At 43.2% G+C, this 57671-nt stretch carries 58 protein-coding genes, 1 other RNA gene and 1 pseudogene (2 of these 60 cut by a window edge); 34 read left to right on the top strand and 26 right to left on the bottom strand.

The window, feature by feature from the left end; genetic code table 11:
• The 3 genes and pseudogenes from ABLA85_RS07135 to ABLA85_RS07125 form a co-directional block, all read left to right on the top strand.
• A protein-coding gene (locus ABLA85_RS07135) for an MFS transporter (protein WP_367962605.1) crosses the window boundary here: on the top strand, positions 1–58 show its 3' portion. It extends 1178 nt beyond the left edge of the window; 58 of the gene's 1236 nt are visible here — the last part of the coding sequence; its start codon lies beyond the left edge, outside the window; it ends in the stop codon at positions 56–58.
• Between the two features lie 22 nt (positions 59–80).
• Positions 81–295 (top strand): annotated as a pseudogene (locus ABLA85_RS07130) (hypothetical protein).
• A 440-nt stretch (positions 296–735) separates the two neighbouring features.
• A complete protein-coding gene (locus tag ABLA85_RS07125; RefSeq protein ID WP_367962603.1) occupies positions 736–1680 on the top strand; it encodes a VirK/YbjX family protein in 945 nt (314 codons plus the stop codon).
• A gap of 32 nt (positions 1681–1712) precedes the next feature.
• Here ABLA85_RS07125 and ABLA85_RS07120 read toward each other — a convergent pair whose 3' ends face one another.
• Positions 1713–2309: a GNAT family N-acetyltransferase gene (locus tag ABLA85_RS07120; RefSeq protein ID WP_367962601.1), complete on the bottom strand. Its 597-nt coding sequence runs from the start codon at positions 2307–2309 to the stop codon at positions 1713–1715.
• A 381-nt stretch (positions 2310–2690) separates the two neighbouring features.
• On the opposite strand from ABLA85_RS07120, the gene ABLA85_RS07115 reads away from it, so the two are divergent.
• The gene (locus tag ABLA85_RS07115) at positions 2691–4712 is read left to right on the top strand and encodes an FAD-dependent oxidoreductase (protein WP_367962599.1); all 2022 of its coding nucleotides are present in this window, start codon (positions 2691–2693) and stop codon (positions 4710–4712) included.
• Positions 4713–4795: 83 nt separating this feature from the next.
• Here ABLA85_RS07115 and sstT read toward each other — a convergent pair whose 3' ends face one another.
• Complete coding sequence (gene sstT, locus ABLA85_RS07110) at positions 4796–6040, bottom strand: serine/threonine transporter SstT (RefSeq protein ID WP_367962597.1); 1245 nt, start codon at positions 6038–6040, stop codon at positions 4796–4798.
• A gap of 681 nt (positions 6041–6721) precedes the next feature.
• On the opposite strand from sstT, the gene ABLA85_RS07105 reads away from it, so the two are divergent.
• The 5 genes from ABLA85_RS07105 to ABLA85_RS07085 all read left to right on the top strand — a co-directional run bounded on the left by ABLA85_RS07105 (position 6722) and on the right by ABLA85_RS07085 (position 9170).
• Positions 6722–7390, top strand: coding sequence for a DedA family protein (locus tag ABLA85_RS07105; RefSeq protein WP_367962595.1), 669 nt, complete (start codon positions 6722–6724; stop codon positions 7388–7390).
• Between the two features lie 210 nt (positions 7391–7600).
• On the top strand, positions 7601–7906 hold the full coding sequence (locus tag ABLA85_RS07100; RefSeq protein ID WP_367962593.1) for a YqjD family protein: 306 nt from the start codon (positions 7601–7603) through the stop codon (positions 7904–7906).
• A gap of 1 nt (position 7907) precedes the next feature.
• Entirely contained in the window at positions 7908–8306 is a 399-nt protein-coding gene (locus ABLA85_RS07095; protein ID WP_367962591.1) for a phage holin family protein, read from the top strand.
• Entirely contained in the window at positions 8299–8592 is a 294-nt protein-coding gene (locus tag ABLA85_RS07090; protein ID WP_367962590.1) for a YqjK-like family protein, read from the top strand. Before ABLA85_RS07095 ends, ABLA85_RS07090 begins: the two co-directional genes overlap by 8 nt.
• Positions 8593–8774: 182 nt before the next feature.
• Positions 8775–9170 carry a DoxX family protein gene (locus tag ABLA85_RS07085; RefSeq protein WP_367962588.1) on the top strand — a complete coding sequence of 132 codons (396 nt, stop codon included), beginning with the start codon at positions 8775–8777 and terminating at the stop codon, positions 9168–9170.
• Positions 9171–9231: 61 nt separating this feature from the next.
• On the opposite strand, the gene ABLA85_RS07080 is transcribed toward ABLA85_RS07085, so the two are convergent.
• A complete protein-coding gene (locus ABLA85_RS07080; RefSeq protein WP_367962586.1) occupies positions 9232–10125 on the bottom strand; it encodes a LysR family transcriptional regulator in 894 nt (297 codons plus the stop codon).
• A gap of 162 nt (positions 10126–10287) precedes the next feature.
• Between ABLA85_RS07080 and ABLA85_RS07075 the strand changes: the two genes are divergently transcribed.
• Complete coding sequence (locus tag ABLA85_RS07075; protein WP_367962584.1) at positions 10288–11001, top strand: pirin family protein; 714 nt, start codon at positions 10288–10290, stop codon at positions 10999–11001.
• Between the two features lie 67 nt (positions 11002–11068).
• On the opposite strand, the gene rnpB is transcribed toward ABLA85_RS07075, so the two are convergent.
• Both rnpB and rsmI read right to left on the bottom strand, forming a co-directional pair.
• Positions 11069–11465: RNase P RNA component class A (gene rnpB / locus ABLA85_RS07070), an RNA gene on the bottom strand.
• Positions 11466–11525: 60 nt separating this feature from the next.
• Complete coding sequence (gene rsmI / locus ABLA85_RS07065; RefSeq protein ID WP_367962583.1) at positions 11526–12398, bottom strand: 16S rRNA (cytidine(1402)-2'-O)-methyltransferase; 873 nt, start codon at positions 12396–12398, stop codon at positions 11526–11528.
• A 63-nt stretch (positions 12399–12461) separates the two neighbouring features.
• Between rsmI and ABLA85_RS07060 the strand changes: the two genes are divergently transcribed.
• Genes ABLA85_RS07060 through dolP form a run of 4 tightly spaced genes read left to right on the top strand, consistent with a single transcriptional unit; the run spans position 12462 to position 16033 of the window.
• Complete coding sequence (locus tag ABLA85_RS07060; protein ID WP_367962581.1) at positions 12462–14393, top strand: penicillin-binding protein activator; 1932 nt, start codon at positions 12462–12464, stop codon at positions 14391–14393.
• Between the two features lie 32 nt (positions 14394–14425).
• Positions 14426–14815 (top strand): YraN family protein, encoded by a 390-nt coding sequence (locus tag ABLA85_RS07055; RefSeq protein ID WP_340621669.1) that lies wholly within the window; start codon positions 14426–14428, stop codon positions 14813–14815.
• Between the two features lie 40 nt (positions 14816–14855).
• Positions 14856–15446: a DnaA initiator-associating protein DiaA gene (gene diaA, locus ABLA85_RS07050; RefSeq protein ID WP_367962578.1), complete on the top strand. Its 591-nt coding sequence runs from the start codon at positions 14856–14858 to the stop codon at positions 15444–15446.
• Positions 15447–15457: 11 nt separating this feature from the next.
• Complete coding sequence (gene dolP / locus ABLA85_RS07045; RefSeq protein ID WP_367962577.1) at positions 15458–16033, top strand: division/outer membrane stress-associated lipid-binding lipoprotein; 576 nt, start codon at positions 15458–15460, stop codon at positions 16031–16033.
• Positions 16034–16206: 173 nt separating this feature from the next.
• Here the strand turns inward: dolP and mtgA are convergent, their stop codons facing one another.
• The 3 genes from mtgA to arcB form a co-directional block, all read right to left on the bottom strand.
• Entirely contained in the window at positions 16207–16926 is a 720-nt protein-coding gene (mtgA, locus tag ABLA85_RS07040) for a monofunctional biosynthetic peptidoglycan transglycosylase (protein ID WP_367962574.1), read from the bottom strand.
• Between the two features lie 4 nt (positions 16927–16930).
• Positions 16931–17584, bottom strand: coding sequence for an isoprenoid biosynthesis glyoxalase ElbB (elbB, locus tag ABLA85_RS07035; protein WP_367962572.1), 654 nt, complete (start codon positions 17582–17584; stop codon positions 16931–16933).
• A 236-nt stretch (positions 17585–17820) separates the two neighbouring features.
• Positions 17821–20172, bottom strand: a complete 2352-nt coding sequence (gene arcB / locus ABLA85_RS07030; protein ID WP_367962571.1) for an aerobic respiration two-component sensor histidine kinase ArcB — start codon at positions 20170–20172, stop codon at positions 17821–17823.
• A gap of 690 nt (positions 20173–20862) precedes the next feature.
• On the opposite strand from arcB, the gene gltB reads away from it, so the two are divergent.
• From gltB to ABLA85_RS07015, 3 genes are all read left to right on the top strand, one after another.
• Complete coding sequence (gene gltB, locus ABLA85_RS07025) at positions 20863–25320, top strand: glutamate synthase large subunit (RefSeq protein WP_367962569.1); 4458 nt, start codon at positions 20863–20865, stop codon at positions 25318–25320.
• 9 nt (positions 25321–25329) lie between these two features.
• A complete protein-coding gene (locus ABLA85_RS07020; protein WP_367962567.1) occupies positions 25330–26748 on the top strand; it encodes a glutamate synthase small subunit in 1419 nt (472 codons plus the stop codon).
• A gap of 562 nt (positions 26749–27310) precedes the next feature.
• On the top strand, positions 27311–27820 hold the full coding sequence (locus ABLA85_RS07015; protein WP_367962565.1) for a hypothetical protein: 510 nt from the start codon (positions 27311–27313) through the stop codon (positions 27818–27820).
• Between the two features lie 94 nt (positions 27821–27914).
• Here the strand turns inward: ABLA85_RS07015 and sspB are convergent, their stop codons facing one another.
• The 5 genes from sspB to zapE all read right to left on the bottom strand — a co-directional run bounded on the left by sspB (position 27915) and on the right by zapE (position 31650).
• Complete coding sequence (sspB, locus tag ABLA85_RS07010) at positions 27915–28397, bottom strand: ClpXP protease specificity-enhancing factor (protein ID WP_367962563.1); 483 nt, start codon at positions 28395–28397, stop codon at positions 27915–27917.
• A gap of 3 nt (positions 28398–28400) precedes the next feature.
• Positions 28401–29042: a stringent starvation protein SspA gene (gene sspA / locus ABLA85_RS07005; RefSeq protein ID WP_047686007.1), complete on the bottom strand. Its 642-nt coding sequence runs from the start codon at positions 29040–29042 to the stop codon at positions 28401–28403.
• Positions 29043–29399: 357 nt separating this feature from the next.
• On the bottom strand, positions 29400–29792 hold the full coding sequence (rpsI, locus tag ABLA85_RS07000) for a 30S ribosomal protein S9 (RefSeq protein ID WP_021323578.1): 393 nt from the start codon (positions 29790–29792) through the stop codon (positions 29400–29402).
• A gap of 15 nt (positions 29793–29807) precedes the next feature.
• On the bottom strand, positions 29808–30236 hold the full coding sequence (gene rplM / locus ABLA85_RS06995; RefSeq protein ID WP_038259580.1) for a 50S ribosomal protein L13: 429 nt from the start codon (positions 30234–30236) through the stop codon (positions 29808–29810).
• 271 nt (positions 30237–30507) lie between these two features.
• Positions 30508–31650, bottom strand: coding sequence for a cell division protein ZapE (gene zapE / locus ABLA85_RS06990; protein WP_367962562.1), 1143 nt, complete (start codon positions 31648–31650; stop codon positions 30508–30510).
• 192 nt (positions 31651–31842) lie between these two features.
• On the opposite strand from zapE, the gene zapG reads away from it, so the two are divergent.
• The 3 genes from zapG (at position 31843) to degS (ending at position 35135) form a co-directional block, all read left to right on the top strand.
• Positions 31843–32247, top strand: a complete 405-nt coding sequence (gene zapG, locus ABLA85_RS06985) for a Z-ring associated protein ZapG (RefSeq protein WP_367962560.1) — start codon at positions 31843–31845, stop codon at positions 32245–32247.
• Positions 32248–32533: 286 nt separating this feature from the next.
• Entirely contained in the window at positions 32534–33913 is a 1380-nt protein-coding gene (gene degQ / locus ABLA85_RS06980) for a serine endoprotease DegQ (protein WP_367962558.1), read from the top strand.
• A gap of 163 nt (positions 33914–34076) precedes the next feature.
• Positions 34077–35135, top strand: coding sequence for an outer membrane-stress sensor serine endopeptidase DegS (gene degS, locus ABLA85_RS06975; RefSeq protein WP_367962556.1), 1059 nt, complete (start codon positions 34077–34079; stop codon positions 35133–35135).
• A 108-nt stretch (positions 35136–35243) separates the two neighbouring features.
• Here degS and murA read toward each other — a convergent pair whose 3' ends face one another.
• The 7 genes from murA to mlaF form a co-directional block, all read right to left on the bottom strand.
• Positions 35244–36497, bottom strand: coding sequence for a UDP-N-acetylglucosamine 1-carboxyvinyltransferase (murA, locus tag ABLA85_RS06970; RefSeq protein ID WP_367962555.1), 1254 nt, complete (start codon positions 36495–36497; stop codon positions 35244–35246).
• 57 nt (positions 36498–36554) lie between these two features.
• The gene (gene ibaG, locus ABLA85_RS06965; RefSeq protein WP_367962552.1) at positions 36555–36809 is read right to left on the bottom strand and encodes a BolA family iron metabolism protein IbaG; all 255 of its coding nucleotides are present in this window, start codon (positions 36807–36809) and stop codon (positions 36555–36557) included.
• 150 nt (positions 36810–36959) lie between these two features.
• On the bottom strand, positions 36960–37289 hold the full coding sequence (gene mlaB, locus ABLA85_RS06960; RefSeq protein WP_367962551.1) for a lipid asymmetry maintenance protein MlaB: 330 nt from the start codon (positions 37287–37289) through the stop codon (positions 36960–36962).
• Position 37290: 1 nt separating this feature from the next.
• Complete coding sequence (gene mlaC, locus ABLA85_RS06955; protein ID WP_367962626.1) at positions 37291–37920, bottom strand: phospholipid-binding protein MlaC; 630 nt, start codon at positions 37918–37920, stop codon at positions 37291–37293.
• A 33-nt stretch (positions 37921–37953) separates the two neighbouring features.
• Positions 37954–38463, bottom strand: a complete 510-nt coding sequence (gene mlaD / locus ABLA85_RS06950; protein WP_367962548.1) for an outer membrane lipid asymmetry maintenance protein MlaD — start codon at positions 38461–38463, stop codon at positions 37954–37956.
• A 4-nt stretch (positions 38464–38467) separates the two neighbouring features.
• Positions 38468–39250 carry a lipid asymmetry maintenance ABC transporter permease subunit MlaE gene (mlaE, locus tag ABLA85_RS06945; protein ID WP_367962625.1) on the bottom strand — a complete coding sequence of 261 codons (783 nt, stop codon included), beginning with the start codon at positions 39248–39250 and terminating at the stop codon, positions 38468–38470.
• 33 nt (positions 39251–39283) lie between these two features.
• The gene (gene mlaF / locus ABLA85_RS06940) at positions 39284–40099 is read right to left on the bottom strand and encodes a phospholipid ABC transporter ATP-binding protein MlaF (RefSeq protein WP_367962547.1); all 816 of its coding nucleotides are present in this window, start codon (positions 40097–40099) and stop codon (positions 39284–39286) included.
• Between the two features lie 227 nt (positions 40100–40326).
• Here mlaF and ABLA85_RS06935 point away from each other — a divergent pair, with 227 nt between their 5' ends.
• The 12 genes from ABLA85_RS06935 to rnk all read left to right on the top strand — a co-directional run bounded on the left by ABLA85_RS06935 (position 40327) and on the right by rnk (position 50024).
• On the top strand, positions 40327–41295 hold the full coding sequence (locus tag ABLA85_RS06935; protein ID WP_367962545.1) for a calcium/sodium antiporter: 969 nt from the start codon (positions 40327–40329) through the stop codon (positions 41293–41295).
• A gap of 59 nt (positions 41296–41354) precedes the next feature.
• The gene (gene kdsD / locus ABLA85_RS06930; RefSeq protein ID WP_367962543.1) at positions 41355–42323 is read left to right on the top strand and encodes an arabinose-5-phosphate isomerase KdsD; all 969 of its coding nucleotides are present in this window, start codon (positions 41355–41357) and stop codon (positions 42321–42323) included.
• A gap of 121 nt (positions 42324–42444) precedes the next feature.
• Positions 42445–43008 (top strand): 3-deoxy-manno-octulosonate-8-phosphatase KdsC, encoded by a 564-nt coding sequence (gene kdsC, locus ABLA85_RS06925; protein ID WP_367962540.1) that lies wholly within the window; start codon positions 42445–42447, stop codon positions 43006–43008.
• Between the two features lie 19 nt (positions 43009–43027).
• Positions 43028–43621 (top strand): LPS export ABC transporter periplasmic protein LptC, encoded by a 594-nt coding sequence (gene lptC, locus ABLA85_RS06920; protein ID WP_367962538.1) that lies wholly within the window; start codon positions 43028–43030, stop codon positions 43619–43621.
• Complete coding sequence (gene lptA / locus ABLA85_RS06915; RefSeq protein ID WP_367962536.1) at positions 43602–44150, top strand: lipopolysaccharide ABC transporter substrate-binding protein LptA; 549 nt, start codon at positions 43602–43604, stop codon at positions 44148–44150. The genes lptC and lptA overlap by 20 nt, the downstream gene beginning before the upstream one ends.
• 6 nt (positions 44151–44156) lie before the next feature.
• On the top strand, positions 44157–44882 hold the full coding sequence (gene lptB, locus ABLA85_RS06910) for an LPS export ABC transporter ATP-binding protein (RefSeq protein ID WP_367962534.1): 726 nt from the start codon (positions 44157–44159) through the stop codon (positions 44880–44882).
• Positions 44883–44938: 56 nt separating this feature from the next.
• On the top strand, positions 44939–46414 hold the full coding sequence (gene rpoN, locus ABLA85_RS06905; RefSeq protein WP_367962532.1) for an RNA polymerase factor sigma-54: 1476 nt from the start codon (positions 44939–44941) through the stop codon (positions 46412–46414).
• Between the two features lie 23 nt (positions 46415–46437).
• Positions 46438–46725 carry a ribosome hibernation promoting factor gene (hpf, locus tag ABLA85_RS06900; protein WP_047682002.1) on the top strand — a complete coding sequence of 96 codons (288 nt, stop codon included), beginning with the start codon at positions 46438–46440 and terminating at the stop codon, positions 46723–46725.
• A 207-nt stretch (positions 46726–46932) separates the two neighbouring features.
• Positions 46933–47400, top strand: coding sequence for a PTS IIA-like nitrogen regulatory protein PtsN (ptsN, locus tag ABLA85_RS06895; protein ID WP_367962529.1), 468 nt, complete (start codon positions 46933–46935; stop codon positions 47398–47400).
• 98 nt (positions 47401–47498) lie between these two features.
• Entirely contained in the window at positions 47499–48350 is an 852-nt protein-coding gene (gene rapZ / locus ABLA85_RS06890) for an RNase adapter RapZ (RefSeq protein WP_038259562.1), read from the top strand.
• Positions 48351–48386: 36 nt separating this feature from the next.
• Complete coding sequence (gene npr, locus ABLA85_RS06885) at positions 48387–48659, top strand: PTS phosphocarrier protein NPr (RefSeq protein WP_367962527.1); 273 nt, start codon at positions 48387–48389, stop codon at positions 48657–48659.
• 954 nt (positions 48660–49613) lie between these two features.
• Positions 49614–50024, top strand: a complete 411-nt coding sequence (gene rnk / locus ABLA85_RS06880) for a nucleoside diphosphate kinase regulator (protein ID WP_038259560.1) — start codon at positions 49614–49616, stop codon at positions 50022–50024.
• A 50-nt stretch (positions 50025–50074) separates the two neighbouring features.
• On the opposite strand, the gene pmbA is transcribed toward rnk, so the two are convergent.
• Positions 50075–51418, bottom strand: a complete 1344-nt coding sequence (gene pmbA, locus ABLA85_RS06875) for a metalloprotease PmbA (RefSeq protein ID WP_367962525.1) — start codon at positions 51416–51418, stop codon at positions 50075–50077.
• Positions 51419–51609: 191 nt separating this feature from the next.
• Here pmbA and yjgA point away from each other — a divergent pair, with 191 nt between their 5' ends.
• Both yjgA and ABLA85_RS06865 read left to right on the top strand, forming a co-directional pair.
• Positions 51610–52140, top strand: coding sequence for a ribosome biogenesis factor YjgA (yjgA, locus tag ABLA85_RS06870; RefSeq protein WP_367962523.1), 531 nt, complete (start codon positions 51610–51612; stop codon positions 52138–52140).
• Between the two features lie 471 nt (positions 52141–52611).
• Positions 52612–53565 carry a D-2-hydroxyacid dehydrogenase family protein gene (locus ABLA85_RS06865; protein ID WP_367962521.1) on the top strand — a complete coding sequence of 318 codons (954 nt, stop codon included), beginning with the start codon at positions 52612–52614 and terminating at the stop codon, positions 53563–53565.
• Between the two features lie 121 nt (positions 53566–53686).
• On the opposite strand, the gene ABLA85_RS06860 is transcribed toward ABLA85_RS06865, so the two are convergent.
• The 5 genes from ABLA85_RS06860 to yhdP all read right to left on the bottom strand — a co-directional run.
• Entirely contained in the window at positions 53687–53956 is a 270-nt protein-coding gene (locus ABLA85_RS06860; RefSeq protein WP_367962519.1) for a barstar family protein, read from the bottom strand.
• Between the two features lies 1 nt (position 53957).
• Complete coding sequence (locus ABLA85_RS06855; RefSeq protein WP_367962517.1) at positions 53958–54431, bottom strand: ribonuclease; 474 nt, start codon at positions 54429–54431, stop codon at positions 53958–53960.
• 184 nt (positions 54432–54615) lie between these two features.
• Positions 54616–56061 carry a metalloprotease TldD gene (gene tldD / locus ABLA85_RS06850; protein ID WP_367962516.1) on the bottom strand — a complete coding sequence of 482 codons (1446 nt, stop codon included), beginning with the start codon at positions 56059–56061 and terminating at the stop codon, positions 54616–54618.
• A gap of 17 nt (positions 56062–56078) precedes the next feature.
• A complete protein-coding gene (gene nit1, locus ABLA85_RS06845) occupies positions 56079–56927 on the bottom strand; it encodes a deaminated glutathione amidase (protein WP_367962514.1) in 849 nt (282 codons plus the stop codon).
• Positions 56924–57671: the 3' end of an AsmA2 domain-containing protein YhdP gene (gene yhdP, locus ABLA85_RS06840; protein ID WP_367962512.1), read on the bottom strand. Its footprint extends 3086 nt past the window's final position; only the last 748 of its 3834 coding nucleotides appear in the window; the start codon falls outside the window, past its right edge — the gene reads right to left on this strand; the stop codon is at positions 56924–56926. Before yhdP ends, nit1 begins: the two co-directional genes overlap by 4 nt.

Raw genomic sequence — 57671 nt, 5'->3', positions numbered from 1 at the left:
TGCGGTTTATATGCTGCTGGCAGGTCTTTGCCGAAAAAATCGTGTATTGGCAAGTTAACCTATTAATGTAGAGGTATTTAATGCAGATACAGAAAGCCACCGAAGAGGATTTCGCGACACTTATCCAGATCTGGGAAGCCTCTGTCCGGGCGACTCATAATTTTCTGCCTCAGGGTATGATCGACGAATTACGTCCATTAATCCAAAACAATTACTTACCCAACAAACTTTTTCCCGCTCAGAAATTGATGGGCAAGGAAATCCATTCCCGTTACTACATATGAAGCTTGCTTAACAGCTATACCCAATGGATTTCAAGTTGCGTCGCGACGGCAAGGGAATGACAAATTTGCCAGGAATGAATTTGCCCGGCCAAAAGCTGGCCTCCGGTGAGAGGCAATTTGAAAGACAAAGGGGATATCTCCTGGAGTGATATTTAATATTTCATAGATAATCGCTTATCAACATAGATTTGATTATAAATATAACACTGCATATCATCAGAAAATTCTTAAGACAAAAATAAAAACATAAAGTTATGGCTAACAAATTAACTTATTCAATGTTCATTGAACAAAAAATAAAACAAAGTAATACTGACAAAATAGAAAAATAAAAATTTGACTAAAAATCAACATAGTAAAGTTAAATTAATCTGTTTTTAATACGTTTTGATATATCCAATAGAAAAATGGTAAAATAATGCGCTGTCTATTATTTTGGATTTTACAATCAATGAAATATCTACAACAATCTAAAACTACAACATATTCAGGCGTGAAACTGTTTACCGATCTTGTCGGACAGCGTGTTTCTCCCGGAGTATATTGGGACTCATCCAGTTATCGTGCAAAGTTCGCTTTACGCAGCTTTTTTACGCCTATCTCTACACTTAAGCTACTGGATAGAATTGCTAATACTCCAATTTATCTGGATATTTTAAAGAAACAGCCTAGCTTACCTTGTAAATTACATCGCCCATATCTGAGTATTAACTTCAAGCGTAATCAGATTGTCAGTGCACTTAGTGAACATTATAGAATTTTATTTCAACAGTTAACACCCACTGTTATTAATAAGATATTTAATACTAATTCTTATTTACTGGCAACTATCCAGGGAAAAAACGAATCATTTAATGTATATATAGATTCTTTAGACAACCTGAATAAAGAAGGTGAACTTGCGCTATATATGACTACAGAAAAAAATGTCACTTTGGCAAAATGTGCATTCACCTTATTAACTGTTAATGGTAAACAAACATTGTTTATTGGTGTATTACAAGGCCCGGCCAAAAGAGATAATTCTCTGGATGTTATCCGTAATGCAACTAAAGAGTGTTACGGCCTGTTTCCTAAGCGTTTACTGATCGAATCTATTTGTCGGTTTGCTGAACATACGAATTGTGAACAAATCTTAGCTGTCAGTAATGAAACACATATTTATCGTAGTATCCGCTACTGGCATAAGAAAAAGCACCTGATGGTAGCGGATTATAATGCTTTTTGGGAGTCTCTGAATGGCATCAGGAAAGAGAATAATGATTTCCATCTGCCATCCAATATCGAAAGAAAATCATTGGATGAAATCCCCAGTAAGAAACGCGCGGAATACCGTCGCCGCTATCAACTACTGGATGATTTAGATAGCCATATCAAAGCATCTCTCACCAATTAGCCATCATTAGGAAGCCGTTCCTGATGTGATGCTTAGCGGGGCTTCGCCATTATCCAGATAAGATGGTTTTTTATGGCAGGCCACTCGCTACGAAGGATGCTATATACGCAAGTATCCCGCATTGAACCATCCCTTGTTCGTGAATGGCAACGCAGAATACCATCCAATTTTGCGCCTAAACGCTCAATTGCCCTGCGACTCTGGTGATTCAGGAAGTGAGTTCTGAATTCCACAGCAACACAATCCATTTTTTCAAACGCATATTCCAGTAACAAGAATTTTGCCTCTGTATTAACAGGCGTACGTTGAACTGATTTTGCATACCATGTCGAGCCAATCTCTAGTCTGGGAAGATTGGCATCGATATTCATATAGGTCGTCATTCCAATTGCTACATTCCTTTGATTATCAATAACGGTAAAAGGCAACATCTTTCCCTGCGCATGAAGAGCTAAACGACGCTCAATTTCTGCTTGTACCCCATCCGGCGCAGGTACATTGGTATACCACAATTGATGTAATTGTCCGTCTTCAATGGCACGCGCGAATTCATCATGTCGTTCCTGCGTCAAAGGTATTAAAGTAACATTCTTTCCGGTCAGAGTGATCCATTCGGTTATGTTTTGCATCGTGTTACTGTCCTTATTTATTTCTAATCTTATATACGACTACCTTTGTATTACTGTCTCTATAGAAAAACAATTTTCCATTCAATGCAGAGTAGCTGAAAAGTTACCCTTATCTTAAATAACCATTAAGTTACAACGAAATATTTTTTATTGCTATGACCTTCGTTTTTCACATTACTACTTTGTTGACGATATCTTGAAATCTGTTGGGTATAGATGATTTCATGATATCTGTCACAATCAATTAACAAAGTGATTCCAATCGGGCTGGAACCCTCTAAATTTGATAGCAATCTCATCCGACCACTTAGCTAACAGCTAAGTCATATTGAAAACAATAATACTGTGTGTGAGTCGCCAAATTATTCGATGGAGAATGTAATGAGCAATTACCCTCATCTGTTTACCCCGCTGGATTTAGGCTTTACTACCTTAAAAAACCGTGTCTTGATGGGCTCAATGCACACAGGGCTTGAAGAACATCCTAATGGAGCCGAGCGATTGGCCCAATTCTACGCAGAGCGGGCTGCTGCTGGTGTAGCGTTGATAGTCACAGGTGGTATCTCCCCCAATCCACAAGGCGTTGTTGCAGCAGGAGCAAGCATCCTAAATAGTGAAGATACTTTGCCTCATCATAGGATCATTACAGATTCAGTACATCAGGCTGGCGGTAAGATTGCCCTGCAAATCTTGCATACCGGGCGTTATAGCTACCAGAAAAACCTCGTTGCTCCTTCAGCCATTCAGGCTCCGATCAACCCCTTTATGCCTAAAGAAATGTCCGATGCGGATATCCAACAGACTATCAGGGATTTTGCCCGCTGTGCTCAGCTCGCACAACAGGCCGGTTATGATGGCGTTGAGATCATGGGTTCAGAAGGCTACCTCATCAATCAGTTTCTGGTTGCCCGTACTAATCATCGTCAGGACAAATGGGGAGGAAGTTTTGAAAATCGTATGCGCTTTGCTGTGGATATTGTCAAAGCAGTACGCGCTATTGTCGGAAAACGCTTCATTATTATCTATCGCCTTTCTATGCTGGATTTAGTGGAAGACGGTTCCAGTTGGCAGGAAGTCGAACAATTAGCACTGAAGATTGAACAAGCTGGTGCTTCCATCATCAATACCGGTATCGGCTGGCATGAAGCACGCATTCCAACAATCGCCACAATGGTGCCCAGAGCCGGATTTAGTTGGGTAACCCAAAAGCTGATGGGGAAAGTCAGTATTCCCTTGATCACAACAAATCGCATCAATGATCCCCATGTTGCAGAACAAATCCTTAGTGAAGGCTGTGCAGATATGGTTTCTATGGCTCGCCCTTTCCTGGCAGATGCTGAGTTTATTTTAAAAGCCGAACAGAACCGTGCAGATGAAATCAACACTTGTATTGGCTGTAATCAGGCGTGTCTGGACAGAATATTTGTCGGGAAACTGACTTCATGTCTGGTGAACCCACGAGCCTGCCATGAAACAGAATTTATCGCCGAACCGGTGAAACAGCCCAAAACTATCGCAGTGATTGGTGCCGGACCGGCTGGCTTATCCTTCGCTGTTACTGCCGCCAGTCGCGGACACCATGTCACGTTATTTGAACGAGAAAACAAAATTGGCGGGCAGTTTAATATTGCCAAACAAATTCCGGGCAAAGAAGAATTCCATGAAACACTGCGCTACTTTGAGCGCCAATTGGCACTGAATGATGTTGAAGTAAAACTAAACCATACCGCAACAGCAGACCAGCTTGCTTCATTTGAAGAAGTGGTCATTGCCACCGGTATCACGCCTCGGACACCGAATATTGATGGTATTAAACATGAAAAAGTGCTGACTTATCTGGATGTATTAAAGCATAAACGCGATGTTGGTCCATGTGTTGCCATTATCGGTGCTGGCGGTATTGGCTTTGATACAGCGGAATATCTGAGCCAGAGCGGACAGAGCAGCAGCCTGAGCAGCCACGCATTCAGTCAAGAATGGGGTATCGACCAGACGCTTTCCCATCGTGGTGGATTACAGCCAGAGGGTGCACACATGGAACGCTCACCACGAAAAATCTATCTATTGCAGCGCAAGGATTCCAAAGTCGGGGAAGGTTTAGGTAAAACTACCGGTTGGGTTCATCGGGCCAGCTTACTGATGCGGGGGGTCACTATGTTAAACAGTGTGCAATACTTGAAAATTGATGATCAAGGGCTGCATATCCTGCGCGATGGTGAACAACAATGCCTTGAGGTGGATAACGTAATTATCTGTGCCGGTCAGGAACCATTAAAAGAACTTTATCAACCTCTGCAAGCAATGGGTAAAAACGTATATTTGATTGGCGGAGCCGATGTCGCCGCCGAATTGGATGCCCGCAGGGCAATTGATCAGGGAACTCGACTGGCAATTAAGATATAGTAAAAAATAAAAGGCTAAGAGAGGAACGGTGATAACAAACGAACGGTTCATTATCACCGTTTTATTTCTGCGACTGATACAAATTAACGCTCTGCTAACTGTTCCGATGTTTGTCTTGCTTCTTCTGCCTGACACACCGCAGCCGTAAAAAGTACGTCTGTTGAGGAGTTCAGTCCCGTCTCAGCCGAATCCTGCAATACACCAATAATCAAACCTACTGCCACAACCTGCATAGCAATCTCATTGGAGATACCGAACATGCTACATGCCAACGGGATCAACAAGAGTGATCCACCCGCCACACCTGATGCACCACATGCTGCAATTGCTGAGACTACACTTAACAGTATTGCCATTGGGATATCAACAGCTATGCCCAGGGTATTTACCGCTGCCAGCGTCAATACGGTAATAGTTACAGCAGCTCCCCCCATATTGATCGTTGCTCCCAAAGGAATTGAAACAGAATAAGTATCTTCATCCAGATTCATACGACGACACATTGCCATGTTAACCGGAATATTAGCTGCTGAGCTACGGGTAAAGAATGCAGTTACGCCACTTTCACGTAAGCAGGCAAAAACTAAAGGATAAGGATTACGTCGTATTTTCCAATATACAATCAATGGGTTAACAACCAATGCAACAACAATCATACAACCCAATAGTACAACCAACAGTTGTGCATAGACAAACAACGTTTCGAATCCTGTTGTGGCGATAGTGGAGGCAACCAAGCCGAAAATACCAAGGGGAGCCAGACGAATAACAACACGAACAACCAGAGTCACGGCTTCGGCCAGATCCTGCGCCATTGATTTAGTTGATTCCTTTGCATGACGTAACGCGATACCCAGACCAATAGACCATGCCAGAATACCAACATAATTACCTTTCAATATCGCATCAATCGGGTTAGCAACAACGTTGAGCAATACTCCTCTTAGCACTTCAACAATATTTTCCGGTGGCGACATCTGAGCATCATTAGTCGACAGGATTAATGTCGATGGAAACAGTATGCTGCCGATAACAGCTACCAGTGCGGAGAAGAAAGTTCCAGCAATATAGAGAATCAAAATCGGTCGGATATTGGTTTTCTGACCTTTTTTATGGTTTGCAATAGAAGACATTACCAAGACCCACACCAGGACTGGTGCGACAGCTTTTAAAGCACCAACAAAGAGGGTTCCCAATAGACTGACTGATTGCGCGGCAGAAGGCATTGCCCAGGCCAGTAATACCCCTGCAACTAATCCGATGATAATTTGTGTGACGAGGCTTCCTCGTACAATATACTGCACAAAGCCTTTTTGTTGTTTTTCCATAATCTATCCCTTTGATATTTAGGCTTAATAAGCCTGTTGTTTTTATGTTTGCTTTTCCAGTATAGAAAAGTACAGAGAACTAAAAAGAATAATTAATAAAAATCTACAATCAGCTCAACAATTGATAACAAAATCATCACATTTGTGTGATCGAAACGACAGATTCACTGTTTGATCAAATATTGACGAAATAAAAAGAAAAACAAAAAACTAAAGTTTTTATTTAATTCAAATGGTTAAATGAATAATTGGTTTCGAAGACAATAATTGTGATCGGCATTAGCGCCAATATTATTGATGGATTAATTTCGCGATCAGCCGATAAACGATGAATTTTGTATCTGGAAAAATCGAAAATTCAGGCAGATGGAAGAGTCAATACGTAAATAGTGCGGTTTTGTGAAAACCTCATAAAACAATTAATCAATTGATATATCTGGGCGATTTTATTTTCCTCACCTTATTAACGTTCAATTGATCACCAAAATTTTCTGTTTCACTACGGATGATTTTGTTAAAGTGTCACTATTACTTATTAATGCCTTTTGAAAGGTGTTTAAAAGCACTTTATTGACAATCTTAATATAATGCTTTGTATTTTCTTTCTATATAATAGAAATGCACCATAAATATACCATAAAAGTAAGATGTAATCCTTAACCCGCGTTTTAGGAACATTTGATGGAAATTGTAACAGACCTCATTTATGCACTTTGGCACCAAGATTATGAAACACTCGCTAACCCGTCATTGGTATGGGTAATCTACCTTCTGCTCTTCACAATTCTGTTTCTGGAAAATGGCGTGTTACCCGCCGCATTTTTGCCAGGTGACAGCTTACTCATATTGGTTGGCGTCCTGATAGCCCAAGATGCAATGTCGTTTCCCACCACGTTAATCATCCTTACTATCGGTGCAAGCCTCGGCTGTTGGGTAGGTTATCTTCAAGGAAGGTGGCTTGGTAATACCAAATTAGTCCGGGGCTGGCTGTCACATCTTCCTTCACATTATCATCAACGCGCCCATAACCTGTTTCACCGTCATGGGTTATCAGCCTTACTAATTGGTCGCTTTCTTGCATTTGTCAGAACGTTGCTGCCTACATTAGCAGGTCTTGCAGGATTGAATAATGCACGTTTTCAGATATTCAACTGGTTAAGTGGTTTCTTGTGGGTAATTATCCTGACGACTCTGGGCTACGCTCTCGGTAAAAGCCCCTTTTTCCACCAATACGAACAATACCTTATGAATTTTCTGGTGTTATTACCCGTAGCTCTATTACTCATTGGCTTAATTGGCAGCCTGACGTTCATCTGGCGTAAGAAACGCACAAATAACTCTATCCAATAATTCTAAATTCAATAACTCTAACCTCCACATCGCCCTGTAGCATTACAGCAGGTAACTTGTTACAGGGGCTTTCTCCCGCTATTCTTGATAATCATTTACTTAGGATTAATCTGTCATATTAGATGACAATTTTTCACCATTCAGACTTTAAACTCCGCATAAAAACGTCTATGTTAGAAATTCATCCACCGTATATATGAGGAGAGTTCTATGCCACAGATGAAAAACTCTGAAGAATTACGTGCTGAATTGCAATCCCTTGCGGATACGTTGGAAGAAGTGCTAAACAGCTCTGAGGATAAGTCCAAAGCTGAATTGGAAAAATTACGTAGCAAAGCAGAAAAAATGCTGAAAGATGCCCGCACAGCTTTTAGTAATGCCAGTGATAAACTGACAGATCAGACAAAAGAAATAGCAAGCTGTGCAAACAGTTATGTCCGTGACAACCCCTGGACTAGCGTAGGTATCGGTGCCGCCGTGGGTATCATATTGGGCGTATTACTGGCAAGACGCTGAAATGACCCAATCATCCCATTCACAAGGTCCGGGAAAAGGAATATTTAATACCTTACGGCGAGTGGTAACTCTGGTTGTCGGTATGGTTGAGACTCGTATTCAGCTTGCAGCCGTTGAGTTGGAAGAGAGTGCAGCCACATTGGTGCAATTATTGTTGCTGGTAGGGTTCACGCTGCTATTTGCGGCCCTTGGTATAATATGTCTGTTAATGCTGGTCTTTCTGGCTGTCGATCCAGCCTACCAGGCTACAGTCATAGCCATTGCAGCAGGAACTCTGCTACTTCTCGCCGTATTTGGCACAATTTGGACTATCAGGAAATCCCGCCGGCTGACTTTTCTTAATGCAACTCGTGAGCAACTCAGAATAGATCGCAAGATGTTGGAGAATGACCATGAATAAATCACGGCGTCAACAGCGAGAACGGAGAAAACAGACATTATTACAAGAAATTCAGCAGCAACGGCAGTCTCTCTCAGCTTATGGCCAGCATTGGCTTACCATCACTCGCTCTTACGATCATGGCTGGCAGATGCTACTCTCTTTCAAACCTTATTTTGCTATTGGTAGTGGTATATTACTACTTTATGGCATTCGTCATCCCAGAAAACTTTATCACTGGTCACGTCGCCTGATTAGCATTTGGACACACATCAAAACCCTACGCAATATATTGAACGGGCGTTAACCATTTTTATTGCCCTTGTCCTTCTTCAAATCCCTTTATGTACATTGGGTTATTTTTTCAAAAAAACTGCACTAAATTGTTAATATTCCTTACTATCAACCTGTAATACCTCTCCTTAGAATACTCTCCATCAAGAAAATATTAGCTAATTGTGCTTTTAGAACACAGAATTGGAGATGTTCATGAAAAAATTTGAAGATGGTGGCTTATTAGTAGCGCGTATTTTAATGTCAATCCTGTTTATTATTGCGGGTTATGGAAAATTAGGCAGTGCTTACGCTGGAACGCAGGAATTCATGGAAGCGATGAAAGTCCCTGGGATTCTACTGCCACTCACTATCTTACTTGAACTCGGTGGTGGAATTGCCGTGTTGTTAGGGATGCTGACCCGCACTACAGCAGTGTTTACTTTTATTTTCTGTATCCTGACTGCGATTCTATTCCACTCTGATTTTTCAGATGGCATGAACCAGACTATGTTCCTGAAGAATTTCGCTATCGGTGCAAGTTATCTCATGCTGGCAATGATGGGGCCAGGCAAATTGAGTATTGACCGCGTACTGAATAAGAACTGGTGATTGTCTGCTATATATAAAAAAAGCCCTTTGTCTGTTTACCTGCAAGGGGCTTTTTGATTAATTATTTCATAAATAATTTGGGGATTTCTCGCAGACACCAGGTCTTAGCTTCCCCCATCCTGTCACGCCTCCATGCCATAATAATATTAGTTTCATGGATATATTCCGAACCAATAACCTGCAAACGCCCTTCTGCAATATCGTTCTCCACCATCGGATATGGCATTGTTGCAACTCCCAACCCCGCCAACAAAGCCCGTCGTTTATCTTCCAGTGAACTGACCGTTAGGCGTGGTTGTTTATCCAAAAGTTGGATTGTTAGTACCGGGCGTTCCCTTGCTGTATCAGCCACGGCTATCCCACGGTACTTAACCCGTGTGGCATCAGATAACGGTTCTGGTTCAAGATGAATAGGATGATCCACACTGGCAACATAGACGTTTTTTATGGAATAAAGTGTTCGTGAATTGGTTTCCGCAGATGCCCTGAAATGAATATCTGGAGCAATCACAATATCTGCATGGCCCGTTTCCAGCCGTTCCCAGGCACCCGCTAACACTTCGGTCATTAATGAAAGCTGAGTATGCGCTTTATTTGCCAGCCTATCCACAAGAGGAAATAATGACTCAACGGGAAACAGCGCTTCACAGACAATGGTCAGTTGAGTTTCCCAACCACGGGCAAGGGCTTGTGCATCTGCCGTAAGTTTGTCCGCCGCTTCAAGTAATAACCTCCCCCGATCAAGCAACATTCTGCCAACATTAGTAAACTTTGTACGATGCCCGGAGCGGTCAAACAACACCACATCCAGCTCTTCTTCCAGTTTCTGCATGGTATAACTTAATGCAGATGGCACCCGCCCCAATTCATCCGCTGCTGCGGCAAAACTTCCTCTCCGGTCTATCGCATCCATCACCCGTAAAGCTTCCAGTGTAAGCGCTCGTTCTTTCCCCATGTTCTTTACCTATATAGCTTATAGCTCTCAATCAGTAAATTTGAATATAGAGAACAGATTAACTGGCTAACATTTCAACGTCCAGAGAATTAAGATCAAGCGCAATAGGTCTATAACAAATAAATATATGGCAAGCAGGCGTATGGTAAAGAGATAGTTGTCATGATAATAACCAGAACAGCAAATCAATGCGGGAAAGCCGATTATGGTTGGTTAAAAGCCCATTATACTTTTTCATTCAGCCACTATTTTGACCCAAATTTTTTGAACTATGGCGCACTTCGGGTACTTAATCAGGAGAGCCTTGCCCCAAAAGCAGAATTCAAGCCAAAGGGTTATCCCCATGTCGATATCCTGAATATTATCCTGCAAGGAGAAGCTGAGTACCGTGACAGTGCCGGAAACTATACTCAGGCCCGTCAAGGAGAGTGCCTGCTATTCTCTACCCGTCAGGATCTGCGCTACAGTGAGCACAATATCAGTGATAAAGTACCGCTGAACCGCCTGCAACTCTGGCTTAGTGCCAATCCACATCAGGCACCACAATCCGTGCAGCGTAGCATGTTATCTGATCAACCTTTGACTCTGTTGGCCTCGCCCACAGCCGAAAAAAACAGTATGTCCCTGCGACAATCAACTTGGATAAGCTTTCTTATGCTGCAAGCTAATGGCACCCAGACAATACCTCTGCAAGGGAGACAGGCTTATCTACAATCTATCAATGGTAACGTTGAGATCCATGCTCAGAGCCATACCAGCGACCAGTTTAATGTGAGTATCAAATGTGAGGATGGGATATTTATTCAAGACGAGCCACAACTGCACCTGCGGGCAATCTCTTCATTTCAGGGCTTGCTAATCGATTTGGGGAGCTAATATCTCTGCCTGAGTATCTGCCTGAAATGAATAAGCCCTATAAAGCAGATGCTCTATAGGGCTGAATCTGTGGAGTCGGCCGATAAGCCGGGTTCTGTCGTGGACAATCATTCATCTAGGCCAGAACTTACGCGCTGGCTCAAGCAACCTACCCGGGTTCGATACGGGCCGTACCATGTGAACCTCTATTTGGTCTTGCTCCGGGTGGAGTTTACCGTGCCACGGACTGTTACCAGCCGTGCGGTGCGCTCTTACCGCACCCTTTCACCCTTACCTGATCTCAGTTTCTTACAAAGCTGAGCCATCGGCGGTTTGCTCTCTGTTGCACTGGTCGTAGGCTTTCACCTCCCAGACGTTATCTGGCACCCTGCCCTGTGGAGCCCGGACTTTCCTCCCCTTTACCACTTTCTTCCAAAAGAGACTCCCGAAAGAAACAGTAAAGCAGCGACTGTCTAGCCAACTCCGGCGCGGATTATAAGGGGTTTATCACCTGATGTATAGGGGTTTTCATGTTCCTGTTACTTTCATGTACTTTCTTCGCTTTGCTCAAGGGCATAACGGTATAAGGCATTTTTCTTCACGCCATGAATATCTGCCGCCAGTGCCGCAGCTTTTTTCAGCGGTAACTCTTTTTGTAGTAATGCCAGTGTCCGCAAGGCTTCTGGAGAGAGACTCTCATCTGCTGGTTTGCGATATCCTTCAACAATCAGCACCATTTCTCCCCGCCGACGGGTTTCATCTTCTCTGATCCATGCCAGTAACTCTCCAGCAGGCATTCCCTGAATAGATTCCCATGTTTTTGTCAGCTCCCGCGCTAATACCACATAACGATTTGCGCCCAACACGGTGACAATATCTTCTAAACTGTCCAACAAGCGATGTGTGGACTCATAGAAGATCAATGTCCGTGGCTCCTGTGCCAAATCGCGTAATACATCCCGGCGCCCTTTACTTTTTGCCGGCAAAAAACCTTCGTAACAAAAACGATCGGAAGGCAGCCCTGCGGCAGATAATGCCGTAATTGCTGCACAAGGCCCCGGCAATGGAACAACATTAATACCAGCTTCGCGGCAACGACGGACAACGTGATACCCCGGATCATTGATCAACGGTGTTCCTGCATCAGAGACAAGAGCAATACTCAGACCTTGCTGCAATTTCGCAATTAATTGATCTGCTTTCTGCTGTTCATTATGATCATGAAGTGCGAACATGCGCGCATTAATGGCAAAATGCTGAAGCAATAAGCCAGTGTGTCGCGTATCTTCGGCTGCAATCAGATCGACATGTTTAAGAACTTCAAGTGCACGCTGAGTGATATCCCCCAGATTTCCAATAGGGGTTGGCACAACATACAGCGTAGATGTCGTAACCACTGCTCGATTAGGTTGATTCATTGTTTCATCCGAATGACCGATTTAAAATTGAGCATCTTTGAAAAAAACATCACTGGATACAGTATGCTTCCCTCAATTTTTGTGCGTTTCAAAACTGGTTTAGTCTACTCAGCACTGCTGACGACTATGATTATTGCAGGGTGTACCATGCCTAAACCACAAGGGCAACCACCTTCTGAGCCACAAGACAAGATCAGCGCAGAGATTAATCGCTATCAAGCTATTATTGATACTGCTGATAACCAGCCTTCTCTGGATGTCATCCGTGCTTATATTGCACTGGAACCACATGCAGTAAATGAAGCTGCACATCAGAAAAACATTGATGATACATGGCAGGTACTGACGCATCTGACTTCACAACAACTGAGCGAACTGGTAATTAATGCCAATGAATATACGCTTCAGGGATGGTTAGATCTGCTAAATGCTTATCAGACCAATAAGCAGGATCAGGATAAACTACGTTCTGCTATTCGTGACTGGCAAATTCGCTATCCGGATAACCCAGCTGCTCGGAGTTTACCTGCTGCCCTGCAACAAATGCTATTTACTCCTACAGATCGTCAGGCCAGCATAGGGCTGTTTCTGCCTCTGAGTGGTCAGGCAAAAGCGTTTGGTGAAGCGATCCGCCAAGGCTTCCTTGATGCACAAAAAGGCTTACCACAATCCGAATTACCTGTGAATGCAACTGATTCTGCCAATGTTAATTTCGTTAATACCAGCACTTCCGATATCGGAAACACACATAATACAACAATGGGTGATGCTATCAGAGATGTAGCAGGAACAGATATGGCAAATTCTGATACTGAAAATCCTGAAAATAATTCCGGCAATACCAATACAGCAGCACAATTTACTATCAGTCCGGTTCCTGTCAATAATCATCCGGTAAAAATCTATGATACCAGCAGCCAGCCTCTGGCTAATCTGTTGGCACAAGCTGAACAAGATGGGGTTACACTGGTAGTCGGCCCATTACTGAAACCTCAGGTTGAGCAATTGGCACAGCTCAATACATCATTAAATATTCTGGCACTGAATAAACCGGACACATTACAACCTCATTCCAATATCTGTTATTTTTCCCTGTCACCGGAAGATGAGGCTAAAAGTGCCGCCCTGCATATCTGGCATCAACAGAAACATCAACCACTGGTGTTAGTACCGCGTACGGTATTGGGTGATCGAGTAGCAAAAGCTTTTGCAGCCGAATGGCAAAAATTAGGCGGTTCCGACGTCTTACAACAATCCTTCGGAACAACAACAGAGATGAGACAATCCATGAACCGTGGTGTTGGGATTCGTTTATCCGGTACACCAATTTCTGTCAGTCCTTCTTCTGTCAATACTTCCACTCCTGATATTAACGAGCCACAAGCTAATAAAAGCTTATCCGTTGCTGTTACCAGCACTTCACGTGAGCAAATTGATGCGGTTTACATCGTTGCGACAACGGATGAATTAGCGCTGATCAAGCCAATGATTGATATGGCAATCAGTTCTCGTGAAAAACCTGCTCTTTATGCCAATTCACGTAGCAATAAAGCAGATGCCGGGCCAGATTTTCGCCTGGAAATGGATGGTATGCAATTCAGCGATGTTCCATTATTAACAGGAACGAATATTCCCTTGATGAAACAGGCCGCAAGTAAATTTGGTAATGATTATTCTCTTATGCGCCTTTACGCGATGGGAATCGATGCCTGGTCATTAGCCAATCATTTTACTCAGTTACAACAAGGTATCGGATTCAATATGAATGGGGCATCCGGAGAGCTTTCCATCACAGAGGGTTGTACAATATCCCGTCAGCTACCGTGGATGCAATTTAATAATGGACGTATTAAGGTTGAAAGCCGTCTGACGGAAAATAACCCCGCTGATACGACTGACAGCACGATTAACAGTACCTCAGACAGTATTTCTGCCATTGACAATATTCCTGTTCAGAATATAAACAAAAATATTGCCATACAGTCGGTACAATAAATGATTTTTCCCTTTTGACTGGTAATTTCAGGATGAAAAAAAACCAAAATAATCGCTATGCGCAGGGATGCTATTATGAACAGCAAGTTAAACAATTTTTGCAGCAACAAGGTCTTGTCTTTGTCGCAGAGAATGTGAAAATTCGTGGCGGGGAAATTGATCTGATCATGCGTGATAAACAAACATGGGTTTTTGTCGAAGTTCGTTTCCGCCAAAATGCACAATACGGCGATGCCGTTGCTACAATTACCCGAAGCAAGCGCAGAAAGATATTGCGCACCGCCTCATTCTGGCTTTACCAGCGTGATGAATGTTTTGAAACTGCAGCCTGCCGCTTTGATGTTTGTGCAATTACCGGTCAAAAATTTGAATGGCTGAAAGATGCTTTTAATTTAAATGAAAACCTATCTGATAGGTTCTGAATTTACTCGATCAATAAAATAGAAATATATAGGTCATAACGTGCTGGATAGAATTAAAGTCTGCTTTACCGAAAGTATTCAAACACAAATCGCAGCAGCAGAGGCATTACCCGACGCGATATCCCGCGCCGCACTGATGATGGTTCAGTCACTGCTGAATGGCAACAAGATCCTGTGCTGTGGTAATGGCGGCTCAGCCGCAACAGCACAACGTTTTGCCGCCAGTATGATAAACCGATTTGAGACAGAGCGACCAAGTCTGCCAGCGTTGTCGCTGAATGCTGATAATGTGGTGATTACTGCTATTGCTGGCAGTAAACAGCCAGAAGAAATCTATGCTAAACAAGTCAGAGCACTGGGGCAGGCTGGAGATGTTCTACTGGCTATCTCTACACACGGAAACAGCCGGACGATTATCAAAGCGGTAGAAGCCGCTGTTACCCGCGATATGACTATTGTTGCATTGACGGGTTTTGATGGCGGTGAACTGGCAGGGCTGTTGGGGCCACAAGATGTAGAAATCCGCATCCCTTCCCATCACAGTGTCAGAATTCAGGAAGTACACATGCTGACAATTAACTGTCTGTGTGACTTAATCGATAATACGTTATTCCCTCATCAGGATGACTAAGGAGCCAAATAATGCGGTTATTTTCTCTATTATTGGTATTTTGTAGTGCAATGTTATTGCAAGGATGTATTGGTGCTGCCATCGTTGGCTCTGCTGCTATTGCAACCAAAGCAGGCACCGATCCCCGTTCAGTCGGGCAACAAGTTGACGATACCACTTTAGAAGCTCGTATCAGTAATGCCATCAGCAAGGACCCACAAATTAGGTCCCAGGCTCGTATCGTTACGACAGTCTATGAGGGCAAGGTGCTATTAACCGGCCAGAGTCCAGATAGGCAGCTAGCGGATCGAGCCAAACAGATAGCATCGAAAGTTGAAGGGGTTAGTGTAGTTTACAACGAAATCAGACAAGGTAATCCTGTTACACTCAGTACTGCATCTTTAGATACCTGGTTGACAACGAAAGTACGTTCGAAAATTCTGGCCAGTGATGCGGTGAAGTCATCAAATATTAAAATTGTGACTGAAAATGGCGAAGTCTTTTTGTTCGGCATTGTTACCAGGCAGGAAGGGGCTGATGCCGCGAAGATTGCCAGCGAAACTGATGGGGTTAAACGTGTAACCACCGCGTTCATTTATCTCGATTAGATTTCGATATTAAAAGTAGCGATTAGCACGATACAAGTCACGGCATCAACAGTAAAAGTCACAGTTAATTTTTTCCAACAAGCTCTGTAAAAAAGACTATTCCAAACAAAGCGGCACAAAGAGAGCTGCTTTGTTTGGGTTTTTCTACTGTTTCCTGAGTACTGCATTTCAAATTATTTGCTCAATTTATTTGATCTTAGATAATTCTGCCCCCCTAATAACTGCATTTGCCGTAAAATCCATCGCTGACGTTGCAACACATAAGTAGAAGGCTTATCGACCCTATAACGGAGAGGATTAGGTAACACGGCTGCCAAAAGAGCGGCCTCGGAGGCTGTCAATCGACTGGCTGGTTTGCTGAAATAGTGTTGAGCAGCTTCTTCCACACCAAAAATACCATCACCAAATTCAGCAATATTGAGATAGACTGTTAAAATGCGTCTCTTCGTCCACAGTAGCTCCAGAACAACCGTCATTCCCGTCTCCAGCCCTTTTCTCACCCAACTACGCCCTTCCCACAGAAAGAGGTTTTTAGCTGTTTGCTGAGTTATGGTGGAAGCACCACGTATTCGCTTCCGATACTTTTTGTTATGTTCCACAGCCATTGCTATCGCTGGAAAATCAAATCCCCAGTGCTCCGAAAACCGTTGATCCTCGGCAGCAATCACAGCTAATGCCATATAAGGTGAAATTTGATCTTGATCTACCCAAGTAGAGTGAGAAACATAAGATAAATTAATTGACACTAACGCACTGATTTGTTTTTCCAGCATTACCATAGAAAACGGCACCGGCAGAAATGAAAATATGATTACAGCAACAAACCACAAAAGAGTGATCATGCGCACAATTTTTTTCAACCAGTGCCATAATATTGAAAAAGGACTTCTCATCCTATTACTCAATCATTTCCAATATTTTTCTGACCAATTTGTCTATCCCAATTTCAGCCTCAGATAAAGATTGAGCAAGCATATAAGCTGGCGTTGTAACAATTTTATTTTCAAAATCAACAACAATGCCATCGACCGTACACGCTATATGAACCCCTCCCATTTTTTCTATCTGTGCTACCGTTTCGGGATCATTACCTATAGTGACTTTTATCGGTTTATCTAATATTTTGGGAACCATAACGGGTGCAATACACATAAAACCCATTGGCTTACCTTTTAGGTGCATATTTTGCACAATACTTAAAAATTCTTTATTTATTTCACAATCAGATCCTTTAAATGCGAAATTACATAAATTTTTAGCTACGCCAAAACCGCCGGGAACAATCAATGCATCCAAAGTATTAACATCAACCTCAGATAATGGCTGAATATTACCTCTTGTTATACGGGCTGACTCTTCCATTATGTGACGGATTTCTTGTTTTTCCTTTCCATTAAGATGATTAATTACATGATGTTGTGACTCGTCAGGCGAAAAAAAAGATACTTTAGCGCCCAAACGGCTCAAAGAGAGCATAGTTAAAACAGATTCGTGGATTTCACTACCGTCATAGACCCCACATCCACTTAATATAACTGCAACAGATTTCATATTTCTCTCCATTTGTAGTAGATTAATGCTTAACCCCTTAGAGGGTTAAACACCAATCTTCATCACAGATTTTAATGAATCTTGTAACAAAAAATCTTATCTTTGCTATGTTGGTACTTGTATTCTGTGTGGAAGAATTCTTTAATTGCTCGCGCCTAAAATAAATCTTAGATAAGCGGGCAAACAAGTTTCCCTGGTGTTGGCGCAGTATTCGCGCACCCCAACTTCGGTTGGGGTTATTTTTTTGTAGCGTCCGCCAGCCAGTTTCTTAATGTTTCCGTATCATGTTTCCATTCCTGACTCAGCTCATCTACCCACTCCTGCACGTTATCCCACCATGCTGGTAAATCTGGTGACTGGATCTGCTGTGCTAATTGTTGTAAATGACGTAATCCGACAGAACCAACAGCGCCCTTGATTTTATGAGCCTCTTCCGTAATTCCTTTTTGATCCTTTGCTGTCATATTCGATTCCAGTAAGGCAAGGTAGTTCGGCATCATATTTTCAAAGATGGTCAGATTATCAGCTATCATCTTCGGGCCGACCAAGTCGATATACTGATTGAGCATCTCTAAATCGAGTAGTTCATCAATGAATGCTTCTCCCTTTTTCAAGGTCTTTGTCTCCGGTAACAGCGGTTCAGGTTCAGCCGATTTACCCCAGAATTTTTCCATTACGGCAGTCAATTCTTTAACAGAAAGAGGCTTATTGAGAACTTCATCCATGCCCGCCTCAAGATATTCTTTTTTGTCTTTCAAGACATTGGCAGTCAGAGCGATCAGAGGAGGGAGAGTGTGATTCTGGTAACGTTTATGCAATTCACGAGCAATATCCCATCCAGTCATATCCGGTAATTGGATATCAAGCAGCACCAAGTCATACTCATCGGGATCAAACATCGCCAGAGCATCACGACCATTCATGGCGACATCTACACTATTACCGAGTTTCTCCAGGACAGAACGGGCAACAATGACATTCAGCTCAATATCCTCAACCAATAAGATATTCAGCGCGGGTAACGGCAGTGAATCTTCCTCCTCCTCTCCTACAGCATTTTCATCAATCGCAGGGGCAATCACAGACAAGGTAAAACAAGATCCCACACCCACTGTACTCTTAACCGTAATATCACCTTCCATAGCTTGTGCAAGCCGTTTGGATACAGCAAGACCGATCCCAGTCCCCGTGGCCGGACGTCCGCCAGCACTGTCTCTCACCTGATAATACATGGCGAAGATTTTTTCTAGCTCATCAGAGGGAATACCAATACCAGAATCAGTGACTTCAAACAGCAGGCGATCTTCTTTTTCACACCAGATACGCACTCTGATTTCACCTTTCTGGGTAAATTTCACGGCATTGCCAATTAAATTCCACAGAATTTGGCGCAAGCGAGTACCATCAGCCAATATTTTGGCAGGTAATGGCAATTCTGGCTCTAAAACAAACCGAATTCCTTTCGGTTGTGCCAACAATCCAGACAAATTCTCCAAATCAGCCATAAAACCGGTAAAATCAATCGGCTGAGTGTCAAGTTGGATCTTACGGCGCTCAATTTTATCTAACTCAATAATATCATTAAAGATATTACCCAGAGTTATCGCACTGACATGGATTGTTTTCAGATAGTTGCACTGTTCAAGTGTCAGATTCGTATCCATCAGGATACGGCTTAAGCCAACAATGCCATTTAAAGGCGTACGAAGCTCATGGCTAATCGTAGAGATAAAGGTAGTCTTATCCCTGCTGGCATTCTCCAACGCGTCCTGATAGCGTTTACGCTCCGTTATATCGCGTCCGAATCCCATCAGACCATGACGTCTACCGATACGATCATAAAAAGGAACTTTTCTCAGCTCAAAACACGCTTTTCGTCCATCAGGATAAACCAGCCATTGTTCATAGGTCAGCGAGACATTATGACGAAAAACTTTTTCATCCGTTTCCATCACCTTGCTGGCAATTTCCTTGTCGTAAACATCTATCGGCGTCAGACCAATCAGTTGTTTTTCGCTTTTGCCTGTCAACAGTTCCATCGCACGGTTACAGCCAGAAAACTCATTATCTTCATTGCGGTAATAAACTAGATCAGGTGAAGCATCAAGGAATGAACGCAACAGAACCGATTGCTGTTCAAGCTCAATCTGTGTTTTTTCACGGTACTCCATTTCTAATTTCAATTTGTCCAGCAATACCAGATGTGCTTTTTCTGCTTTTTCCCTTTCTCTGATTTCTTGATTTAATTGGGTAATATTGTCTTTTAGCTGCTGATTCAATATTGCATCACGTTGACGCATTTCCTCCAGTTTTGCCACAAAACTGGATAAGCGTTGACGGGACTCTTCAAGTTGCTCCACGACAATAGAGAGAAAATAAACCGCCCACGGCGTAATTAATAAACCAAAAAAAATGGAACGGATTAAATCGATACGTTGTACTTCCCCATGCAAGACGAATGTCACTGCCATTTGCATTGCCATTGCCAAGATCACCAGAACAGATGCCAGTAGTAACGAAAAGCGTACTAATCCCAGTTTCATCATTAAATCAACGTAATATTGGGCAAGCCCCCTGATCAGCTTCATAACAACTCCAAGTAAAATCACCAGATTGAATCATAACTTAAATAAAGCCCAACTTCGTTAAGGGATATTATTCTTAATCCATTAAAAGAATAAAAAATCAAAAAAACAGAATATTAAATCAAACCCGATTTTAGTTACTTATAAAAGAATAAAAATCAATCAATCATTTACTCTTAACGAACACAAAATACACAATAAAATGCCAATAAAATCAATAAATATAGATTAATATTCTAAAAAAGTCATTTTATAAGCATATTTAAAATACATACTATGGATAAATTAGTGATATAACTCACATCATTTCTAAGTCATGATCTGAGTCACATAATAAGGCAGTAACAATATTTTTATTTTAATTCAAAATGATATGTATTTTTCAATTACATAAAACACGATCTAGCATTATTTGACCTGTTTTATTTTTCTCGCTAAGTTGGGAATTCACTGAAAATTACCTGTTGGTTATTTCTCCAACTCATATTTATGCAGTGGCCTTATACAAAAACACAATATCATTTCGCTCTGCTGTTTTTACTAACGGTTATGACTGACAACGGGTTATTACCGGTAAAACTAAAACAAACAAATGGTATTTGACTGAGGGCGCAATTCAGACGTCTGTAGCAATAATAATCTATATCATCTCGTGAGTGATGTAAGAGTCGGACAGAACTTGGGAGCTTTACCATGTTGTATGACAAATTACAGGAAAAAGATAACTGTGGCTTTGGATTAATCGCACATATTGAAGGAGAGCCAAGCCACAAGGTTGTGCGCACAGCAATACATGCACTTGCCAGGATGCAACATCGGGGAGCAATTCTGGCAGATGGAAAAACGGGTGACGGTTGTGGCTTATTAATGCAAAAACCTGACCGGTTTTTCCAGATGATTGCCAATGAACAATCATGGCGACTGGCAAAGAACTACGCTGTCGGTATGTTGTTTTTGAGCCAGGATAGCCAGATAGCCCAATCATGCCGCGATATTATCGAACAAGAATTAGAAAATGAAACGCTGTCCATTGCCGGATGGCGAGAAGTCCCTATAAATCGCGATATTCTAGGCAACATCGCACTGTCAAGCCTTCCCCGCATTGAACAAATTTTTGTTAATGCCCCTGCCGGATGGCGATCACAGGATTTAGAACGTCGTCTATTCATTGCCCGTCGCCGTATAGAGAAACGCATTACCGATGACGATTTTTATATTTGCAGCCTCTCCAATCTGGTCACGATTTACAAAGGGCTATGTATGGCGGCTGATCTGCCTCGATTCTACTCGGATTTGGCAGATTTACGTATGGAGTCAGCGATCTGCCTGTTCCATCAGCGGTTTTCAACTAATACCGTCCCTCGCTGGCCATTAGCACAGCCGTTTCGTTATCTGGCTCATAATGGTGAAATCAACACGATCACCGGAAACCGCGAATGGGCCAAAGCGAGAGCCTATAAATTCCGTACGCCTTTGATCCCTGACTTACACACTGCGGCTCCTTTTGTCAACGAAACGGGTTCAGACTCCAGTTCACTGGATAATATGCTGGAACTATTTCTCAACGGCGGTATGGATTTGATCCGTGCAATGCGCTTGCTGGTTCCTCCCGCATGGCAGAACAACCCGGATATGGATGACGATCTGCGGGCTTTCTTCGACTTTAATTCCATGCATATGGAACCGTGGGATGGGCCGGCTGGTATCGTTATTTCTGACGGGCGCTATGCTGCCTGTAACCTCGACCGCAACGGCTTACGGCCAGCACGTTATGTTATTACGAAGGATAAACTGATCACCTGTGCTTCAGAAGTCGGGATCTGGGAGTACCAACCCGATGAAGTCGTAGAAAAAGGACGTATCGGTCCAGGTGAATTAATGGTAATCGATACCCGGAAAGGCCGAATTCTTCATTCTGCCGAAACCGATAACGATTTGAAAAGCCGCCATCCTTATAAAGAATGGCTGGAAAAGAATGTCAGGCACCTGATTCCTTTCGAAAAATTACCAGAAGAACAAGTTGGTACACGGGATTTGGATGATCACATGTTGGCAACCTATCACAAACAGTTTGCTTACAGTAATGAAGAGCTGGATCAAATCATCCGCGTACTCGGCGAGAATGGCCAGGAAGCAACAGGTTCAATGGGGGATGATACACCATTTGCCGTACTTTCCAGCCACCCACGCATAATCTATGACTATTTCCGCCAGCAATTTGCTCAAGTGACCAATCCTCCCATCGATCCGCTGCGTGAAGCACATGTTATGTCGCTGTCCACTCGCATAGGCCGGGAGATGAACGTCTTTTGTGAAGCTGAAGGACAGGCCCACCGCCTGAGTTTCGAATCCCCGGTACTGCTCTATTCCGATTTTGTGCAACTGACAACACAGCAAAGCTCTTATTATCGCGCAGAAACATTAGATTTAACGTTTAACCCACAAGAAACTAATCTCAAGACCGCAGTTTCAACCCTGTGCGAACAAGCGGAAAAACGTGTCCGTAATGGTGCGGTATTGCTGGTCTTATCCGATCGTAATATTTCTCCAGAAAGATTACCTATCCCTGCCCCAATGGCAGTTGGTGCCATCCAACACTGTTTGGTGGAAAAAAGTTTGCGCTGTGATGCCAACCTGATAGTCGAAACTGCCAGTGCCCGCGATCCACACCATTTTGCGGTATTGCTTGGCTTTGGTGCTACCGCTGTTTACCCTTATTTGGCATATGAATCATTGGGCAAAATGGTCGATGATGGCACAATCAATACCCCATATGCCCGTGTGATGCTGAATTATCGCAATGGTATCAATAAAGGGTTATATAAGATTATGTCCAAGATGGGCATCTCCACGATTTCGTCCTATCGCTGTTCTAAGTTGTTTGAGGCCGTCGGCTTACATTCTGAAATAACAGATCTCTGCTTCAATGGAGTCGTCAGCCGGATTGAAGGGGCTGATTTCAACGATTTTGAACAAGATTTGCGTAACCTTTCCAGACGGGCGTGGCTGCACCGCCATACGATCGATCAAGGTGGATTACTGAAATATGTCCACAATGGGGAATATCACGCTTATAACCCTGATGTCGTGAGTACCTTACAAGCGGCCGTTCACAGCGGCAAGTACAGTGATTACCAGAAGTACTCACAATTGGTCAACGGCCGCCCTATCACAACACTACGCGACCTGCTGGCAATATCGCCAAAAGGAGAGCCGATTCCCATTGAAGAAGTCGAACCCGCCGAAGCGCTGTTCAAACGTTTTGACACCGCAGCGATGTCAATTGGTGCGCTAAGCCCTGAAGCACATGAAGCACTGGCTGAAGCAATGAATACACTGGGTGGTTTCTCCAATTCCGGCGAAGGTGGAGAAGATCCTGCTCGCTATGGTACGAAAAAAGTTTCCCGGATTAAGCAAGTTGCCTCCGGGCGTTTTGGCGTCACTCCCGCTTATTTAAGCAGTGCCGATGTCATTCAAATTAAAGTTGCTCAGGGAGCAAAACCCGGTGAAGGCGGACAATTACCGGGAGATAAGGTGACACCATACATCGCCAGACTACGTTATTCGATTCCTGGTGTGACATTGATTTCGCCACCCCCGCATCACGATATTTATTCTATCGAAGATTTGGCCCAGTTAATTTTTGATCTGAAACAGGTCAATCCTAATGCCCTAATTTCTGTGAAATTAGTTTCAGAGCCGGGTGTAGGAACCATCGCTACCGGAGTAGCAAAAGCCTATGCCGATTTAATCACCATCGCCGGCTATGACGGAGGAACAGGGGCAAGCCCTCTGTCTTCTGTGAAATATGCCGGTTGTCCGTGGGAACTCGGCTTAGTAGAAACTCAGCAAGCGCTGGTTGCTAATGGCCTGCGCCATAAAATTCGTCTTCAGGTTGACGGCGGGTTAAAAACAGGTGTGGACATTATCAAAGCCGCTATTTTAGGTGCAGAAAGTTTTGGTTTTGGTACAGGACCAATGGTTGCGCTCGGCTGTAAGTATCTGAGAATTTGCCATCTCAATAACTGTGCAACCGGAGTAGCAACACAAGATGAGAAATTGCGTCAGTCTCATTATCACGGGCTGCCTGAACGGGTAATTCATTATTTCCGCTTTATCGCCCAGGAAACACGTGAAATTCTGGCTCAACTGGGAATGCGCAAATTAACAGATTTGATTGGCCGTACAGATTTGCTTGAAATACTGGAAGGTATCTCTGCCAAACAAAGCAAACTCAATCTTGAACCTTTATTGGAAACAGCACAGCCTCATGAAGGCAAAGCCCAGTATTGCACTGAAGATAACCCTTCCTTTGATCAGGGCGAGCTCAATAAAGCTATTATCAATCAGGCCCTGCCTTTTGTAAAAAAGGCGCAGAGTAAAAAATTCTATTTTGATATTCAGAATACTGACCGCTCTGTCGGGGCATCACTGTCTGGTGCGATTGCCGCAATACATGGTGATCAGGGACTGGCAGGTAACCCAATAAAATTACATTTTACAGGAACAGCCGGACAAAGTTTTGGAGTCTGGAACGCAGGCGGAGTTGAATTGACATTAACCGGTGATGCCAATGATTACGTCGGCAAGGGCATGGCAGGTGGACAGATTGTTATTTTGCCTCCGGTAGGCTCTGCATTCAAAAGTCACGAAGCAACGATTATTGGCAATACCTGCCTTTATGGTGCAACTGGCGGAAAATTATTTGCCGCCGGATGTGCTGGTGAACGCTTTGCAGTAAGAAATTCAGGTGCCATCACCGTGGTTGAGGGTATCGGAGATAATGGCTGTGAATATATGACTGGTGGAATAGTCTGTGTTCTGGGTAACACAGGGGTCAACTTTGGTGCAGGTATGACAGGAGGATTCGCGTACGTTCTCGATGAATCTGATGATTTCCGCAAACGGGTTAACTCTGAATTAGTCGAAGTTCTCTCAATTGATACCCTCTCTATTCATAAAGAACACCTACGCGGATTAATCACCGAACATGTTCGCCTGACCGGCTCACAGCACGGTGAAAGTATTCTGGAAAACTGGTCACAATGGGTCAATAAATTCGCACTGGTTAAACCTAAGTCCAGTGATGTCAGTGCACTGTTGGGGCACCGCAGCCGCTCCTCCGCAGAATTGCGGATTCAGGCGCAGTAGGAGTTAAGAATGAGTCAAAATGTTTATCAATTTATCGATCTACAGCGTGTCGATCCCCCAAAAAAAGCATTGAAAATCAGAAAAATAGAATTTGTGGAAATTTATGAGCCTTTTTCTGAAATTCAGGCACAGGCGCAAGCAGATCGCTGCCTCGCATGTGGAAATCCGTATTGTGAGTGGAAATGCCCGGTACACAACTACATCCCGAACTGGCTAAAATTAGCCAATGAAGGCCGCATTATTGAAGCAGCAGAGCTATCCCATCAAACAAATAGCCTGCCGGAAGTTTGCGGGCGGGTTTGTCCACAGGATCGTCTTTGTGAAGGTGCCTGTACACTGAATGACGACTTTGGTGCCGTCACTATCGGTAATATTGAACGTTATATTAACGATACTGCTATTGCGATGGGTTGGAAACCCGATATGTCACACGTGAACACGACAGACAAACGAGTCGCCGTCATTGGAGCAGGTCCTGCTGGATTGGCATGTGCTGATGTTCTGACACGCAATGGTGTACAGGTTGTCGTTTACGATCGACATCCTGAAATCGGCGGATTGCTCACATTTGGTATTCCTGCGTTTAAACTGGAAAAAGAAGTCATGAGCCGGCGCAGAGAAATTTTTACCGAAATGGGTATCAAATTCTGTCTGAATACAGAGATAGGGAAAGATGTCACACTTGCTGAACTCACAGAGCAATTTGATGCCGTCTTTTTGGGGGTTGGAACTTATCAGTCCATACATGGTGGCCTGGAAAATGAAAATGCCGACGGGGTATATGATGCTCTGCCTTTTCTAATTGCCAATACCCGTCATTTAATGGGCTATGAAGAATTACCGGAACAACCCTATATTGATATGAAAGGTAAGCGGGTTCTGGTTCTAGGTGGTGGTGACACAGCAATGGACTGCGTACGTACTTCTGTTCGTCAGGGTGCAACCCATGTGATCTGTGCCTATCGGCGGGATGAAGACAACATGCCGGGTTCTCGCCGTGAAGTGAAAAATGCCCGGGAAGAAGGTGCTGAATTCCAATTCAACCTCCAACCAGTCAGCATTGAAGTCAATGATAAAGGCCATGTTCGAGGTGTCAGAGTAGCTAAAACACAATTAGGTGAAATGGATGAAAAAGGCCGTCGCCAGGCTGAAATCATTCCAGATTCAGAGTTTATCATTGAAGCTGATGCTGTGATTATGGCGTTTGGTTTCAAACCACATACGATGCAATGGCTGGATGAATATCAGGTCAACCTTGATCAACAAGGACGCATTATCGCCCCCGAATCCAGTGATTTTCCTTTCCAAACCAGCAACCCTAAAATTTTTGCTGGTGGAGATGCTGTCAGAGGTTCTGATTTAGTCGTCACTGCCATTGCTGAAGGCAGGGGAGCCGCCTCCGGCATTCTTGATTACCTTGAGGTTTAATTTTATTTTATCCTAAATTTTTCTCCGATCTTTTGATCGGAGAAAATCTTACAAAATAGACTCTCACTTATTTTTTATTATCATTCTAAAACCACCTCTTGTTGGATTTATTGATCGCTTTCATTTGATTGATGAATTCTATCAATAGATAGACAATTGATCGTCAATACCGATCAATTTATTGATCTTTTTTGATTCATCTGATACATTTTTTATGTATACAGAAAATTGTGCTCTAAAACCACCATCTCCTATGGAGGTAGTGATGGTTTCCCTTTTACTACCATGATTATTGTATTTTTTTATGTTATGCGACTATTCTTATATCCCAAAAGTAAATATTTGAATTTAATATCTTGGCCTATCTTAAAAATAGGTTTGATTTCTTTTTAAAAAAAGATTTCAGCATATACCTCCAGGATATAAAGAAGATATGAGGGATTAATGAAATAAGATGATGATTTATACGTAAATTACAGATTTGAAGTCTACTCTTTCAAGTAAACTAATTAAATAATAAACAATTTAAAATTAATTACATAATAGTAACCCCGAGAACTAAATGCGTTTACTAACTAAAATACCTCTGCTCTCTTTCATATTCTTAATTAGCTCCCCTTCGGTCGCTGGCTTATCCACCCCTACAGAAATCAGACAGCAAGTAAAAGAAAGGGGGGTGAATTCCATCGTTGCTGAAATAGGTGAGCAAGGTAAAAGGAATGAAATCGCTCATTATATTACAACTGGAAATCCTGAATGGGTAAAAATCGCTTTTGAATTAACTCCCAACATACATCAAGACTTTTCCAAACAGATTTTTAATTCCTTATCTTTTGCCCTGATTAATAATCCTGTTGAAGTTCTAACACTGGCAAACAAACGCAAACCTTCCTTATCAAGTGATATCTGTAATATTCCACCAACATTAATAGGTTTGGAAAATAAAGAGCAATTTGTTCGAAATGTAGCTAAAAGTTTAAACGCAGCCAAAAAATCAGCAAGCAGAAAGGATAAAGAAAATATAGAGATATGTCAGTGGGAGTTGAACCAATCTTACACTGAATATTTGTAATACAATGTTAATAGCTAATAAATACCACTAAAAATAAAGGAGATGAAAATCTCCTTTATTTTATCAGCTTATTAGCACTACAGGGTTTATGTGCCTATTTTACCACACGTAATGTCGGGCGGCCTTTTGGTGGTTGAGGTGGTTCATCATCTGGAGAATTATCATCACGCTGTGTTTTCATATCACGAATCAGCACCAGATTATCAGCCACCGGAGAATCGGAATCTTCCTGCCCAGATCCTGCTTCATAGGCTACTTCTGGCTCAAACATCATTCCGGCCCCATTTTCACGAGCATAAACTGCGATCACAGCAGACATAGGAACAGAAACCTGACGTGCTACCCCACCAAAACGAGCATTGAAGCGAACTTCGTCATTGGCTAATTCCAGATTACCAACCGCCCGTGGGGAAATATTCAGGATGATCTGCCCGTTCTGCGCATATTCCATCGGAACGCTTACCCCATATTGAGTAACATCCACAACAATATGCGGAGTCAAGTCATTATCCAGCAGCCACTCATAGTGTGCCCGCAGTAAATAAGGGCGGCGGGGAGATATTTGAGTCATACCCATACATTAACTCCGTGACTGTAAACGTATTTCACGCTCCGCTTCTGTCAAAGAAGCCAGAAACGCATCACGTTCAAATACACGTTGCATATAGACTTGAAGATCTTTGGCTCCCGGGCCAGATAACTCAACACCCAGTACAGGTAAACGCCACAACAGAGGAGAGAGATAACAGTCTACCAAACTGAATTCATCGCTCATGAAGAAAGGCATCTCTCTGAAAATAGGTGCTATTGCCAGCAACTCTTCAGCAAGCTGTTTCCGTGCAGCATTGGCTTCCTGCATATTCCCTTCCTGAATTTTGTACATTAGGGAATACCAGTCTTTTTCAATTCTGTGCATCATCAAACGACTGGAGCCACGTGCAACAGGGTATACAGGCATGAGCGGTGGATGTGGAAAACGCTCATCCAAATATTCCATTATGATGCGAGAATCATAAAGAGTCAGCTCACGATCAACAAGCGTAGGAACCGTCTGATACGGGTTCAGGTCAATAAGATCCTGCGGCAGATTACCTGCTTCAACGTGTTCTATTTCAACGCTGACCCCTTTTTCCGCCAGTACAATTCGCACTTGATGGCTAAAAATGTCGGTCGGGCCGGAAAACAGAGTCATTACCGAACGTTTGTTGGCAGCGACAGCCATGAAAACCTCCAAGTTTATCTAAAAAAAGGAACGAACAGCCCTTCAATGAACAATGGCTATTCTCGCTCATATTCTCATCCGGCTCGCACTTATTATCCGAGGATTATAGACAAATCAGGCAAACGCATGGATAAGGCAAAAAATTGTCACTAGTCTACCAGATTTTGAACATTTTGTGGGGAAGTAGATTAAGAATTAATGATGATATATCGGAGTTCAGAAATTTATCTCTGCAATGTGCTTTTTTTTTCCAGAAAAAAAGAGTAATTACAAAGGTAAGAAAACCCAAAGATAAAAAACCCGCCATAAAAATGGCGGGTTTTAACATTAATCCAATGCCACCATTGCGGCAAAAAATTAACGCTTGGAGAACTGTGGACGACGACGTGCTTTGCGCAGACCCACTTTTTTACGTTCAACTTCACGAGCATCGCGGGTAACGAAGCCAGCTTTGCGAAGATCAGAACGCAGAGTCTCGTCATAAGCCATCAGTGCACGGGTGATACCGTGACGGATTGCGCCTGCCTGACCAGAGATACCACCACCTTTAACAGTGATGTACAGATCCAGTTTGTCCAGCATGTCAACCAGCTCAAGTGGCTGACGAACAACCATGCGCGCAGTTTCACGACCGAAGTAAACTTCGAGGCTGCGTTGGTTGATTACGATGTTACCGCTACCTGGCTTAATGAAGACACGAGCGGAAGAGCTTTTGCGGCGACCAGTGCCGTAGTATTGATTTTCAGCCATTGCCTATAATCCCGATTAAATGTCCAGAACTTGTGGTTGCTGTGCCGCGTGGTTGTGCTCACTGCCCGCGTAAACTTTCAGTTTACGGTACATTGCACGACCCAGTGGCCCTTTTGGCAGCATGCCTTTAACCGCGATTTCAATGACACGCTCAGGACGGCGGGCAATCATCTCTTCAAAGGTCGCTTGCTTGATACCACCGATGTGGCCAGTGTGGTGATAATAGATTTTGTCAGCACGTTTGTTGCCAGTTACAGCAACTTTCTCTGCGTTAACAATAATGATGTAATCACCAGTATCAACGTGCGGAGTATATTCCGCTTTGTGCTTGCCGCGCAGGCGACGAGCTATTTCAGTTGCAAGACGGCCCAGAGTTTTGCCATCTGCGTCAACAACATACCAGTCGCGTTTTACGGTTTCTGGTTTAGCTGTAAAAGTTTTCATTAAAGCTTACCCAATTATAAGTTACACGTTGGTGAACGCTCGAGGTTCAGAAACTTTTTTGAGGTTCACACGACTCATGTCCAGCAAACCTACCCCTTCGAATAGCCTATGCCGGCACTAATGCAAGTTTTTCGGGAAATAAAAAATCCTGCTGTAACGTGGGGTCGCAAGATTATAGAGAAGTCGCTATAAAAAATCGACCCCAAATTCAATAATTATCTCGCCAGATAACGGTAATCCTGGCGAAATCTCTCTATAATTTCACCGAATATCAAGGCAGATGTGGACGCTGCAAATACTCCTCACTCTGCATTTCCTGTAAACGGGACAAGCAACGCTGGTATTCAAAACGGAGTAATTCTCCCTGATAAATCTCTTCCATTGGCGCTTCAGCATTGATGATCAATTTCACGTGACGTTCATAGAATTCATCGACCAATGCAATAAAACGCCGCGCAGCACTCTCATTCAATACCGTCATCACCGGTACGTCATGCAGCAAAACAGAGTGGTAGAGCTTAGACAAAGCAATATAGTCCAATTGGCTACGGGGTTCCTCACACAACGTTTTGAAATTGATTGCCAACACACCATCAACACTGTTAATCGCAGGCATCTTACGATGGTTAATCTCTAGTACCGGCGCTGGCTCACCTTCCCGCCCGGCCAGACGCAGGAAAACCTGATGCATTTCTTGGTGGGTACTTTCCGACAGTGGCGTCAAATAAAGATGTGCCTGAGTAAGTGTCCGCAATCGATAATCAATGCCGGCATCTACATTCATTACGTCACAATATTTCTTGATTTGTTCAATCGCTGGCAGGAAACGCGCGCGTTGTAACCCGTTCCGATACAGTTCATCTGGTGGGATATTTGATGTTGCCACCAGTGCAATTCCTCGTCTGAACAAAGCTTCTAACAATGTGCCGAGGATCATGGCATCCGTAATGTCAGAAACAAAAAATTCATCAAAGCAGAGTACATCCGTTTGTGCTTTGAAACCATCCGCCACAATTTCCAGAGGGTTTTCGTGCCCCTGTAGCTCAGTTAATTCTTCATGTACCCGCAGCATAAAACGGTGGAAATGGAGGCGTAATTTCCGTTCAGTAGGCAAACTCTGGAAAAACATATCCATCAACCATGTCTTTCCTCGTCCCACGCCTCCCCACATATAAAGCCCCTGAACCGGACGAATCAGCTCTGTTGATGAGCGCTTCAACAATTTACTCAATAGACTTTTCAATCTATTTGTTTTCACGCCATCTGAATTTAAGGTATTACTGGCAGAAAACTGCACGAGATCATGATAAATCATATCCAGACGGGCAACTGTATTATGTTGCACTTCATCAGGTTGATATTGACCATCAGACAGCGCAATTTGGTAAAGAGACGAAGGTGTAATCGGTGACATTAACGTGGTAATCCTTAAAAATTTTTTATTCCCGGTCTACATACCTTGGGTATAACTCACAACCTATCATGACAAATTCGTATAAAATTAACATCTCAGGTGATATATAAATTAATTAAATAATAATCAATATTCCACTCTGACTGAATTAACGGTTATAGTGATAGCTGTGATGTTAATAAAGGAGTTGCCATGACTTGGGAATACGCACTGATCGGATTAATTATTGGTTTTATCATCGGAGCACTGGCTGTCCGCTTTGGCAGCACAAAATTGCGTCAGCAAAATGCGGTACAAGCAGAACTGGAGAAGAATCGGGCAGAACTTGAAGAATATCGCAAAGAGCTGGTTAGCCATTTTGCTCGTAGTGCCGAATTGCTGGATAATATGGCTCGTGATTATCGCCAGTTGTATCAGCATATGGCTAAAAGCTCCAATGAGCTGATGCCAAACATGCCTGTACAGGATAATCCCTTTAATTACCGTCTTAACGAATCCAAGACCGATTCTAATCAAATCGTCACCGATACGCCTCCGCGAGACTATTCTGAAGGCGCATCTGGCCTGTTTCGTCCAATTCAAGACCAAAAACGATAAATCGCCTTGCCGTGGTAACAATCAGTACCACGGCAAGTTACTTTATCCTGTTATATTCGTTTGTTTTTTATTTTTTATTCAGGTAAATCCCTGTAAAGACATTCAACAAAACTACATTATTAGTGAACTTTGCTGAATACTTGGTAGTCATAACTGCAACGAAACAATTATGATTGAGACCTGTCTCAATTAGAGTAATTTCTCAGAAAGCAGAATTTTCTTGTGAGATGGGAATTTTAAGTACGATTTTCCTTTTCTGGCTTAGGTATGTAAGAGAACGTATTCAATGAAAAGTAAAAACACATTGCTCAGCGCACTTGCGATCAGTATTGGATTATCTTTGGCTTCAGTTCCAATGGTAAGTAATGCAGCTTTACCTGCTGCCATGGCCTCTCAAGAATTGCCGAGCCTGGCTCCAATGCTGGAAAAAGTTCTTCCTTCCGTCGTTACCATACATGTTGCTGGTACTGAAGTACAAACCCAACAGCTCCAGCTACCAGAAGACTTCCAGTTCTTCTTTGGGCCAGGTTTTCCGCCGATGGAAAAAAGAAGCCGGCCATTCCAGGGATTAGGTTCTGGTGTCATTATTAATGTCGATAAAGGGTACGTACTTACTAACAATCACGTCATCAACAATGCGGATAAAATTAAAGTCCAGCTAAATGACGGGCGTGAATATTCAGCCAAACTCATCGGGCGTGACCCACAAACTGACATTGCTCTTTTACAGTTAAAAGATGCCAAGAATCTGACCGCCATCAAATTTGCTAACTCAGATCAGCTACGTGTCGGTGACTATGCTGTTGCCATCGGCAACCCATTTGGGTTAGGGCAAACCGTTACCTCAGGGATCATTTCCGCCCTTGGCCGTAGTGGCCTGAATCTGGAAGGTCTGGAAAACTTTATTCAGACCGATGCCTCCATTAACCGGGGTAACTCTGGTGGTGCTCTGATTAACCTGAAAGGGGAGCTGATTGGTATTAATACTGCTATCGTCGCACCAAGCGGTGGCAATGTTGGTATTGGCTTTGCCATCCCAAGTAATATGGCTAAGAACTTAGCTGATCAACTGATTGCTCATGGTGAAGTAAAACGTGGCCTGCTCGGTATCAGAGGCACCGAAATGTCAGCAGATATCGCCAAGGCACTGAATATTGATGCGCAACAAGGTGCATTTGTCAGTGAAGTCACGCCTAAGTCTGCTGCGGCTAAAGCGGGTATCAAGCCAGGAGATGTATTGGTCTCCATTGATGGCAAAAAAATTAATAGCTTTGCTGAGTTAAGGGCGAAAATTGGCACTACCCTTCCAGGTAAAGAGGTCAAAGTTGGTTTACTGCGTAAAGGGAAGCCAATGGAAGTCACTGTCATACTGGAAAACAGTGAAAATCAGGCAACTAAAGCAGAAAAACTGAGTATTGCTCTGCAAGGTGCAACTCTCAGTACTAGCATCGTGAATAACACACCTGGCGTAAAAGTCGATGCAGTTGCCAAAAATTCACCAGCAGCAATGGTAGGTTTGCAGAAGAATGATTTGATTATCGGTGCTAATAATGTTCGAGTTAAAAACATCAATGAACTGCAAAAAATACTGGAAGAAAAACCCTCCGTTATTGCCCTGAATATTCTGCGTGGTAGCGATAACATTTACCTACTGCTGCATAGTTAATCGATATATACCTCTATGAATTTCAGATTGTAGTGTGACAACAAAACAGTGTGACAACAACAACCTGAAAGATAAAAGGTATAGAAAAGGCAGACACAGCATAAGCTGTGTCTGCTCGCTTCTGTGCTATGCTTTTTTAACTTATTGATTATTGAATAATGCCATGCTGATTAAATTACTGCGCTCCATATTGGTAGGATTACTTATTGCAGCGATTTTACTGGTTGCCATACCATCACTGCGTCCCAATAAGTTAAATAATTTCCTATATAGCAACGACACAGAAAAACCTTCCAGTTACAGTCAGGGGGTTCGCCGGGCAGCTCCTGCTGTCGTTAACATCTACAGCACCAGCATAGGTAGCTTTTCCCATGAACCACGGGAGCTTATCCCTCTGGGTTCTGGTGTCATCATGAGTGAGCAGGGCTACATACTCACCAACAGACACGTCATCAATAAAGTGGGATCTATTATTGTGGCGTTGCAAGATGGGCATTTTTATGAAGCGCTATTAGTCGGCTCTGATGGCCCGACCGATCTGGCTGTTCTCAAGATAAACGCTGAAAATCTCCCGGTGATCCCGATCAATCTCAAACATACTCCCCATGTGGGCGATATCGTGCTGGCAATTGGCAACCCTTACAACTTAGGGCAGACAATTACTCAGGGTATTATCAGTGCGACCGGGCGTGTCGGACTCAGCCCGACACGGCGACAAAATTTTCTGCAAACAGACGCGTCAATTAATCAGGGTAGTTCCGGCGGCGCGTTGGTTAATACATTAGGAGAACTGGTAGGCATTAATACGCTGTCATTTGATAAGTCTGAGTTTGGTTCTACACCTGAAGGATTAGGATTTGCTATACCCACAGAGCTTGCAACAAAAATCATGCAGAAATTAATCCGTGATGGACGTGTTATCAGAGGATATATTGGTATTTCAACAAAAGAACTACCTAATATTCGTTCTTCAGGGACCAATATCCATCAAATTCAGGGGGTCCGGGTTTTCCAGCTTTTACCGGGCAGCCCCGCCAAAAAGGCAGGCATTCAAGTGGGGGATATCATTATCAGCTTTAACCATAAGCCTGCAATTTCACCTCCCGAAGTAATGGATCAAGTTGCTGAAATCCGTCCCGGTAGCATCGTTCCTGTTACCGTTTTACGCGATGGTCAAACCCTTACTTTCAACGTTACGATTGAGGAATTTGATGAACACTGAGATCCATCATTAGATGGGAAACGTTCAGGTTTTCAGTTCAGTTCAATTCTTTCCCCCATTTTCTCTCGCATATTCTCTCCCACATATTGGGGAGAGAATATATTTATCCTACTTAATGCGTTCAATATTGGCACCCAGACCACGCAACTTATCTTCAATATGCTCGTAGCCCCGGTCAATATGGTAAATACGATCGACGGTGGTTGTTCCTTCCGCAATACAGCCAGCTAATACCAAACTGGCAGAAGCGCGTAAATCCGTTGCCATCACCTGAGCACCAGATAATTTTTCTACACCGTGGCAAAGTACAGTGTTACTTTCAATTTCTGCATGTGCGCCCATACGAATCAATTCAGGGATATGCATAAAACGATTTTCGAAAATAGTTTCGGTGATCATGCCCGCACCTTCAGCAACGATATTCAGTAAACTAAATTGTGCCTGCATATCAGTCGGGAAGCCCGGATGTGGTGCAGTGCGAAATGTGACTGCTTTTGGTCGTTTACCATGCATATCCAAACTAATCCAGTCATCACCTACCTGAATATCAGCTCCGGCTTCACGTAATTTAGCCAGAACAGCATCCAATGTATCTGGCTTAGCCTTGCGACAGATAACCTTTCCACGGGAAGCCGCCGCTGCAACAAGAAAAGTGCCTGTTTCGATGCGATCAGGTAATACACGATAGACACCACCACCTAAACGTTCGACACCTTCAATCACAATGCGATCGGTTCCTGCACCCGTAATTTTTGCACCCAATGTATTCAGGAAATTGGCCGTATCTTCAATTTCAGGTTCGCGTGCTGCATTTTCAATGATGGTTTTACCTTCCGCCAGTGTTGCTGCTGTCATGATAGTTACCGTTGCACCAACACTCACTTTATCCATAACGATGCTGGCACCTTTTAAACGACCATCTACAGACGCTTTAACATACCCTTCTTCCAGTACAATCTTTGCACCAAGCTGTTCTAGTCCGGAAATATGAAGATCAACAGGACGGGCCCCGATAGCGCAACCACCGGGTAAAGAAACCTGTCCCTGCCCAAAACGGGCTACCAGTGGCCCCAATGCCCAAATAGAAGCACGCATGGTCTTAACCAGCTCATAAGGAGCACAATATTTATTGACCTCTCTGGCATCAACAAATACCGAACCATTGCGTTCTACTTTCGTTCCCAAACGGTTCAGCAGTTTGATTGTGGTATCAATGTCTTTTAATTCAGGAACATTCTGTAATTCAACTGGCTCTTCCGCCAGCAACGCTGCGAACAGAATTGGTAATGCGGCATTTTTTGCCCCGGAAATAGTCACCTCTCCTGACAAGCAGGTAGGCCCTTTCACTCGAAATTTATCCATCTGTCATGATTCTCTTGTTTAATTCAAAGTGTGCTGTTCGCGGCGATGCAAACAACCTCAAAATCCCTGGAGCTTGCGGTCACGTTGCCATTGTGCTGGAGTGTAGGTTTTAATTGACAAAGCGTGAATGCGATTATCAGCGATGTATTCCATCAGGGGTGCATAAACTGTCTGTTGTTGTTTGACACGGCTTAACTCAGCAAAAATTTCACCCACTGCAATTACCTGAAAATGGCTACCATCACCACTAACGATAACTTCATCAAGCACTAACTTTTCCATCAGTACCTTTTTAATGTCATTAGTATCCATAGTTTGCTCACACTCGCTGTTAAAATAATAGTAGACGCCTATCGTAATGGAATCCAGGCGACTCTTAAACCAAGAAAAACGCCCTTATAAGGCAAGGACTCATAAGGGCGATAATTATACCCACCATCTTTCTGGTGAGTTATTCTCAGATTATAAATGGCCCGCAAAGATACTTTGCAGACCATAAAGCGCAATAAGCGTTTTCAGGCGCTCCCCTATACCAGAAAATGTCAGCTCTTTGCCTTGTTGCTGCCTGTCGCCTTTTACGCGTACAAATAAAGCCAGCCCCGTGGAATCCACATGTTCAAGTTGGGAAACATCAATATTATCTATTTGAGCCAATACGTTGTCTCTTTCCTGCCAAAAGGATAGCAGGCTATCGCGATCCAACGTACCTTTCAGAAACAGCGTGTTTCCTTCTTGTTCCCAACTTAACTGCACTATTCTATCAGGCTCTTTATCCTTTTCCCGGCTTTTCATATCACTTTTTCTTTTCCAGAGTGATTGGAACTTGTGCACTGATTTTCAGTTGCTCTGTTAAACCATTAATACCTTTCTGGCGCAAAATTTCCGACCACTCATTCTGTTTTGTCGTAATCATGCTCACACCTTCTGCTATCATGTCGTAAGCCTGCCAGTTACCGGTTTTACTGTTTTTTCGCCACTGAAAGTCGAGACGAACAGGTGGTTGACCATTAGGATCTGTGATGGTGACCCGGATCGCTACGATAGTCTTATCACCCAATGGTTGCTCAGGAGCAATCTGGTAATTTTGTCCATGATACATTGCCAGAGCCTGACCATAAGCTTGCTCCAGATAAGACTCAAATGCCTTGAAATAAGCGTCACGCTGCTCTGGTGTCGCTTGCTTGTAGTAAGGCCCTAATACCAATGCCCCTGCATATTTTGCCTGCACATAAGGCATTAATTCCTGATGCACAATCTGACGCAGTATTTCAGGATTTGCCTGAATCTGCGGCTGTTCATTCTTCAAACGAGAGAACGTTTTTTCCGCTGCATCTTTCATTAATGCATAAGGGTTGGTTTGATCAATAGCACTGGCGAATGGTGCAACCACCAGTAAGGCAGCCATAAGTAATCGCTTAAACATCATTAGCACTTCTCCTAAGCAGTGGATTATGGGTTAGTGTGCCTGTGCGGGTGCAGCAGAAGACTGATGATCTCCGCCACCACTCTTGTACAGGAACTGACCAATTAAGTCTTCAAGGACCATCGCAGGTTTGGTGTCCTCAATTCGATCTCCATCTTTCAGCATGGTGACGCCCAAATCAGGATCATCAAACCCGACATTCAACGCGACATATTGTTCACCCAACAGACCAGAGGTCCGAATAGAAAGAGAACTGGAACTTGGAATGTTGTCGTACTGCGTGAAAATATCCAGCTCGACCTGTGGAGTATAGCTTTTCTTATCCAGCCAGATTTTCCCTATCCGGCCAATAACAACGCCCCCGATTTTGACAGGAGAACGTTCTTTCAATCCACCAATATTGTCAAATGCAGCAGTAACACGATAAGTGGTCTGACTACCGAAAGACCGAATATCAGCGACTTTCAGACATAAAAAAATGATTGCTGCCAGTGCAATTACGACAAAACTTCCAACCCAAATTTCATTTTTCTTACTTTGCATCGAATTAGTTCCCAAACATCAGTGCCGTCAACACAAAATCCAAGCCCAATACTGCTAACGACGCATGAACTACTGTGCGCGTCGTTGCCCTGCTGATCCCTTCCGATGTTGGGATAGCGTCATAACCATTGAACAGCGCGATCCATGTAACCGTGATGGCAAAAACTACGCTCTTAAGAAAACAATTAAGTATATCTTTCTGCCATTCCACCGCTGACTGCATGGAAGACCAGAAAAAACCACTATCAATGCCTTTCCAATCCACACCGACCATCACACCGCCCAGAATGCCAACTGCAACAAAGATCATCGATAACAAAGGCATACTGATAAAACCAGCCCAGAAACGTGGGGCGATAATCCGACGTAATGGATCCACTGCCATCATTTCCAAACTGGAAATTTGTTCTGTCGCTTTCATCAAGCCAATTTCTGCGGTCAATGCAGAACCTGCGCGACCAGCAAATAAGAGTGCTGTCACTACCGGGCCTAATTCCCGCAACAGCGATAAAGCTACCATCATGCCAAGGCTACCTTCAGCACTGAAAGTTCTCAGCACCAAATAGCCCTGCAACGCTAAAACCATGCCAATAAATAAACCTGAAACAACAATAATCAGTAGTGACTGTACACCTACCCTATAAAGCTGCTGGCGCAATAATAACCATTGTCTGGCAGGTTCCGGTTTACCAATAATTGCGCTGAACAGCATGAACCCCGCACGGCCGAATGAAGCGGCAACTTCAATCGCTCGCCTGCCTAATGTTGCCAATGCCCGTGTTAACATCAACATTCCATTATCCTAATAACTATTTTGTTACTAACTAATTTTATTAGCTAATAACTCGGTTTTATAATCCCCCGCAGGGAAACGGAAAGGCACTGGCCCATCAGCAATGCCATCCAGGAACTGTCGTACCCGTTGATCCTGATTCATTTTCAATTGCTCCGGTGTACCTTCTGCAATGACCTTTTTTTCAGCCACAATGTAAGCATAATCAGCAATACTTAATACTTCAGGAACATCATGAGAAACCACAACACAGGTAACACCAAGAGCGTGATTAAGTTCATCGATCAACTTTACCAGAACACCCATTGTAATCGGATCTTGACCAACAAATGGCTCATCAAACATGATTAAATGAGGATCCAGTGCAATCGCTCTCGCCAAAGCAGCCCGTCTTGCCATACCCCCGGATAACTCCGATGGCATCAATTGGGCAGCACCACGCAATCCTACGGCTTCCAGTTTCATCATTACCGTAGTATAAATTAACTCTTCGGGCAGATCGGTATGCTCACGTAAGGGAAAAGCAACATTGTCAAAAACATTCAGATCCGTAAATAACGCACCTGACTGAAATAACATGCTCATTTTCTTACGGACAGCATAAAGGCGGGGGCGGGACAATGCTGGGATATTATCGCCATCAAACCAAATTTCACCACGCTCAGGACGGAGTTGCCCACCAATCAAACGCAGCAGCGTCGTTTTTCCAATACCAGAAGGACCCATGATAGCGGTTATTTTCCCTTTGGGGACGGTCAGATTAATATCAGCAAAAATTGGGCGTTGACCACGGGTGAAATACATTCCGCTGATCTCAATAAGATTTTCTGTTTGTTGACTCATTATTGATAGCCCTTAATTGTTAATAAACTAATTGCTTACTGTTTCCAAATAATCAGTGATGCATACTACAAAAAAATTGCCAAATTTGCGTTAGCAAAGTGATAGCAAATTTTACTTTTTATCGTTCGACCTTCAGAATATATAACTCTGACTAAATAAATATTTTTGTTTACAAATCAACCAATACTGGCATTGTGCTCAATTAAATCTTATCTAAGGAACACATCATGTTTCTGACTATTGTACTGCTCATTACTGGGTTGATTTTACTGGTGTACGGTTCTGATAGATTAGTATATGGTGCTGCGGTGTTTGCCCGCTCATTAAAAATACCCCCTTTTATTATTGGCCTGGTGGTCATGGGAATCGGCACCTCTTTGCCAGAATTGATGGTATCTGTCACCGCAAGTCTGAATGGGTTACCAAACATGGCTGTGGGTAATGCAATCGGTTCTAATATTACAAATTTACTGTTAATTACCGGTGCAGTCGCACTTATTCGTCCAATAACAGTACAATCAGAAATTTTGCGGCGAGAATTGCCTCTGATGTTGCTGATTATAGGGTTTGCAGGCTACTTGTTGTCCAATAATTACCTGAGTCGTTTGGATGGCATTGTTCTGTTGTTTACCGCTCTATTTTTCATATCAATAATGATAAAAATGACAGCAAACTCCCAATGTAATGATATCGATAACTACACACGGGAACGGGATTCAGAACTGCCCATTGAAGGCAACAAAGGGATCGCGCTGCTTTGGGTTGTTTTAGGATTAATTATCCTGCCGATATCTACCCGCATGGTCATTGATAATGCTACTGTCATTGCACATATTTATGGTATCAGTGATCTGGTTATTGGACTGACAATTTTGGCTGTGGGAACAAGCCTGCCTGAACTTGCGACTTCTATTGCTGCGGCCATTAAAGGTGAAAATGATATGGCAATAGGAAATATCATTGGTTCTAATGTTTTCAACATGACCTTTGTATTAGGTATTTCCAGCATATTTTCACCCAGTGTTATTTCACTCTATGCCTTTTCCCGGGATTTTTGGATCATGATGGCAGCAAGTGTACTATTCACGCTATTCTGTGTGAGGAGAAAACATCGATTGAACCGATTGAACGGCGCGCTATTACTCGGCTGTTTTATCGCTTATTTTGTCGTACTTTTTGTGATGTCTGGTGATTAATATCCGGTAATTAATGTACTGAATAATTACCGATTGAATGGGAAGAAGTGGGAGTAGAAATGCCTAAGATCGATTTTCAGCAAGCAGGTAAGAGAGTATTACATATCGAACTCGACGGATTGACGAGATTGGAACAGTATATCAATGATGATTTCAGCAAAGCCTGTGAGTTAATGTTTGACTGCGAGGGCAAAGTCATTGTCATGGGGATGGGTAAATCCGGCCATATAGGAAGAAAAATGGCGGCAACATTTGCCAGCACCGGCACTCCGTCGTTCTTTGTCCACCCTGGAGAAGCCAGTCATGGTGATCTCGGCATGGTGACCCCAAAAGACATTGTCATAGCCATTTCCAATTCTGGTGAATCCAATGAGATCCTCGCCTTAATTCCGATACTTAAGCGGCAAAAAGTCCCACTCATCTGTATGACAAATAACTGTAACAGTAGCATGGGTAAAGCCTCTGATGTCCATCTGTGCATCAAAACACCACAAGAAGCCTGCCCATTAGGATTGGCTCCCACAACCAGTACAACCGCAACGCTGGTCATGGGTGATGCTCTCGCCCTTGCACTACTGGAAGCCCGTGGTTTTACCGCAGAAGATTTCGCCCTTTCCCACCCCGGTGGTGCACTTGGACGCAAACTTTTGCTACTGGCCAGTGACCTAATGACCATCGGTGATGACATTCCCCGAGTACCTCACACTGCCTCTCTGCGTGAAGCATTGATAGAAATCACACGAAAAAAACTGGGTATGACTGTCATCTGTGGTGATGATATGCAGATCGATGGTATCTTTACTGACGGGGATCTACGCCGCGTTTTCGATATGGGTATCGATTTAAATAACGCCAAAATTTCTGATGTTATGACCACAGGGGGTATCCGCATCAAACCGAATGCGTTAGCTGTTGATGCCCTGAATCTGATGCAATCACGCCATATTACCTCCCTACTGGTTACAGAAGGCAACACCTTGCTTGGTGTATTACATATGCACGACCTATTACAAGCAGGAGTTGTATAAAAACCAGCCATGCAAATCTGGTAAGATAGTTAATCAACAGGCCTGCAACCAAGGGCCTGTCACAATTTAATACTGGTTATAACACAACGCTAGTGACAATAATGTAGTAGAGAATTCCTGAATGAAGCAAAACGATTATCTGGATACCTGTTATGGCCCAGTAAATAAAGAAATTATCGAGAAAGCCCAAAAGATCCGCCTATTGATCTGTGATGTTGATGGTGTCATGTCAGATGGCCTGATATACATGGGCAACGAGGGTGAAGAGCTGAAAGCCTTTAATGTTCGTGACGGTTATGGTATCCGTTGTTTAATTACCTCCGGTATCGAAGTTGCAATTATAACTGGCCGCCAAGCCAAGTTGTTGGAAAATCGCGCAAAAACTCTTGGTATTACCTATCTTTACCAAGGTCAGAACGATAAGACTTTGGCGTATCAGGAACTGTTGGATAAACTAGCGCTACAACCTGAACAGGTTGCCTATATCGGCGATGACCTGATTGATTGGCCTGTCATGGCTCAGGTCGGATTATCGGTTGCGGTGGCCGATGCTCACCCACTATTACTGCCGAAGGCAGATTATGTGACTCAGATTGCTGGTGGTCGTGGGGCAGTCAGAGAACTTTGTGATTTGGTGCTTTTCGCTCAGAATAAGCTTGAAGATGCCAAAGGGTTATCAATATAAAATATGAACTGAAAAAAGAATGAGCAGAACTCAATCCTGGCTGATCGCAATACTGACTTTGATTGTGCTTGCATTGATTGGCTGGAATTTATCCAATTCAAATCAAGACACTTCATCACCTATTTTAGATGATAGTTATCCTACTTACCAAACAGAGGAAGCCATCACATTTGTTTATGATCCAGGGGGTAAATTGGCTTATAAACTCGTGGCAGATGATGTTAAAAATTATACGGAAACAAAGCTGACTTGGTTTACCAAGCCAGTTTTGACGACTTTTGATGCTAACAGCTCATCCACATCCCCAAAACCAACATGGACTGTACGCGCCAATAAAGCAAAACTTACCCATGATGATATGCTCTACTTATATGGGGATGTCCAAGTGGACAGCTTGAATAACACATCGCAATTGCAAAAGATCACAACAGATAATGCAACAGTCAATCTCGTGACTCAGGATGTTGCTTCTGACGATAAAGTCACTTTAGAGGGAGTCGGACTGCAATCTGTTGGCATGAGAATGCGCGGCAATCTACGAGACAAAACTGCTGAATTGATTGAAAAGGTAAGCACTCGCTATGAGATTCCACATGAAGAACCTAATCCGTAATACCCTGATTACCAGTACACTGGTTGCAGTTAGCCTGCCGGCACTGGCATTGAAAGATGACACGCAAAAACCCATTACCATTGATTCAGCCAGACAATCTTTGGATGTAACGGGGAACGTTGCCACATTTACGGATAATGTTATCGTAAAGCAAGGTTCTATCGATATTCGGGCTGATAAGGTTGTTGTTACCCGCCCTGATGGTGATTCGAAAAAAACCGTTATCGAAGCCTATGGCAATCCTGCAACGTTTTACCAATTGCAGGATGATGGTAAGCCCATCAAAGGCCATGCTGCAAAGATGCGCTATGAAATGGGTAGCGAGCTAGTCACACTGACAGGCAATGCTTATCTTGAACAGCTCGACAGTAACATCAAAGGCGATAAAATCACCTACTTAGTGCCAACACAGCAAATGGAAGCCTTTAGCGATAAAGGTAAGCATGTCACCACTGTCCTGTTACCTTCTCAGTTGCAGGAAAAAGGCCCTAGTGTTAACAACACTGATGTTAATAAAAAGAGTAAATAACGACGTATGGCAATATTAAACGCGGACAATCTGGCAAAAGCTTATAAGGGACGTAAGGTCGTTGAGGATGTCAGCCTGAAAGTAAAATCAGGTGAAATTGTGGGCCTGCTTGGGCCAAACGGTGCAGGTAAAACCACAACTTTCTATATGGTTGTTGGTATTGTGCCACGTGATGCAGGCACTATCACTATAGACCATGAAGATATCAGCCTGCTACCTCTGCATGAACGTGCCCGCCAGGGCATCGGTTACTTACCACAGGAAGCCTCTATCTTCCGTCGGCTGAGTGTGTTCGATAATTTAATGGCAGTTCTTGAGATCCGTAAGGATATCAATCAGGAACAACGCAAAGCGCGTGCCGAAGAATTGATGGAAGAGTTTCATATTTCTCATTTGCGTAATAACCTTGGTCAATCACTGTCCGGGGGGGAACGCCGTCGTGTGGAAATCGCCCGCGCATTGGCCGCAAATCCTAAATTTATTCTGTTGGATGAACCTTTTGCAGGTGTTGACCCTATTTCTGTTCTTGATATTAAAAAGATCATTCAACACTTACGGGACTGTGGTCTGGGCGTTCTGATTACTGACCATAACGTCCGTGAAACACTGGATGTTTGTGAACGCGCTTACATTGTCAGTCAGGGGCATTTGATTGCCCACGGTACACCAGAAGATATCCTCAGCAATGAGCAAGTTAAGCGTGTTTATCTGGGTGAGGGCTTCCGGCTTTAAAACTCATTGTCAGGAAAAATTCAGGGGCATTCAGTTCAGGAGGAAGTGAGATCGTTATGAAGCAAAGTTTGCAACTCAAACTCAGTCAGCAATTGACGATGACGCCGCAACTTCAGCAAGCTATCCGTTTGTTGCAACTTTCTACGCTTGAACTTCAACAGGAGCTCCAACTGGCTTTGGAAGCCAATCCTATGCTTGAGCAAGAAGAACTACATCAAGAAATGGATATCCAAGGCTATTCTGATGCACAAACAGCCCCTGATGCAGAAACATATCCTGATAGCGAAACAAAAGTCATGGATGCTCTTGAAGCCCTTGAGCAACGGGATATGCCTGAAGAGCTTCCCCTTGATACCAGTTGGGATGAAATTTACACTGCGGGTCCATCCCTGGGAGCAAAAAGTGACTACAGCGCAGATGATTTTCCCATCTATCAAGGTGAAACGACCCAGACATTACAAGATTATTTAATGTGGCAGGCTGCATTGACTCCCTTTACTGAAACAGATTCAGCCATCGCCACATCGATCATTGATGCCATTGACGAAACAGGCTACCTGACAGTCCCTGTCGAGGAGATCCTTGTCAGCATTGGTGATGATGAACTGACATTAGAAGAAGTCGAAGCCGTACTCAAGCGAGTACAACACTTTGATCCCATTGGTGTTGCGGCACGTAATTTACGTGAATGTCTGCTAATCCAACTTACAATGCTACCAGCAGAAACACCTTACCTGAACGAAGCAAAACTGGTTACCAGTAAGTACCTTGAACTATTGGGCAACCGGGACTTTCGAAATTTGTTGCGACAAAGCAAATTAAAAGAAAGTGCATTAAAAGCAGCAATTGATATTATTCAGTCACTGGAGCCGAGGCCCGGATTAATGGTGAATACCGGAGAATCCGAATACGTTATTCCCGATGTATTAGTCCAGAAAGAGAATGAACGCTGGCAGGTCAGGCTGAATATCGATAACATCCCTCGTCTGCGCATTAATCAGCATTATGCTGCACTAGGGCAACAATCTCATAATGAGAGTGACAGCCTGTTTATCCGTAATAACCTGCAAGAAGCTAAGTGGCTGATAAAAAGTCTTGAAAGTCGCAATGAAACGTTATTGAAAGTCAGTCACTGCATTGTGGAGCGACAGCAAGATTTCTTTGAATATGGTGCGGAATACATGAAACCACTGGTACTGGCTGATATCGCCTATCAGGTTGACATGCATGAATCTACCATTTCCCGTGTGACAACCCAGAAATATCTGCATAGTCCACGCGGGATTTTTGAATTGAAATATTTTTTCTCCAGTCACGTTAACACTGATAGCGGAGGCGAAGCCTCTTCTACGGCGATACGTGCACTGGTGAAAAAATTGGTCGCGGCAGAAAACCCGGCCAAGCCACTGAGTGACAGTAAATTGACAAACTTACTTGCCGAGCAAGGCATTCAAGTAGCACGTCGAACTGTCGCAAAATATAGAGAGTCGTTATCCATCCCGCCTTCAAACCAACGTAAAAAGTTGGTTTGAACAACACAGAGAAGGAAAACACTATGCAACTCAATGTTACAGGCCACAATCTTGAAATCACTGATGCACTACGCAACGTTGTAAACACAAAATGCGGCAAATTGGATCAATATTTCGATAAGATTAACCTTATTCAGGTCATCCTCCGAGTGGAAAAGGTGCAAAAAATCGCTGAAGCCACGGTGCATGTCAATGGAGGAGAGTTGCATGCGAGTTCAGAGCATGAAGATATGTATGCAGCAATTGATGCGCTTGCAGACAAACTGGCTCGTCAATTGACCAAACATAAAAGTAAATTGAGACAACATTAACAGTTTTCAGACAACGGGACTGTCATAAGATTAGCACTGTTCTATCTATATCCAATAGACTTCCGGTTGCATCAAAGTAGGCAATAAATGAATGCAGCTAACGAAAGAAACAACCAGAAGGCTCAATGGCATAAGCATAAATAGTGCTCTGATACCAGATGCCTAAACTCAGGTATCTGGTATTACAGGCCCTAAGTGAATAAAGAAATGAACAACGAAACAGATTTACCACTAAGTTCAGTGCTTTCATCCGAATGTACGCGTAACAACGTACCTTGTTCGAGTAAAAAGCGCGCCTTAGAGATTATCAGCGAGCTGGCATCGAAACGGCTTAATTTACCAGAAAATGCCGTATTTGAAGCCATTCTTTCCCGCGAGAAAGTAGGTACAACAGGTATTGGCAGCGGGATTGCCATTCCTCACGGCAAGCTGGAGACAGAATGCTCAAATAATGCCGTTGGTGTATTTTTGCATCTAGAACAACCGATTACCTTTGATGCTATTGATAATCAACCTGTTGACTTGCTATTTGCTTTATTGGTTCCATCTAACCAGTGTCAGATCCATTTGCATTCACTTTCATTGATTGCAAAACGGCTGTCAGATAAAAATCTTTGTCGTCGTTTGCGTTCAGCGCAAAGTGATGAAGAACTCTACAAAATCATTACTGAATAAATAACGATTACAATTGCGGTTACAATTGATTGTTGAAAAGCAATAAAAAAACAGCAGCGGTTCTAACGAACCGCTGAGACATTAAGGGGAGTCATCTCATGGTGCTGATGATAGTCAGCGGTCGTTCTGGTTCTGGTAAATCCGTAGCCCTGCGTGCACTGGAAGATATGGGGTTCTATTGTGTAGATAACCTGCCGGTAGTGTTACTTCCGGAGCTGGCTAATACATTAGCCGAGCGTGACATTTCAGCAGCAGTCAGTATCGACGTGCGAAATATGCCGGAGTCACCCGAAATTTTCGAAGAAGCACTGACAAAATTACCCGACAGCTTTTCACCTCAGCTTCTGTTTCTTGATGCAGATCGTAACACATTGATCCGTCGTTACAGTGACACCCGGCGCTTGCATCCACTCTCAAGCAAAAATCTGTCACTGGAAAGCGCTATCGACAAAGAGAGCGATCTACTGGAACCACTGCGTTCGCGGGCAGATCTGATCATTGATACGTCTGAGATGTCAGTTCACGAACTGGCTGAAATGCTCAGAACGCGTTTATTGGGTAAACGTGAACGTGAACTGACCATGGTGTTTGAATCTTTTGGCTTCAAACACGGTATTCCGATTGATGCAGATTACGTTTTCGATGTGCGCTTCCTGCCAAACCCACACTGGGATCCAAAACTGCGCCCAATGACAGGGTTGGATCGCCCTGTTGCCGCATTTTTGGATCGTCATACAGAAGTGCATAACTTCATTTACCAAACCCGCAGTTATCTTGAACTCTGGCTGCCGATGCTGGAAACCAATAACCGCAGCTATCTGACAGTTGCCATAGGTTGTACCGGCGGTAAACATCGTTCAGTTTATGTGGCAGAGCAATTAGCTGATTACTTCCGTTCCCGTGGTAAAAACGTGCAATCACGTCACCGCACACTGGAAAAACGTAAGTAACCGAATGTAACGCAACCAAACAAAATAAAGCAGGCCATGACAGTCAAACAGAGACTTGAGATCAAAAACCGACTCGGTATGCATGCCCGGCCTGCTATGAAATTACATGACCTTGTGCAGCAGTTTCAATCTCAGGTCATTCTGCGCAACAACAGTAATATTCAGGCGGAAGCTCATAGTGTTATCGCTATGTTGATGCTGGATTCCGAACAGGGCAGTTACATTGAAGTTGAAGCAACCGGGCCGGATGAACAACAAGCTCTGGCAGCTATTGTCGAGCTATTTAATTCTGGCTTTGACGAAGAATAGGATAGACATAAGATAGAAAGCAACGCTCACATATTCTGTTAAACCAGTTATCTCTTTTTATGGACAGGAAGTAGCAAAATGAAACTCATTCGTGTATATCCTGATTCATTTGTATTCGAAGAGCCACATCGGAAAGTATCAAGGAAAAATCGGCTAACCATCTCATGTCATGGAAATAGAGAGCAATTAATCATAAACAGAATTTCGTATAATCCATTACAGATTTCCCTACTTATCCATAAATGGACAGACGTTACTAAACTACATAGTATTCGTGTTCTCTCTTGCCGTTCGGCGAACTCAGATCCCAACGAATACATTCAACATATGGTGGCAAAGTCACTCCTCCCCTATTCCACCTCATTTGCCTCACAATTATCTGTATATCTGCCAAATATTTTTGTCAGGGGATATTCATGGCGGCTCGCTACAACTTGTAATTTCCCAATCGTTTGGCATCGTTATTGTACCGAAGGGGCTCAGGCTACCGAAAATTTACTAACTCAACATTTTGTCATCATTAAGAATAACCCAAGATATCATTATCATTGTGTAGTATTTCTCAACGGTAAAGCTGTAAAACAAAACTATCAGATTCAAACGATAAATGGCAGTGACTTTGCGTGCTTATAGCAAAGATCCGTTACATTTATTTTTTGTTCTCCTCTCAATTCCTACTATTCATAAACACATATTCATGCATTTTTCCCAAATCTCTTCATCTCTCTTTCAAGAACGGTAACAAACACAGTATTTAAAACCAATAAAAAATGTAATCCAATATAGTGTCTGGCTAAATCTTATTTCATTAACAACACAAAACAGTTCGTGATCATGATCTCTTTATTTTCACGTCAGAACAGCCTAATATCACTTTAATCACATTTGAAAATAACACCCCCCTCCTTGCGTTGCGGGGTGTTATTTTGTATTGAGCCTAATTTGGAGAGTGGTATGACAAAACCTAAAATTATTATCAATGAATTAGATGCAGAACGTTTAGATTCTCTGTTGGAACAACCTGCGTTTGCCAATAGTAGTATCGCAGATGCACTAAATGAAGAGCTGGATAGAGCTGAAATTGTGCCACCTGTAGAAATACCCGCAGATGTTGTCACAATGAACAGTGAAATTAAATTTATTGATTTCAGTAATAATGAAGAAAGGACCCGCACTCTCGTTTACCCGTCTTCTCTGCAAGACAGTACAAAACAACTGTCCGTGATGGCGCCTTTAGGTGCGGCACTTTTAGGATTACGGGTAAATGATGAAATAACCTGGGAATTGCCAAATGGTGAAAAAACCCGGATAAAAGTATTAGAAATACTTTATCAGCCTGAGGCGGCGGGTGAATATCACCGTTAATTCACAGCCAGCTCAGTAGAACCAAACTGGCTGTTGTTGATTGAGTATCCCTATTGACCGGCGATACTCATTTCCGGCAATAGTATTGATCCACACTGGATGTTACTGCGTGTTTCAATATCATTACCTATCGTTACCATATTTGCCCACATATCTTTCAGGTTGCCTGCAATAGTGATCTCACTGACCGGATATTGTATTTCGCCATTTTCAACCCAAAAACCGGCCGCACCACGAGAATAATCCCCAGTCACAGCACTGACGCCCTGTCCCATCAGTTCCGTCACCACCAGGCCGGTTCCCATTTCCCGTAGCAGACCTGCAAAATCCAGCCCTTGCCCCGCGATACGCCAGTTATGAATTCCACCTGCATGGCCTGTACTCGCCAGACCCAGTTTACGGGCAGAATATGATGTCAACAGCCATGACTGTAAAACACCATCTTTAATAATTTCACGCGCAAGTGTACGCACACCTTCACTATCAAAAGGTGTAGAAGCCAACCCTCTCAGCAAGTGTGGTTGTTCTTCAATGGTCAACCATGAAGGCAGGATCTGCTTACCCAGACTGTCCAGCAAGAAAGATGATTTACGATAGATGCTGCTGCCGCTGATCGCTCCGACTAAATGACCAAACAGGCCAGTAGCGACTTCGGCAGAGAAAATCACAGGGGCTTTCATCGTCGGAAGTTTACGCGCACCTAAGCGAGACAATGTACGATGTGCACTTTCTTGCCCAACCCATTCTGGCGATTGCAACTCATCAAAACGACGGTTCACACTATAAGCATAATCACGCTCCATATTGCCACCCTGCTCTGCAATTACGCAGCTCGACATGGAATAGCGACTTGAACAATAGCTCTGTAACATACCGTGACTATTACCAAAGACCCGAATGCCATAATGACCATTAAAACTACCACCTTCGGTATTGGTAATACGCTGATCTGCCTGTAATGCAGCCTGTTCGGCACGGGCAGCTAACTCAATTGCCTTATCAGCATCCAAATCCGCGGGATGGAACAAATCCAGCTCCGGTGCCTCAAACGCCAATAATTCTTTATCTGCGGGACCAGCACAGGGATCAGGTGAAGTATAACGGGCGATATCAATGGCGGCCTGTACAGTACGTGCAATGGCCTCCGGGCTTAAATCGGTAGAAGAAGCACTACCTTTGCGCTGCTGGTGATAAACGGTGATCCCCAATGCACCATCGCTATTAAACTCAACATTTTCGACTTCACTGAAACGGGTACTGACACTAATCCCCGTCGTTTTGTTGACTGCGACTTCCGCAGCATCACTGCCTGCTTTCGCTAATTCTAGAGCGCGAGAAACTGCATCTTCCAGTTGTTTGCGCTGCTCCGCAATTTGTTGATTGGTCACTATCATTAATTAACCACATGAATTAAAGAGAAGATTTATCAGGAAAAAAGCGTGTTTCGGCTTTCAATATTAATGCCGAGTGGTAATCAGACAATTTTCCCAGTTACAATACACGATATTAGGATGTTAACACCCACCGGGCGATAGGTCATGTTCCAAAGTGTACCTTATCCGGCCTTTTTAGAAGGAAAACGATTATGGCAAAGCAGCCTGAAGATTGGCTCGACAATTATCCTGCTGAAGAGGAAGAGATAATCTGGGTCAGTAAAAGTGAAATCAAGCGGGATGCTGAGATACTGAAAAAACTAGGGGCAGAGCTGGTTGAGTTGAGTAAGAGCGAACTGGAACGCATCCCATTGGATGAAGATCTGCTGGCCGCTATTGAATTAGCACAGAAAATCAAGCGTGAGGGTCGCCGTCGTCAATTACAATTGATTGGCAAATTGTTGCGGGCCCGTGATCCTGAGCCAATTACCACTGCACTGGATAAATTGAAAAACCGTCATAACCAGCAGGTTGTGATACTACATAAGCTGGAAGAGTTACGGGATAAGTTACTTGAGAGCGACAACGCCCTTGAAGAAGTCGTAGCGCTATATCCGCACACAGATCGTCAACAACTGCGGACACTGATACGCAATGCTAAAAAAGAGAAAGCAGCGAACAAGCCACCGAAATCCTATCGTCAGATCTTCCAATATCTGAAAGAGTTATCAGGAACAGTATGATGCCCTAACCGCCATTTTTTTAAATGGCGGTTATTTAAATACAAAAATCGCGTAAAACATGGAAATATTACTTTAAAAAGAATGAACATCTCATGTCAGAGAACATTATTTTTATCAAATTATTTCTTAAATACAATAAGCTCTTTTCAAATATGTTCACCATAATAAAGAGTTAACCAATTTGGACCTATACCTTTATGCGTATTATCCAGGTAATTCATATCAATATCTGGATAATTGATATAACATCTCTGAAGAAAGATTACTATTTAATTACATTATTAAAGTCAAAAGATTAAATTAAATAAAAAAGTTATTATTGGATACAGTTCAACTTCCTACATATTGTATTAAACCATCTTAAACTATTAGTTTGGTTTTCATGTTATGATAATGTAACATTTATACATGAATAATCTATAATATAAAATTTCACCAAGCTATTTCAAACTCGTAAAAAGGATATTTCAAATGCCATTAGTTGTTATTCCCGATGATTATCAATCTGCGACAAGACAAATTCAAGCTTTATATAAGAATAGTCATTTTGAGGTTATCAGTCTCGGTGCAATTGATCGCGATTCGAAAGCTGACGAACTATTATCAAAAGCTGATGCCCTTATTCTGATCCGTGAAAGAACATTGATTGATGAAAAGTTTTTGTCCAAAACACCCCATTTAAAACTTATCAGCCAGACTGGAAAAGTTGCTAACAATATCGATCTAGAGTTGTGTAAACAACGGGGTATTGCTGTCGTAGAAGGGGCTGGTTCACCCATTGCAGCCGCAGAATTAACTTGGCTGTTAATCCAAAGTTCCATCCGCAGGTTCGTTTCTTCAGTGGAAGCAATGAAAAAAGGCTATTGGCAAACTGAATTGGGGGATACCGTTGTCGGCAAAACACTTGGGATCCTGGGCTATGGGAAAATAGGTCAGTTAGTTGCAAAATATGCGCGTGCATTTGATATGAAAGTTCAGGTATGGGGATCAGAACATTCACAAGAAAAAGCGCGTCAGGACGGTTTGATTGTCCCTCATTCCCGCGAAGATTTTTTTAAAACATCAGATGTCATCACTCTGCATCAACGGCTGGTTAAAGAGACCACGGGCAATGTCACGTTGGCTGACCTTACTCATATGAAAAATAGTGCTGTATTAGTCAATACAGCAAGATCCGGGTTGATAGAGGCAGGTGCACTTGAGAAAGCTCTCGATCTGGGTACTCCGGGTTTTGCAGCACTGGATGTTTTTGATATTGAACCCATTTGGGATATCAATCATTCTTTATTAAAACGAGATAACGTTTTGTGCAGTCCACATATCGGTTATGTTACTAAAAGCTGTTATGACATTTATTTCGACAGCGCATTTAAGAATGTTGAGAAATATTTTTCCGGCGATGATAGCCATATTATTAATAAATAATCAGTAATCTAAGCAACCTAATTTTAAGTTAGTTTGAAGTTGATAAAATTTTATACGGAAATTTAAAGACACCTCCGCGTTTTGGCGAATACGGAGGTGTTGTCATAAGACAGAGAAGAGCTTAATTTATCACATTAAAACGTAATTTCCCTTCCAGCTCTTCTTCAGCCTCTTGAAACAAGAGTACCAGTGCAACAAAACGCGGTCGTTTCTGCACATCCAGGCAGATAAAATTAATATCAACTGGCAGCTCAATTTCACCCGTTACTGCATCCCATAGAGCATCTAAGTTCGCACCAAAATGATCATCAAGATCGAAACACTCCTTGAACTGACTGTAGAAGGTTTCTAAATCAGGGATATAGTCAAAATCGAATTCCACTTTTTTCATATCATTCTTCCAGCTTTGTGAAAGTCTTGTAGTGATCAAGTGTCAAGTAGATAAGACCATCGTTAGAATAGAGTAACCTGTTACTACCCCGGCGCCCACACTTATAATTTACGTCAGCTTCGAACCACTGGCGATCCTTTTGATTTGGCAACTTATTTTCACGATTGGAAAACCGATCTCCCCCAATTGCTTTTCCCGGTAATACTTCGCACAAGTTGCCCTTACGAGCATCCCAACCGAGGCGACGAGCCTGTTTCTTTGTGATGTAATAGTCAGGCAACCTACTATTTTGATGTATATAATCCGCAACCCGATGATGCTCAGTCAGAATATCAATCTGTTGAGGCGGAAGGTTTCCCGCTATCGCAATAGCTTGCTGAGTTTTATCAGAGCCGGGTAATCCAATATCTTTGATAAAAATAATGGATATAACAACCAGAATCAGTAATACACCTGCCAGCACCCTTCTTTTCATAATAACCTCCACATTTAATTGATCAGGCTATACCTAATAGATTTCAAGGTGCATCGCGGCAGCAAGGACGCAATCCCCCAGAAGCATAGATAACTATGTGACTGGGGTGAGCGAGCACATCCAACAAAGCTGCAACTTGAAAGATGACAGAGATACTCAAAAAAACAGGTATATTCAAAAAATGTTAAGCTGTTCCGCCTACAGTCAGGTTATCCAGTTTTAATGTAGGCTGTCCAACTCCCACAGGGACACTTTGGCCTTCTTTACCACATACACCAACCCCCTTATCAAGGGCTAAGTCATTGCCAACCATCGAAATCTGCTGCATGGCCTCAATGCCTGAGCCAATTAACGTTGCGCCTTTTACTGGCTTGGTGATTTTGCCATTTTCAATCAAGTACGCTTCTGATGTTGAGAAAACAAACTTACCAGAAGTGATATCCACTTGCCCACCACCAAAATTCGGTGCATACAACCCATAATTAACACTGGCAATAATTTCTTCTGGCGTAGAGTTTCCTGCCAGCATATACGTATTAGTCATGCGCGGCATCGGCAGGTGGGCATAAGATTCACGTCGCCCGTTACCTGTCGGTGCAACTCCCATCAAACGTGCATTCAGTTTGTCCTGCATGTAGCCCTTCAAGATACCATTCTCAATCAGGACATTGTATTGCCCCGGAACACCTTCATCATCAATAGACAATGAGCCACGGCGGCCTTCAATCGTACCATCATCAACCACAGTACACAGTTCAGATGCTACTTTTTTCCCAATCTGACCAGAGAAGACAGATGTACCACGGCGGTTGAAGTCACCTTCTAAACCATGACCCACTGCTTCATGCAATAAAACACCCGGCCAACCGGCTCCCAATACAATCGGCATTGTTCCCGCTGGAGCAGCAATGGCAGAAAGATTCACCAACGCCATGCGAACAGCTTCACGGGCAAATTGTTCTGCCAACGTCTGTCCATCTGCGGTTTGCAGGAAGTATTCATAACCATAACGAGCACCACCACCACTAGAACCACGTTCACGTTTGCCATCTTCTTCAACTAATACGCTGACAGAAAGACGTACCAGTGGACGAATATCAGCAGCCAATGTCCCATCCGTCGCTGCAACCAATACCTGCTCATAAACACCGCTCAGGCTGGCATTCACTTCCTGCACCCTGTGATCTTCTGTACGTGCGATTTGATCAACATGATGTAACAGAGCAATTTTTTCTTCCCTGCTCATGCTTTGCAGCGGATCTACAGCCGGGTACAAAGCATTATGTGTCACAGCACCCAATGTATGTGCGGTGCCATTACCCGTTTCCCTTACAATACTGCGTGCTGCCTTTGCACTCTGCTGCAATGCATTCAATGTGATTTGATCAGCATAAGCAAAACCCGTTTTTTCACCACTAATCGACCGGACTCCCACGCCTTGATCTATATTATAAGAGCCATCTTTGATGATGCGATCTTCCAGAACCCATGTTTCGTGGTAGCTGGATTGAAAATAGAGGTCGGCATAATCCAGACGACGTTCTGCTAATTGCCCCAATACAGAAAATAAATCTTTATGACTCAGTTCATTGGCAGTCAGTAAATGTTCACTGACATAAGTTAAACTCATAGTGATTACTCTTTATCTTAATTTGTATTCTTTTTTATCAAAGAAGTCAGTTGTGGACGGAAGCGATTATGTTTCACCACTTTGATCTGCTCACGCATGTGGATCAAACTATCCCGTCGGATATTGAGCTGTAGTGCACTGACAGTCAGAGGATTCTTCTTGATGACTTCTCCCCAACCACTTACCGCCATTGAATGCCCCCATGTTCTGCGAGTACCGTGTACTCCAACTTGTGCGGGTGCCAAGATGATACATTGGTTCTCAATTGCACGAGCTCTTAAAAGTGGTTCCCAGTGTGCCTTACCCGTCAGTCTGGTAAAGGCAGCAGGTACAGAGATCAGCTCAGCCCCCTGTTCCCGTAGTGCCTGAAACAGCCCAGGGAAGCGCAGATCATAGCAAATAGTCATACCCAAACGACCAACTGGTGTATCAACAACAGTGATATGTTCCCCACGTTGGTAGATGGAAGATTCATTATAGGAGCCATGTTCATCCTTGATATTGACATCAAACATGTGGATTTTGTCATAACGGGCACGAATCTCACCCTGATCATCAAACAATAAGCTACTGCTGGTTATGCGGCTAGGATCTTCCCGGCTGACCATCGGCATTGAACCAATCAACAACCAGATACCATAACGTTGCGCAATTTCACTTACAGCTTGCTGTAATGGGCCTTTTCCTTGCTCTTCTGCGTGTTCGCGGTAAGTATCTGCATCAGCAAACAGTAATGCATTCTCCGGAGTCAGAACCAGTTTTACTGTTTTGGGCAACTGCTTAATCTGCTGTTCAATTTGCGCTAAATTATGTTTAATGTTCGTACCACTGCATAATTGTAAGAGTGCAACATTGACGTTTTTCATGACCCTTTATTCTCCTTAAGCTGACGTAAAACTTCATCAATTTTAGGCTGTTCCAGATTACCCGTTAGCCGATAGCGAATGACCGATATCTTACTCCACAATGGGCCTAATGCTTTCGTCGCTGCAAAAACAGCAGCGCCTACCATAGGATTAACCGCAAAAGCTGTCGCCACACCAACTGTTGCTGATATTTCCGGGGTGATCATCAACTCCATATTAAGCTGATGACGGATAAAGTTTATCTGGCCTTTTCCATGAATGTCCGCTTCCAGCCCATCAATGCGGAAGTTATCGGTATACATGACACCATTTTTTATCGCGGCATCGCCACTTATAGAATCAAAGTTAAAATCATTACTGAATGTATCACTGAAATCCAACTGTAATTTACGTAACAATGCATCAAAACTAACTAACCTTAATAGTTGTCCTGCTCTGCCACCACCTAGTTTTGCTATTGCTCCTTTCCCCATTTCTCCTGTTAAAGCGCCATTGAGCGTTTTAACATCAGGGTTCCACGGTGTATCCTTCCAGTTCAGGTCAAAATCAAACTTAAATGAAGCGCCAGTAATTGGAACAATAAATCCGAGATAGGCTGCCATATCATCAAAACTTTTCCCGGATATCTGGCCCTTAGCCCAAGTATAATTACCCGTATTACTTTCACTCCAACGCCCAGATAATGTCAATTTACCGGCACTGTTTTCGACCCGTCCATTAGTCAAACTCAAGGCGTCACCTTCT

Origin of the sequence: Xenorhabdus sp. SGI246 (assembly GCF_040838225.1) — a bacterium.
Lineage (GTDB): Bacteria > Pseudomonadota > Gammaproteobacteria > Enterobacterales > Enterobacteriaceae > Xenorhabdus > Xenorhabdus indica.
The sequence above is the reverse complement of the archived record's forward strand: the minus strand, read 5'-3'. Positions and strand labels throughout refer to the sequence as shown.

What these genes read in the sequence shown, in the direction of transcription:
- mlaB (WP_367962551.1), bottom strand. Translation starts at nt 37,289, where the DNA reads ATGAAAAGCCGGGAAAAGGATAAAGAGCCTGATAGAATAGTGCAGTTA.
- mtgA (WP_367962574.1), bottom strand. Translation starts at nt 16,926, where the DNA reads ATGAGAAGTCCTTTTTCAATATTATGGCACTGGTTGAAAAAAATTGTG.
- ABLA85_RS07120 (WP_367962601.1), bottom strand. Translation starts at nt 2,309, where the DNA reads ATGCAAAACATAACCGAATGGATCACTCTGACCGGAAAGAATGTTACT.
- sspB (WP_367962563.1), bottom strand. Translation starts at nt 28,397, where the DNA reads ATGGGTATGACTCAAATATCTCCCCGCCGCCCTTATTTACTGCGGGCA.
- ABLA85_RS07085 (WP_367962588.1), top strand. Translation starts at nt 8,775, where the DNA reads ATGAAAAAATTTGAAGATGGTGGCTTATTAGTAGCGCGTATTTTAATG.
- rapZ (WP_038259562.1), top strand. Translation starts at nt 47,499, where the DNA reads ATGGTGCTGATGATAGTCAGCGGTCGTTCTGGTTCTGGTAAATCCGTA.
- ABLA85_RS07090 (WP_367962590.1), top strand. Translation starts at nt 8,299, where the DNA reads ATGAATAAATCACGGCGTCAACAGCGAGAACGGAGAAAACAGACATTA.
- hpf (WP_047682002.1), top strand. Translation starts at nt 46,438, where the DNA reads ATGCAACTCAATGTTACAGGCCACAATCTTGAAATCACTGATGCACTA.
- rnk (WP_038259560.1), top strand. Translation starts at nt 49,614, where the DNA reads ATGACAAAACCTAAAATTATTATCAATGAATTAGATGCAGAACGTTTA.
- degS (WP_367962556.1), top strand. Translation starts at nt 34,077, where the DNA reads ATGCTGATTAAATTACTGCGCTCCATATTGGTAGGATTACTTATTGCA.
- mlaD (WP_367962548.1), bottom strand. Translation starts at nt 38,463, where the DNA reads ATGCAAAGTAAGAAAAATGAAATTTGGGTTGGAAGTTTTGTCGTAATT.
- rplM (WP_038259580.1), bottom strand. Translation starts at nt 30,236, where the DNA reads ATGAAAACTTTTACAGCTAAACCAGAAACCGTAAAACGCGACTGGTAT.
- ptsN (WP_367962529.1), top strand. Translation starts at nt 46,933, where the DNA reads ATGAACAACGAAACAGATTTACCACTAAGTTCAGTGCTTTCATCCGAA.
- ABLA85_RS07080 (WP_367962586.1), bottom strand. Translation starts at nt 10,125, where the DNA reads ATGGGGAAAGAACGAGCGCTTACACTGGAAGCTTTACGGGTGATGGAT.
- murA (WP_367962555.1), bottom strand. Translation starts at nt 36,497, where the DNA reads ATGGATAAATTTCGAGTGAAAGGGCCTACCTGCTTGTCAGGAGAGGTG.
- nit1 (WP_367962514.1), bottom strand. Translation starts at nt 56,927, where the DNA reads ATGAAAAACGTCAATGTTGCACTCTTACAATTATGCAGTGGTACGAAC.
- ABLA85_RS07100 (WP_367962593.1), top strand. Translation starts at nt 7,601, where the DNA reads ATGCCACAGATGAAAAACTCTGAAGAATTACGTGCTGAATTGCAATCC.
- zapG (WP_367962560.1), top strand. Translation starts at nt 31,843, where the DNA reads ATGACTTGGGAATACGCACTGATCGGATTAATTATTGGTTTTATCATC.
- ABLA85_RS06865 (WP_367962521.1), top strand. Translation starts at nt 52,612, where the DNA reads ATGCCATTAGTTGTTATTCCCGATGATTATCAATCTGCGACAAGACAA.
- mlaC (WP_367962626.1), bottom strand. Translation starts at nt 37,920, where the DNA reads ATGTTTAAGCGATTACTTATGGCTGCCTTACTGGTGGTTGCACCATTC.
- ABLA85_RS07055 (WP_340621669.1), top strand. Translation starts at nt 14,426, where the DNA reads ATGAAAAAAAACCAAAATAATCGCTATGCGCAGGGATGCTATTATGAA.
- ABLA85_RS07105 (WP_367962595.1), top strand. Translation starts at nt 6,722, where the DNA reads ATGGAAATTGTAACAGACCTCATTTATGCACTTTGGCACCAAGATTAT.
- lptA (WP_367962536.1), top strand. Translation starts at nt 43,602, where the DNA reads ATGAAGAACCTAATCCGTAATACCCTGATTACCAGTACACTGGTTGCA.
- rsmI (WP_367962583.1), bottom strand. Translation starts at nt 12,398, where the DNA reads ATGAATCAACCTAATCGAGCAGTGGTTACGACATCTACGCTGTATGTT.
- ABLA85_RS07075 (WP_367962584.1), top strand. Translation starts at nt 10,288, where the DNA reads ATGATAATAACCAGAACAGCAAATCAATGCGGGAAAGCCGATTATGGT.
- lptC (WP_367962538.1), top strand. Translation starts at nt 43,028, where the DNA reads ATGAGCAGAACTCAATCCTGGCTGATCGCAATACTGACTTTGATTGTG.
- ABLA85_RS07015 (WP_367962565.1), top strand. Translation starts at nt 27,311, where the DNA reads ATGCGTTTACTAACTAAAATACCTCTGCTCTCTTTCATATTCTTAATT.
- mlaE (WP_367962625.1), bottom strand. Translation starts at nt 39,250, where the DNA reads ATGTTAACACGGGCATTGGCAACATTAGGCAGGCGAGCGATTGAAGTT.
- ibaG (WP_367962552.1), bottom strand. Translation starts at nt 36,809, where the DNA reads ATGGATACTAATGACATTAAAAAGGTACTGATGGAAAAGTTAGTGCTT.
- tldD (WP_367962516.1), bottom strand. Translation starts at nt 56,061, where the DNA reads ATGAGTTTAACTTATGTCAGTGAACATTTACTGACTGCCAATGAACTG.
- ABLA85_RS06860 (WP_367962519.1), bottom strand. Translation starts at nt 53,956, where the DNA reads ATGAAAAAAGTGGAATTCGATTTTGACTATATCCCTGATTTAGAAACC.
- arcB (WP_367962571.1), bottom strand. Translation starts at nt 20,172, where the DNA reads ATGAAGCTGATCAGGGGGCTTGCCCAATATTACGTTGATTTAATGATG.
- zapE (WP_367962562.1), bottom strand. Translation starts at nt 31,650, where the DNA reads ATGTCACCGATTACACCTTCGTCTCTTTACCAAATTGCGCTGTCTGAT.
- ABLA85_RS06935 (WP_367962545.1), top strand. Translation starts at nt 40,327, where the DNA reads ATGTTTCTGACTATTGTACTGCTCATTACTGGGTTGATTTTACTGGTG.
- ABLA85_RS07095 (WP_367962591.1), top strand. Translation starts at nt 7,908, where the DNA reads ATGACCCAATCATCCCATTCACAAGGTCCGGGAAAAGGAATATTTAAT.
- degQ (WP_367962558.1), top strand. Translation starts at nt 32,534, where the DNA reads ATGAAAAGTAAAAACACATTGCTCAGCGCACTTGCGATCAGTATTGGA.
- kdsD (WP_367962543.1), top strand. Translation starts at nt 41,355, where the DNA reads ATGCCTAAGATCGATTTTCAGCAAGCAGGTAAGAGAGTATTACATATC.
- ABLA85_RS07115 (WP_367962599.1), top strand. Translation starts at nt 2,691, where the DNA reads ATGAGCAATTACCCTCATCTGTTTACCCCGCTGGATTTAGGCTTTACT.
- pmbA (WP_367962525.1), bottom strand. Translation starts at nt 51,418, where the DNA reads ATGATAGTGACCAATCAACAAATTGCGGAGCAGCGCAAACAACTGGAA.
- rpoN (WP_367962532.1), top strand. Translation starts at nt 44,939, where the DNA reads ATGAAGCAAAGTTTGCAACTCAAACTCAGTCAGCAATTGACGATGACG.
- npr (WP_367962527.1), top strand. Translation starts at nt 48,387, where the DNA reads ATGACAGTCAAACAGAGACTTGAGATCAAAAACCGACTCGGTATGCAT.
- sspA (WP_047686007.1), bottom strand. Translation starts at nt 29,042, where the DNA reads ATGGCTGTCGCTGCCAACAAACGTTCGGTAATGACTCTGTTTTCCGGC.
- sstT (WP_367962597.1), bottom strand. Translation starts at nt 6,040, where the DNA reads ATGGAAAAACAACAAAAAGGCTTTGTGCAGTATATTGTACGAGGAAGC.
- ABLA85_RS07125 (WP_367962603.1), top strand. Translation starts at nt 736, where the DNA reads ATGAAATATCTACAACAATCTAAAACTACAACATATTCAGGCGTGAAA.
- dolP (WP_367962577.1), top strand. Translation starts at nt 15,458, where the DNA reads ATGCGGTTATTTTCTCTATTATTGGTATTTTGTAGTGCAATGTTATTG.
- lptB (WP_367962534.1), top strand. Translation starts at nt 44,157, where the DNA reads ATGGCAATATTAAACGCGGACAATCTGGCAAAAGCTTATAAGGGACGT.
- rpsI (WP_021323578.1), bottom strand. Translation starts at nt 29,792, where the DNA reads ATGGCTGAAAATCAATACTACGGCACTGGTCGCCGCAAAAGCTCTTCC.
- yjgA (WP_367962523.1), top strand. Translation starts at nt 51,610, where the DNA reads ATGGCAAAGCAGCCTGAAGATTGGCTCGACAATTATCCTGCTGAAGAG.
- mlaF (WP_367962547.1), bottom strand. Translation starts at nt 40,099, where the DNA reads ATGAGTCAACAAACAGAAAATCTTATTGAGATCAGCGGAATGTATTTC.
- gltB (WP_367962569.1), top strand. Translation starts at nt 20,863, where the DNA reads ATGTTGTATGACAAATTACAGGAAAAAGATAACTGTGGCTTTGGATTA.
- ABLA85_RS07020 (WP_367962567.1), top strand. Translation starts at nt 25,330, where the DNA reads ATGAGTCAAAATGTTTATCAATTTATCGATCTACAGCGTGTCGATCCC.
- kdsC (WP_367962540.1), top strand. Translation starts at nt 42,445, where the DNA reads ATGAAGCAAAACGATTATCTGGATACCTGTTATGGCCCAGTAAATAAA.
- ABLA85_RS06855 (WP_367962517.1), bottom strand. Translation starts at nt 54,431, where the DNA reads ATGAAAAGAAGGGTGCTGGCAGGTGTATTACTGATTCTGGTTGTTATA.
- elbB (WP_367962572.1), bottom strand. Translation starts at nt 17,584, where the DNA reads ATGAAATCTGTTGCAGTTATATTAAGTGGATGTGGGGTCTATGACGGT.
- ABLA85_RS07060 (WP_367962581.1), top strand. Translation starts at nt 12,462, where the DNA reads ATGCTTCCCTCAATTTTTGTGCGTTTCAAAACTGGTTTAGTCTACTCA.